The organism is Candidatus Acetatifactor stercoripullorum (genome assembly GCF_944382095.1).
GTDB classification, from domain to species: domain Bacteria; phylum Bacillota; class Clostridia; order Lachnospirales; family Lachnospiraceae; genus Acetatifactor; species Acetatifactor stercoripullorum.
The window spans coordinates 1-53538 of record NZ_CALWMU010000023.1; the positions used below are offsets into that span (position 1 = coordinate 1).

The following is a 53538-nucleotide window of genomic DNA, read 5'->3' on the forward strand; positions in this document are numbered from 1 at the left end:
TATTTTATCATCTTTTTCCGCAAAAGGGCTTGTTTTCAGGATTTTTTGTGCGAATTATTTTTTTCCTTTCAGAACTGGAATTTGGTACTGGCGGAATGTCAAGGTCTGAGAAAGCCATATCGACTTACATCCCTTTCTGTGCTATGATTATATTCACATGATGATAGAACAGAAAGGGATTTTTCTATGGAAAAAACACCTGAAAATAAAACGGCAGCACAGGCGGGACGGCCGTCAAAGCATATAAACGTGGGCCTTCTGGCCCACGTGGACGCGGGAAAGACCACTCTTGCAGAGGGTATTTTGTACAGCTGTGGAGCCATGAGAACCCTGGGGAGGGTGGATCATGGGGACACGGTTTTGGACAACTTTGCGCTGGAGCGTTCCAGAGGAATTACCATATTTTCCAAGCAGGCCAGGGCCAGATGGAGGGAAATGAAGCTTACCTTGCTGGATACGCCGGGACATGTGGATTTTTCGGCGGAGATGGAGCGCACCCTTCAGGTGATGGATTATGCGGTTTTGGTGATCAGCGGAGCGGACGGTGTACAGGGGCATGTGGAGACTCTTTGGAGGCTTTTAAAGAGGTATGAACTTCCCGTTTTTTTGTTTGTGAATAAAATGGATCAGCCGGGAACGGAAAAGGAGGGTCTTTTGGGGCAGCTGCAGCAGAAGCTTCATGAGAATTGTGTGGAATTCGGGGGCACACAGACAGAGCCGGAATTTTGGGAAACGCTATCCCTATGTTCGGAGCCTTTGCTGGAGCAGTACCTGGAGCGGGGGAGCATTTCCGAAGAAAGCATTTCTGAGGCGGTCCGAGCAAGACAGATTTTTCCTTGCTACTTTGGGTCGGCCTTGCGCCTGGAGGGGGTGGAGGCGCTTTTGGAGGGACTTTACAGGTATACAAAGGCGCCTGTCTATGGTGAGGAATTTGGAGCCAGAGTATACAAGATTGCAAGGGATTCTTCGGGGGTAAGACTGACCTACCTGAAGGTAACCGGAGGCGTTTTGCGGGTGAAAATGCCGGTAAGCAACCGCTCCAGCGCAGGAGAGGGAGAGGTCTGGGAGGAAAAGGCTGATCAGCTGCGCCTGTATACCGGAGGGCAGTATCAGACGGTGCAGGAGGCAGAGGCAGGAGAAATCTGTGCGGTGACAGGGCTTACCAAGACCTTTGCGGGACAGGGACTGGGCGCTGAGCGTAAAAACGAAATCTCTGTGCTGGAGCCGGTTATGACCTATCAGATTTTTCTGCCCCAGGGTACGGATATCGTGAAGGCCCTTTTGTGGCTCCGCCAGCTGGAGGAAGAGGAGCCACAGCTTCATATTGTCTGGAAGGAAGCGCTTTCGGAGATTCATGTACAGGTTATGGGGGAGGTGCAGATGGAAATTCTCCGGCACCTGATAAAGGAGCGCTTTGGATTGGAAACGGAATTTGGTCCGGGAAGCATTGTGTATAAGGAGACCATTCTGGAGCCTGTGATAGGCATCGGCCATTTTGAGCCGCTGCGTCATTATGCAGAGGTGCATCTTTTGCTGGAGCCGGGAGAGCGGGGAAGCGGGCTGCAGTTTCTTACCGCCTGCAGCGAGGATATGCTGGATGGAAGCTGGCAGAGGCAGATACTAAGCTGTCTGGAGGAAAAGACCCACATCGGTGTGCTGACAGGCTCGGAAATTACGGATATGCGGATTACGCTGCTGGCTGGAAGAGCCCATCAAAAGCATACGGAGGGAGGGGACTTTAGGCAGGCTGCCTGTCGGGCGTTGAGGAACGGGCTGCGCAAGGCACGCTGCCTGCTGCTGGAGCCTTATTTTTCCTTCACCCTGGAGGTGCCTCTTTCGTCCCTGGGCCGTGCCATGTCGGATATCCAGCGGATGAACGGCTCCTTTGAGCACCCTCTGACAGAGGGAGAAACAGGGATTCTCACGGGCAGCGCTCCTGTGGCCTCCCTGCAGGATTATCAAAGAGAGGTAAGCGCATATACGGGAGGGAGGGGAAGGCTTTCCTGTACCTTGAAGGGCTATGAGCCTTGTCACAATCCCCAGGAGGTGATTAAAGAGAGGGGCTATGACTGCGAGGGGGATCTGGAAAATCCTACCGGCTCCGTATTCTGCGCCCATGGTGCAGGCTTTGTGGTAAGCTGGGACAAGGTGGAGGAGTATGCCCATGTGGACAGCGGCTTTCGACTGGAAGGTGACAAGAACCATACAATGTACCAGGACGGTGCAGTGCACGAAAACAGTGCATCGCACGAGAACAGTGCTTTGGGGGCCGTGCCCCTGGAAAGCAGAAAAAGGGAAGAAGGCCGTGAAAAGGGCTGGATTTCCCAGGAGGAAATCGAAGAGATATTCCGCCAGACCTATGGTGCAAAATCAGAGGATATCAACCGTTATCGCAGATATCACAGAACGGGGAGCAGGGGAGGCGCTTCCACGGAAGGAGAGAGAATCGGCGGGGAATATGACTCCCGAAAGAGCGCATCTCACAGTGGGGGCATGGGGCGAAGGAATCTGTCAAAAGAGCAGTATCTTTTGGTGGACGGCTACAACATCATATTTGCCTGGGAGGAGCTTCGTTCTCTTGCAGCCGTGAATATAGACAGCGCCAGAGACAGGCTGATGGATATTATGAGCAATTATCAGGGATATCTGGGGAATACGCTGATTCTGGTATTTGATGCCTATAAGGTGAAGGGAAATCCGGGAAAGATACAGAAATATCATAATATTTATGTGGTTTATACTAAGGAGGCGGAGACTGCCGACCAGTATATTGAAAAGACGGTACATGAGATAGGAAAAAAGCATCAGGTTACGGTGGCCACCTCCGATGCGCTGGAGCAGATGATCATCTGGGGGGACGGAGCCATCCGGCTGTCCGCCCAGGGACTTTTGGAGGCGGTGGAGCAGGCGGCCAGACAGCTTCGGGAACAATATATCAAAGAGGATTAGGAAAAGGGATTTCCTCCGTCTTTAAAGTACTTTATCATCTCCTGGGCAATGCTGAGACTGGAAGGAAATTCCGGGATTTCTTCCCGGGAAAACCATCTGGCCTCGGACAGCTCGGATTTTTGAAGGGTGATGGTATCCGGCCCCTCAAGCTTCGAGAAAAAGCCGATCATTGCAGAATCGCTGAAGGACCAGGGCTGGGACTTGTAATAAACGATTTCTCCCACCAAAAGGCCGGTCTCCTCCCTGACCTCTCTGCGCACAGCCCCCTTGAAGGTTTCGCCCACCTCCACGAAGCCTGCCACCAGCGCCCAATTTTGATAAGACCCACCTGCATATTTTGTGAGAAGCAGTTTATCCTGATGGATAACGGCAGTGATGACGGCGGGGGAAATTTTAGGATATTCGATCATGCCGCACTGGGGACAAATGCAGGCTCTTTCCGTAGCGCTTGGCACGGTGGGTGCGCTGCAGCGGCCGCAGAATTTTCTGTCTAATCGAAAACGGTTGATCTGGCAGGCGGTGATGCCGGCGAAGGCCAAGTATTCCGGCTGAAAGGTGCGGAAAATGGAAGGGGGATAGAGCTGTCCCTCCAGGGGGAGATACAGGCTTCCCTCTGCGGCGTTTAAGCGGTAAAAGGCAGTGCTGTCGATGGAGAAGAGATATTCTGCATCCAGCATCAGCCGCTCCAGGGGGTATTTCAGCTTTAACAGCTGTCTTGCTTTTTGGAAGGTGGGTAAAAACAGCCTTCCGTCCTGGTCCTTGGGAAGGTAAATCTGGTTTTCATCAAAAATCAGAAGGAAATCCTCTGCCTTTGGCTCCTGGCAGCGAAATTCGGGATAATAGATGTGGGGCTCAATTTTATGTATCACGGGGCGGCCTCCTTTTATGCTTCAACTTCTGCTTTCACTATACGGGAAGGCGGCTTTTGTGTCAATTGCAAGGAGAAGCTTTTTGTGCTACAATAGGAAAAAAATTGAAATGGCGGTATGCAGATAGGAGTAACCATGCTACATGTATTGTTATCGGGAAACTATGATTCCCTTCTGGCCTTTTGCGGAATTATATTTGCTTTTGCGGCCACAGTGTTCGCAACGGCCAGGCTGAGCGCTTTTCTGCCAAAGGATGCGGGGCGGGAGTTTGCCCACGACGGGAAGCTTTCTGCGGGCAAGCCCCGGGGAGCGGGCATTATTTTTGTGCTGGCCTTTACGGCGGCGGGGCTTTTGTTTGCTCCCGTGCGGGCGGAAAATGTGATTTACCTGATATTGATCGTGATCTGTATGCTGACGGGATTTTTTGACGACGCCTCCAAAACGCCCTGGGGGGAATACAAAAAGGGATTTCTCGATCTGTGCGTTGCGGCCATGGTGGCCCTGACCTTCCTAAGGTATAATTCCAATGTAGTGGAGCTTGCCCTGTTCGATATCCGGTTTACTCTGCATCCCATCGTGTTTGCACTGCTTACGGTGGTGCTGGTGTGGACCTCGGTGAATGTGACAAACTGCTCCGACGGGGTGGACGGGCTTTCCGGAACCCTTACGCTGATTACGCTGATGACCATATATATCATTGACAGAATCAAGGACGCAGGCCAGGATTTTCCCTTTCTGATCCTGCTGTTTTCGGTGTGCATTTTAGGGTATCTTTGGTACAATGCCACGCCCAGCAGGCTTTTGATGGGAGATGCGGGCTCCAGGGCCATGGGACTGTTTATCAGCATTGCCATCCTAAAGACGGGCTGTCCCTTTTTGTATATTCCAGTGGCTCTTGTACTGCTTCTGGATGGAGGTCTGGGACTTGGAAAGGTCTTTTTGCTGCGCTTTTTCAAAATCCATATATTAAAAAATGTCAGGACACCGCTGCACGACCATGTGCGGAAGGTCTGGGACTGGTCTAACACCCAGACTGTTTACCGGTTTGCCATCATTCAGATCATTGTATCCGTGGCGGTGGTATACGGAATACAGGTATAGAGAGGAAGATTGCTATGTATGACGAGCTGACGCCCAGCGATATCAAAAAAATGAAGGAAGAGATAGAGTACCGGAAGCTTGTGGTGCGGCCAAAGGCTCTTGAGGATGTGAAGGAGGCCAGAGCCCATGGGGATCTGAGCGAAAATTTCGAGTATCATGCCGCAAAAAAGGTAAAGAATCAGAATGAAAGCCGCATTCGCTATCTGGAGAGGATGATACGCACCGCCCGGGTGATCTCCGAGGATTCCGCTGAGGACGAGGTGGGAATCAATAATACGGTGACTGTAAAATTCATTGATGACGCAAGTGTGGAAACCTACAAAATCGTAACCACCGTGAGGGGAAATTCCCTGGAAAATCTCATCAGCAACGAATCGCCCTTGGGCAAGGCGCTGCTTGGGAAAAAAGAAGGGGATGTGGTTCATGTACAGGTTGGCGCTGCTTCTGGATATGACGTGGAGGTGCTTAAGATCGTGAACACTGCAGACGATGGCACGGACAGAATAAGAAGCTTTTAAAAGACGATTTACAGGAGAAGATTTATGAAAAAATATTTGCTATTTGACCTGGACGGAACCCTGACCGACCCCAAGGAGGGGATTACGGCCAGTGTACAGTATGCCCTGAAGGCCATGGGAATCGAAGAGCCGGATTTGGAGAAGCTTACGCCCTTTATAGGGCCGCCCTTAAAGGACAGCTTTATGGAGTTTTACCACATGGATGAGGAGCAGGCAGAGCAGGCGGTGCTTAAGTACCGGGAGCGCTTTGAGACCAAGGGGCTTTATGAAAATAAGCTTTATGACGGGATTCCCCAGATGCTGCGCCTCCTAAAGGAAAAGGGGATGCATCTGGCAGTAGCCTCCAGCAAGCCCACTGTATTTGTGGAGCGGATATTGAAGCATTTTCACATCGACCAATATTTTGAGGCAGTGGTCGGAAGCGAGCTGGACGGAAGGCGGGTAAACAAGGATGAGGTGGTTCAGGAGACGCTGAATCGCCTGTTTGGAGAGCATCCGGTGGAGCCGGATCAGGTATACATGATCGGAGACCGCAAATTTGACATAGAGGGCGCAAGGGCTCTTGGCATAGAAAGCGTTGGAGTTGCTTACGGCTACGGCGGCATGGAGGAATTAAAAGCCGCAAAGGCGGATTATATTGTGCGCAGCGTGGAGGAGCTTAAAAAGTTTCTGCTGCGGGGCACGGAGGAAAAGACAGATGAAAAATCCAAGCGTTCTGTGATGCTGCAGCGGATGTGGCTGATGCTGTATTCCTTCCTGATGTTTATTCTGGTGCGGAATGTGGTGCAGTACGCCTTAAGCCTTCTTTTTAAGTACGTGGGAGAAAGCTTTACAGGGCCTGTAGCCGATTTCTTTGTGGTAAAAAATGCGGACGGCGCCCTTGAGAGCTTTACGGGCAATGCAGCCACCATAATAGCGGCCTTAAGCTATGTGGGAAGCGGTCTTGCCATTATGGGAAACGCAAAGCTGCTTTTGACTAAGACCGCAGAGGATATGCGGCTGGCCCATTTAAAGCCGGAACCTAAGAAAAACTATGTACTGCTTGGGGCGGCAGCCGTGGGAGCGGTGATTGGGTTTAACCTGCTTTTTGACGTTACAGGCTTTATCAGCAAATCTGACGCGTATCAGGCGGTGGCTGCGCAGCAGTATTCGGGAGACCTTTGGATACATCTGATCTGCTACGGCATCATTACGCCCATAGCGGAGGAGCTTTTGTTTCGGGGCATTATTTACGGGTATATGCGCCGCTTTATGAATGTGAGGACTGCTCTTGTGATCTCCTCGGCGCTGTTTGGACTTTACCATATGAATCCCATACAAGGGGTTTATGGATTTCTGATAGGCTGCCTGATGGCTTACGCTTATGAGTATTTCGGCAGCTTTTATATGCCTGTGTCCGTCCATATCATATCTAATGTGATCAGCTCTCTGCTATCTTATACGGCTATCGCCCTGACCGGATTTGTGAGCTGGCCGGTGTGCATTCTGTTTTTGATTGTGGCGGCGGGAAGCCTGTATCAGCTGGCAAAGCAAAAGAAGGTGTTTTAGTGAGGCGGATATGAAATTTTCTATTATAGTAGTGTGTCTGAATCCAGGGGAAAAGCTCAATCAGACGCTGGACAGTATTTTAGACCAGACCTTTGCGGATTATGAGATCATTGTAAAGGACGGAAAAAGCGGGGACGGTTCGATAGAGAGGATGCGCCGGGATAGGCGTATCCGCTTTTTTTCAGAAGAGGACAGGGGAATCTATGACGCCATGAATCAGGCGGTTTCCCATGTACAGGGAGATTTTGTCCTCTTTTTAAACTGCGGAGACAAATTTTACCATAATAAAGTTTTAGAGCAGACAGCCGCTGTGATTGAGAGAGAGGAACATCCGGAAAATCTGGTGCTTTACGGCGACACCTACAGCGAAAAGTCCGGAGTGATGATCTCCTCGCCGCCCAAGATTACAGGACTTGTGTGCTATCGAAACATTCCCTGCCATCAGTCCTGCTTTTATGCCGCCAGACTGTGCAGAGAAAAGCCCTATGAGGAAAGCTATCGCATCCGGGCGGATTACGATCATTTTTTGTGGTGTCGTTACAAAGCGGGAGCCAAAATGGTGTATCTGAACATGCCCGTATCTGCCTATGAGGGGGGAGGCTACTCAGAGAGCAGGGAAAACCAAAAGAGGGATAAGGAAGAACACAGACAGATCACGAAAAAATACATGAGCGGGGCGGAGCTTTTCTCCTGCCGCCTTTTTATGCTGTGCACTCTTGCTCCCTTAAGAAGGCTGCTGGCGGAAAATCAGTGGTCGTCCGGGATATACCACTGGTTTAAGGAGCAGCTTTACAGGCGAAAGCTTCCATAAAAAAATCAGGAAAATCCACCCCTAAAGTGTGTCTGAGAGAAGGAAATGAAGCAAAAATTCAATATACAGACAGATATTTTACCATTTAAAAAGTAAAAGACAGATTATCTGACAATTTAAGAAAAAAACCTGTTTACAGAAGAGAAAAAAAGGTGTATAGTACTTTTTAGAAAAGTCGCAAAGGAGCGAGTAAAGGACTCCTTGCGGCTTTTTTTATGTGAAAAACAAGAACCGGAAAGGAGCATTACAATGTTTGATGTGAAAAGCAAGCTTCCCAAGGCACCTCTTTACCGAGGAGAATTTGAGCATGACAACTGCGGTATCGGCGCATGTGTGAATATCAACGGCAAAAAGAGCCGGGCCACGGTGGAGAACGCGTTAAAAATCGTGGAAAATTTAGAGCACAGAGCCGGTAAGGATGCGGAAGGAAAGACGGGAGACGGCGTTGGCATTCTGACCCAGATACCCCACAAATTTTTTGTGAAGGTGACCAAAGCGCTGGGAATTGACCTGGGCCGGGAACGGGAATACGGCGTTGGCATGTTTTTCTTCCCCCAGGAGGAGCTTCGCCGCAATCAGGCAAAGAAGATGTTTGAGATTATTGTACAAAAGGAAGGCATGGAGTTTCTGGGCTGGCGTGAAGTGCCCACCTTTCCCAATGTACTTGGACATAAAGCGGTGGAGTGTATGCCCTACATTATGCAGGGCTTTGTAAAGAAGCCCGCAGATGCAGCGAAGGGACTTGCCTTTGACCGCAGACTGTATATCGCAAGGCGGGTATTCGAGCAGTCCACGGATGACACTTATGTGGTATCCCTTTCCAGCAGGACCATTGTGTATAAGGGTATGTTTTTGGTGGGACAGCTTCGCACCTTTTTTGCAGACCTGCAGAGTGAAGACTTTGAATCTGCCATTGCCATGGTGCATTCCCGGTTTTCCACCAACACAAATCCCAGCTGGGAGAGGGCTCATCCCAACCGGCTGATGGTGCATAATGGCGAAATCAATACCATTCGGGGCAACGCGGACAAGATGCTGGCCAGAGAAGAAAACATGGAGTCCGAGCACTTAAAGGGCCAGCTTCACAAGGTGCTGCCCGCAATCAGCAAGACGGGTTCAGACTCAGCCATGCTTGATAATACGCTGGAGTTTCTGGTGATGAGCGGTATGGATCTGCCTCTGGCCGTGATGATAACCATTCCCGAGCCCTGGGCAAACAACAAGGCCATGTCTCAGACCAGGAGAGACTTTTATCAGTATTATGCCACCATGATGGAGCCATGGGACGGCCCTGCCTCCATATTGTTTTCCGACGGAGATATCATGGGAGCTGTGTTGGACCGAAACGGCTTGCGTCCCTCCCGATATCTGATTACGGATGACGATACTCTGATCCTGTCCTCTGAGGTGGGAGTTTTGGACTTGGACCCCGCACGGATCAAGCTGAAGGAAAGGCTGCGTCCCGGCAGGATGCTCTTGGTGGACACCATTCAGGGAAGGGTTATCGACGACAAGGAGCTGAAGGAAAAATATGCTGGCCGCCAGCCTTACGGAGAATGGCTGGACAACAATCTGGTGGAGCTTAAGGACCTGCACATTCCCAACCAGAGAGTGCCGGAGTATACTTCCGAAGAGCGTCAGAGAATGCAGAAGGCCTTCGGCTACACCTATGATGAGCTAAAGACCAGTATCCTTCCCATGGCAAAGAACGGCGGGGAGGCTACTGCCGCCATGGGTGTGGATACGCCGCTGCCGGTCTTGAGCACAACCTATCATCCGCTGTTTCATTACTTTAAGCAGCTGTTTGCACAGGTGACCAATCCGCCCATCGACGCCATACGGGAGGAGATCGTGACCTCCACCACAGTCTACATCGGCACAGAGGGAAACCTTTTGGAGGAGTCGCCCAAAAACTGTAATGTTTTGAAGGTGAACAACCCTATTTTGACGAACATAGATTTATTAAAGATCAAAAATATGAAGGCGGAGGGCTTCCAGGTGGAGGTGGTGCCCATTACCTATTATAAAAATACCAGCCTGGAGCGGGCTATTGACAGACTGTTTGTGGAGGTGGACAGAGCCTACAGAGACGGCGTCAACGTGCTGATCCTCTCGGACAGGGGGGTGGATGAAAACCATGTTGCCATGCCCTCCCTTTTAGCGGTTTCCGCATTGAACCAATATCTGGTACGCACGAAGAAAAGAACCAGAGTGGCTTTGATTCTGGAATCCGGGGAGCCCAGGGAGGTGCACCACTTTGCCACTCTTTTGGGCTATGGCGCCTGCGCCATCAACCCTTATCTGGCTCAGGAAAGCATAAAGGAGCTGATCGACAATCATATGCTGGATAAGGACTACTATGCGGCGGTGAACGATTATAACAACGCAGTGCTGCACGGCATTGTAAAGATCGCCTCCAAAATGGGCATCAGCACCATACAGTCCTACCAGGGCTCTCAGATTTTTGAAGCTATCGGCATTGCGCCGGAGGTAATCAGCAGATATTTCAGCAATACGGTATGCCGGGTGGGCGGCATTACCCTGAAGGACATTGAAAAGCAGGTGGATGAGCTCCACTCCATGGCCTTTGATCCCCTGGGACTTTCCACCGATTTGACCCTTGACAGCCCGGGACATCACAAAATGCGCAGCGGCGCAGATAAGCATCTGTATAATCCGGCTACCATCCATATGCTTCAGGAGTCCACAAAGCGCGGCGACTATAAGATGTTCAAGCAGTATACGGCCATGATCAACGATGAAAGCTCTGTGATGAACCTGCGGGGGCTTATGGATTTTAACTATCCGAAAAAGGGCGTTCCCATTGAGGAAGTAGAGCCGGTGGAATCCATTGTCACCCGGTTTAAGACAGGGGCTATGTCCTATGGCTCCATATCCAAGGAAGCCCATGAAACCATGGCTATCGCCATGAACAGACTCCACGGCAAAAGCAATTCCGGAGAGGGCGGAGAGGAGCTGGAGAGACTCACACAGGGGCCGGATGGGGAAAACCGCTGCTCGGCCATCAAGCAGGTGGCAAGCGGACGCTTTGGCGTCACCAGCCGCTATCTGGTCAGCGCAAAGGAGATTCAGATCAAGATGGCCCAGGGGGCAAAGCCCGGAGAGGGCGGACACCTGCCCGGAGGCAAGGTATATCCCTGGATTGCAAAGACAAGACATTCCACGCCCGGCGTGTCCCTGATCTCGCCGCCGCCTCATCATGATATTTATTCCATTGAGGATTTGGCCCAGCTGATCTATGACCTGAAAAACGCAAACACCCAGGCAAGGATTTCCGTGAAGCTGGTGTCCGAGTCCGGCGTGGGCACTGTGGCGGCCGGAGTGGCCAAGGCGGGCGCGCAGGTGGTGCTGGTTTCCGGCTATGATGGAGGCACCGGCGCCGCTCCTAAAAGCTCCATTCACAATGCGGGACTGCCCTGGGAGCTGGGGCTTGCGGAGACACATCAGACCCTGATCATGAATGGTCTGCGAAACAAGGTGCGCATTGAGACGGACGGCAAGCTGATGAGCGGACGGGATGTGGCCATCGCAGCGATTCTTGGAGCGGAGGAGTTTGGCTTTGCCACAGCTCCCCTGGTGACCATGGGCTGCGTGATGATGCGAGTGTGCAACCTGGATACCTGTCCGGTAGGCGTGGCTACCCAGAATCCAAAGCTTCGCAAGAATTTCAAGGGAAAACCTGAATATGTGGAGAATTTTATGCGCTTTATCGCTCAGGAGCTGCGGGAGTATATGGCGGCGCTGGGTGTGCGGACCGTGGATGAACTGGTGGGCAGGACCGATCTTTTGAAGGTGAAGGAAAACCTGACAGAGAGCCAGAAAAAGATAGATTTGAGCATGATACTTTCCAATCCCTATGAAAATACAAAGCAGAAGGTTACCTTTGATCCCAAGCAGGTATTTGACTTTGAGCTGGAAAAAACCCTGGATGAAAGAGTGCTGTTAAAGCAGCTGGGGAAGGCCATAGAGACAAAGACCAAGAGAAGCATAGAGGTGGATGTGTCCAATACGGACAGGGCCTTCGGCACCATTCTCGGCAGTGAAATCACAAGAAAGCTGGGGGATGATGTGGAGGAGGATACCTACCGGGTGCTGTGCAGAGGGGCGGGCGGACAGTCCTTCGGCGCGTTTATTCCAAAGGGCCTGACCCTTGAGCTTGTGGGCGAAAGCAACGACTATTTCGGCAAGGGCCTTTCCGGCGGAAAGCTTATCGTGTATCCGCCCAAGGCAAGCCGGTTTAAGGCGGAGGAAAACATCATAATCGGCAATGTGGCTCTCTACGGAGCCACAAACGGCAAGGCGTTCATCAACGGTGTGGCGAGAGAGCGGTTCTGCGTGCGTAATTCCGGAGCCATTGCCGTAGTGGAAGGCGTGGGCGACCATGGCTGCGAATATATGACTGGCGGCCGGGTGGTGGTGCTTGGCGGCACGGGCAAGAACTTTGCAGCCGGCATGAGCGGCGGCATCGCCTATGTGCTGGACGAGGGCAACGATCTCTATAAGCGTCTCAACAAGGAGATGGTGTCCTCCGAGGAGATTACCTCCAAATACGATGTGCTGGAGTTAAAGACCATGATTCAGGAGCATGTGGCTTTGACCAATTCCGCAAAGGGCAAGGAGGTTTTGGATAATTTCGGGGAATATCTGCCGAAATTCAAAAAGATCATTCCTCACGACTATGCCCGTGTGCTAAAGACCATTGTCCAGATGGAGGAAAAGGGCTTAAGCGCGGAGCAGGCGCAGATAGAAGCATTTTATGCCAATACCAGAAAGTAAAATAGGAGGTTAGAAGAATGGGTAAACCAACCGGTTTTATGGAATATAAAAGGGAAGTCAGCCTGTCTGAGGACCCGAAAAAGAGAATCAGGCATTTCAACGAATTCCACCAGCATCTGCCCCGGGAAAAGCAGCAGCTCCAGGGGGCCCGCTGCATGGAGTGCGGCGTTCCTTTCTGCCAGGCGGGGATGATGATCTGCGGCATGGCCAGCGGCTGCCCGCTGCACAATCTGGTGCCGGAGTGGAATGATCTTGTATATACGGGAAACTGGCGTCAGGCCTACTACCGCCTGAAAAAGACAAATAATTTTCCTGAGTTTACTTCCCGGGTGTGTCCCGCTTTATGCGAGGCCGCCTGTACCTGCGGCTTGAATGGGGACCCTGTCTCTACCAAGGAAAATGAGTATGCGATCATTGAAAATGCTTACGAGGAAGGCCTTGCAGGAGCCAATCCCCCCAAGGTGCGCACGGGCAAGAAGGTGGCCGTTATCGGAAGCGGCCCTTCCGGCCTTGCGGCTGCGGATCAGCTCAACAGGCGGGGACATCTGGTGACCGTGTTTGAGCGTTCCGACCGCATCGGCGGGCTTTTGATGTATGGGATTCCCAATATGAAGCTGGAAAAGCACATTGTGGAGAGAAAGCGTAAGATCATGGAGGAGGAAGGCGTGGTCTTCCGCACCGGCGTGGATGTGGGAAAGGATATTAAGGCCCAGAGCCTGCTTCAGGAGTTTGACCGGGTGATCTTAGCCTGCGGCGCTTCCAATCCCAGGGATATCAATGGGCCGGGAAGGGATGCAAAAGGCATTTATTTTGCGGTGGACTTTTTGAAGGCAAACACCAAAAGTCTTTTGGATTCTAATTTTGAGGATAAGGCCTACGTGGACACCAAGGGAAAGCATGTGGTGATTATCGGCGGAGGAGATACCGGAAATGACTGTGTGGGTACGGCCATAAGGCATGGCGCAAAGTCTGTGACCCAGATCGAGATGATGCCAAAGGCTCCGGATCAGAGGGCTGAAGATAATCCCTGGCCCGAGTGGCCTAAGATATGCAAGACCGATTACGGCCAGGAGGAGGCTATTGCAGTCTATGGTCACGACCCTCGCATTTATGAGGCTACCGTGAAGGAATTTATCAAGGATAAAAACGGCAGCCTGAAGGCGGTAAAGATCGTAAAGCTTTCCTGGGAGAAGGACGCCCAGAGCGGACGGATGAAGATGCAGGAGGTGCCGGGAAGCGAACAGATTCTGGATGCGGATATTGTGCTGATTGCGGCAGGCTTTTTGGGGGCTCAGAAATATGTGGCGGAGGCCTTCGGCGTGGAGCTGAATGAGCGCACCAATGTAAAAACCGCTGCCGGAGCCTATCAGACCAGTGCAGAAAGAGTGTTTGTCACAGGGGATATGCACAGAGGGCAGTCTCTGGTGGTTTGGGCAATCCGTGAGGGAAGGGAGGCGGCCAGAGCCGTGGATGAAAGCCTGATGGGCTATTCCAATCTGGCAGTACAGTAAGGAAAAAAGAGAGCCTGTATCAAGCAGGCCAAAGGAAGGAGCTATGTGCGGCTGAATTGTTCAGCGTGGCAAGGCTCCTTTTTCTTGGGAAAATTCGGAAATATCTTCCCATAGTCCTAAAAAGAGTGTAGAATGATACCAAAAAGACCATGGAAGGATAAGGAAGCAGGCATGGAAAAACAACAAAGGGTTGTAAAAAAGCCCAGGATGGCCAATCTGGAGCTGCTGCGGTGTATCGCCATGATGATGGTGGTGACGCTGCACTATCTGGGAAAGGGCAATCTGCTGGGAGATTTGACGCAGGAGACAATGACCGGCGCAGGAATTGCGGCATGGGTGCTGGAAGGGTTCTGCCTTGTGGCGGTAAATGTATATATGCTGATCAGCGGTTACTTTCTGTGTGAGTCCAGCTTTAAGCCAAGCAGGCTTCTGCGGCTTATGCTGCAGGTGTGGGTTTACTCTGTTGGTATCGGCATGCTGGCGAGGGTGTTTGGAATCGTTCCTTTGGAAGAGGCGGACATCCATTATTTTCTTACCCTTTTGTTCCCCATATCCATGAATCACTATTGGTTTATGACTGTATATGTTTTTCTGTATGCGGCGCTGCCCCTGATTGGGATGGGAGTGCGCAGGATGAGCAAAAATCAGCTTAAGACGGCGCTTTTGGTCTTGCTGTTTTTCTTTTGCCTGTTAAAATCCATTCTTCCCTTTCGGCTGGAGACAGACGGTCAGGGATACGATGTTCTCTGGTATCTCTGCGTATTTTTGACGGCGGCCTATATCCGCAGATTCGGCTTCCCTCTCCTTGGGAAGAAGGCAAGGAGCCTTTGTCTTTATGCCGCAGGCTGTCTTGGCATTCTGGCGGAAATAGCCCTGCTTCGTTTTGGATATCTGAAAACGGGCAGCTTTGGCCTGATCTTAAAGATTTCCACAGAATATAATCATTTGTTCCCCTTTCTTGCATCTGTAGGGCTGTTTTGCCTGTTTTTACAGATCAGGATATCGGGAAAGGCAGCTGGGGCTGTTCTTAGAATTGCTCCCTATACCCTGGGCGTTTATCTGCTCCATGAAAATATAGGCGTCAGATATGCCTGGCAGGCCTGGCTGGGAGCGGAAGCGGCAAATACTCCGGTAAGAGTGGTGGGCTATACCCTTTTGGCGGCGGTGGCAGTATTTTTCTGCGGCGTTTTGGCAGACGCGCTCAGGGAGCTTTTTACCAGAGGATTTTTAGGGCTTCTTTTGAAAACTGCGCCGGGGAAAGCGGCCGGGGGGGCCATACAAAGGCTTGATGGAGTCTTTGCGGCTGGGGAAAAGCAGGCTTAAGAGATTTTGGGCCGGACAGATTTGGAGGTTATCGTGAAGAGAAAAGTGAAAAAGGAAAAGGTGTTTTCCCTTATTTTTATCCTGATTTTGGTGCTTTATCCCTTGCGCCATATTACATGGGGGCTTGACCTTTGGGACACGGGCTATAATTATGCTAATTTCCAGTATATGGGGCTGGAGCATATGGATTCCATGTGGCTTTTTTCCACCTATTTTGCAAACGCTGTGGGAAATCTGCTCACAAAGCTTCCCTTTGCAGGAAGCCTTGCGGGCATGAATTTTTATACGGGTCTGTCTGTGAGCCTGCTGGCTGTGGGAGGATATCTTTTCTGCACAAAAAAGCTGGGCATTGGGAATTTTACAGCCTTTTTGGGAGAGCTGGCCGCTGTGAGCCTCTGCTGGTGCCCGACGGCTCTTTTGTACAATTATCTCACCTATCTTTTGTTTTTTGGCTGTGTGGTTCTTTTATATGAGGGACTGGTAAAGGAAAGGCCCTGGTGTCTGGCTCTTGCGGGAGTTTGTCTGGGGGTCAATGTGTTTGTGCGTTTTTCCAATCTTCCCCAGGCGGCTATGATTCTGGCGGTATGGGCTTATGCCGTGCTGGGTGGCAGAAGTAAGGGGGAAAAAGGAGGAAGGATTTTTGGAAAGGCGTTTCAGGATACCCTTTGGTGTCTTTTGGGATATGCTTTGGCTCTTTTGGCATTTCTTGCCTACATCCACCTCCGGTACGGACTGGACGCTTATGTATCCGGAATTTTGCGGCTGTTTGCCATGACGGACAATGCCACGGATTACAAAGCTTCCTCCATGCTGATGGGGCTTATTGGGGTCTATGTGGAGAACCTCTACTGGGTCATCCGGATCGGCGTCATCGGGGCGGTGGCAATGATTCTCTTTCAGGTGCTTTCAGTGCATCCTTTTTTGCAGAAGGCCGGCAGAGTGGTCTGTATCCTTTTGTCTGCCGCCATGCTGGGCTGGCTGTATTATAGGGGCTTTTGCTCCCTGGAGTTTTACAGCTATGGCTCCATGCTGCGCCCGGGGGTTTTGTTTTTAATGCTGTCCATGCTCATAGCGTTCATACGCATTTTGGATAAAGGGTGTCCGCTTCCCGAGAAGCTGGTAAGCGGCATGATGATTCTTGTGGTGCTTCTTACCTCTATCGGAAGCAACAACGGAGTGTACCCCAGCCTGAACAATCTGTTTGTGGCGACTCCCTTTACCCTCTGGCAGTGCGGGCGTTTCTTAAAGAATCAAAAGCCTTTTCGCATAAAAAAGCTGGCCCTTTCCCGTTTTCCCCTGAAGGGGCTTCTTGCAGCCTTTCTTGCCATGTTTTTGTTTCAAAGCGGTCTGTTTGGCCTCTGCTTTGTATTTGCGGAGGCCACGGGGGTGCAAGATGTGAGCGCCAGGGTGGAAAACAATCAGGTGCTTTCGGGCATAGGAATGAGCCCCCAGAAGGCGGCGTGGCTTGGCTCCATCACGGATTATGTGGAGGAAAACCATCTGCGGGGCAGGGAGGTAATCCTTTACGGGCAGATTCCGGCGTTGTCCTATTATCTGCAGATGCCGGCAGCCTTTAATCCCTGGCCGGATCTGCGTTCCTACAGCGCAGAAGCCATGGAACAGGCGCTTAAGCAGACAAGGAAGGAGGCGCAGGAGAGCGGAGTATTTCCTGTGGTTATTTTGGAAAATCAGTTTGTGCGTTATCTGGAGGGAGGAGAGGAGGCCCTTTTAGAGCTTGGAGTGGATCAAAAGCGGATTGATGAGATCAAAGAGGATGAAAAGTGGAAGCTGCTTTTGGAATTTATGGAAGAAAACGGATATGAACAGACCTTTACCAACGAGAAGTTTGGCATATGGCAGGCTTCTCGCTGGTAGTCAGTATTTGAGGCGCTTAGGCTTTAAGGAACGATTTGAAAATGCTCGATTGCGTTTTTGATTCCCCCCTGATCCACATCAGAAGTCACATAGTCTGCAATTTCTTTTACACAGTCGTGGGCGTTGCCCATTGCCACGCCGATTTGAGCAAATTTTAACATATCCATATCATTCTCCGCATCGCCAAAGGCCATAACTTCATCTTGGCGTATTCCATAGAGGTGACAGAAATATTCAATTCCTTTTGCTTTGCCGCCTTCTGCGGAAATGATGTCTACTCCCACATCGCTCCATCGGGCAAATTTACAGCCCTGAGGCAGATATGCCTCCAATAATGGCTCCTCCTGCCTTTTTAAGAAAGTGGTAGCCTGGTAAATCAGTCCGTTTTCATATGAGGCAATTTCAGGCACTGGCGTGGAAACACTCTCCTGTGCCCTGCATACGGTATCATCGATAAAATTGATATAGATTCTTTCTGCTTCAATCAATGCCAGAGGATGCTTTTTACACTCAAAAAATGCAACCAATTTGTCTGTGATTTCTTTATTAAAAGGCGTCCCAAATACAATATGCCCCATATCATCCAGACATAATTGTCCGTTTAAGGTAATATATCCATCAAATTTTATATTGTTTACCGGCAGCTTTAACAGCTCGGCAGGATGCCTGCCGGTAGACATAAATATTTTTATGCCGTGTTCCTTTAACCGCATCAGGATTTGTTCCGTATCGTGCGGTATCCTTCTTGTTATGTGAGAGAGCAAAGTGCCATCCACATCAAAAAATATTGCCCGTATCATAAATAATCCCGTGTTTCTTTCCGTATTCAGAATGGGAAGCCTATAAAAGCTGCAGTCCGTTTTCTTCGGCGCATCTTGTGATTTCTTCGGGCCAGATGGAGCACTGAACCTCTCCGATATGTGCCTTTCGCAGGAAAAACATACAAATACGGGACTGGCCAATGCCGCCGCCGATGGTGAAGGGAAGCTCTTCGTTGATAACAGCCCTGTGGAAGGGAAGAGACGCCCGTTCAGGACAGCCGGCCTTTTCAAGCTGCCTAAGCAGCGCTGTTTTATCCACTCTTATGCCCATGCTGGAAAGCTCAAGGGCGATATCCAAAACAGGATAGTAGACCACAATATCCGCATTGAGACTCCAGTCGTCATAGTCGGGAGCGCGGCCGTCATGGGGCTTGCCGTTTTCCAGATCATCTCCGATCTGCATAATACATACGGCGCCCTTGGCCTTTGCGATAAAATATTCTCTTTCCTTTGGAGTGTATTCGGGAAACATTTCCTCCAGCTCTCTTGTGGTCACAAAGAAAATATCGTGGGGAAGAATTTCCTCAATATAGTCAAAATGTATGGACATATATTTCTCTGTTTTGCGCAGCACCTTATAAACCGTGCGGACGGTTTCCTTTAAGGTATCCTCGTTGCGATCCTCTCTGGCAATGATTTTTTCCCAATCCCACTGGTCCACGTAAATGGAATGAATATTGTCTGCCTCTTCGTCCCTGCGGATGGCGCTCATGTCTGTATAGAGGCCTTCTCCCACGGAAAAACCATATTTTTTCAGGGCGTAACGCTTCCATTTTGCCAGAGACTGTACAATCTCGGCCTCCCTGCTCCCCTGGTATTTGATATCAAAGGTGACGGGACGCTCCACGCCGTTTAGATTGTCGTTAAGACCTGAGGCCGGATCTACAAAAAGAGGCGCGGACACACGCAGAAGATGCAGCCGCTCCGCCAGCAGAGACTGGAAAAAATCCTTCACGGTTTTGATGGCGGCCTGTGTCTTGTACAGATTCAGCTCCGAGTGGTAGCCGGGCGGTAAAATTAAATTTGACATAAAATTGCTCCTGCTTTCTTAAATGGATATTTGTTCACTCTATTATTTAACTTCTTTTCAGGCTGTTTTGCAATAGTTTTTTATAAATGCTGCGTTGAAATTTTCCTTGCAAAACCAGAACATATGTGCTAATCTATAACCAGAACAAATGTTTGTATTTGGATGGAGGGAAACATGGAATATCCGGAAGAAATCAAGGGTATGCCCCTGATGGAGAAATTAGGGATTTTGGCGGATGCCGCAAAGTATGATGTGGCCTGTACCTCCAGCGGTGTGGACCGGAAGGGAGACGGCGCTGGCCTGGGAAACTGTGTGGCGGGCGGTATCTGCCACAGCTTTGCAAGCGACGGCAGATGTATCTCCCTGTTGAAAATATTGCTTACCAATGAGTGCATTTATGATTGTAAATACTGTAAAAACCGCTGCTCCAATGATGTGCCCCGGGCAACCTTCACCCCTGTGGAAATTTGTACGCTCACCATGGAATTTTACCGGAGAAATTATATTGAAGGTCTCTTTTTGAGCTCCGGAATATGGAAGAGCCCCACCTTTACCATGGAATTGATTTATAGGACCATATGGCTTTTGCGAAACAGGTATCACTTTCGGGGCTATATCCATGTAAAGGCCATCCCGGGGGCGGATGGAGAGCTGATACGGCGGCTTGGCTACCTTGTGGACAGAATGAGCGTCAATCTGGAGCTGCCCACGGCGGAGGGGCTGCGGGCGCTGGCGCCCAACAAGCACCGGAAGAATATCCTGGCCCCCATGCGTATGATACAAAACGGTATTCAGGAAAGCAGAAACGAGCTGGCAGTCTACGGGAATACGCCCCGGTTTGTAAGCGGCGGACAGTCTACGCAGATGATTATCGGCGCAACCCCTGAAAGCGATTATCAGATTTTGAATGTGGCCCAGAGCTTATATGAAAAATTTGCACTAAAGAGAGTGTTTTACTCGGCCTTTGTGCGGGTAAACGACGACGCCTGCCTCCCTGCGCTGCCCGGGGGCCCGCCTCTTTTGCGGGAGCACAGGCTGTATCAGGCAGACTGGCTGCTTCGCTTTTACGGCTTTCGGGCGGAGGAGCTTTTAGACGAGAACCGCCCCTTCTTTAATGTGATGCTTGACCCAAAGGAGGACTGGGCGGTGCGGCATCTGGAACAGTTTCCTGTAGAGATCAACAAAGCGCCCTATGAGAAGCTGCTTCGGGTGCCTGGAATCGGCGTAAAGAGCGCGCAGCGCATTGTGGCGGCCAGAAGAAAGGCAAATCTCAATTTTGGGGATTTAAAGAAAATAGGCGTTGTGTTAAAAAGGGCCGTCTATTTCATCACCTGCTGCGGCAGGATGATGTATCCGGTAAAGCTGGACGAGGATTACATTGTGCGGAATCTGACAGATGCGCAGGAACGTATCCGGTTTGGCAGCGACGGGATGAGCTACAGGCAGATGTCGCTTTTTGACGACGGAGCCTTTGGACGGCCCCCAAAGCCAGAAGAGCAGCTTCAGGCAGCACTGGGACAGCTGTAGCATAGGGCGGGGGGCCGAAAGAATGAAAGGCCGAAAGAATGAAAGGCCGAAAGAACGAAAGACCGAAAGAACAAAAGACCAGAAGAATGAAAGACTGGAGGTGCAGGCTTGAGGGTATATCAATGTGAGGATTCTCTGGAGGGGATTTTTACCGCGATTTTTACTGCATATGAAGAAAAACAAAATCCCCGGGATACCAGAATCAGTCTCAGTGAGGAGCTGTTTCTATTTGCCGAGCATGTATCTGTGATTCCCCACAGGGAAAAGACGTTTAAGGTGATGAACACGCTGAAAAAACAGTTTGGGGAGGAGGATTACCTGATGCTTTGCCTTGCCCTTTCTTCCTCTCATGAAAAAAAGGCGCAGGCGGTTTATCAGACGGTTGCGGCGGGACTGAAAGCCAGGTGCGCCAGAGGGCATTTGTTTGACAATCTGGCGGATGACTGGGTGAATCTTGCGTTTTGCCTTGCAAGAGGCGCCAACAACGAAAATCAGCATTTGCGGGGCTTTCTGCGTTTCCAGGAGCTGGAAAACGGCGTCCTTTTCGCAAGGATAGGACCCAAAAACAATCTGCTTACTTTTTTGATGCCCCATTTTGCCGACAGAATGCCCTTGGAAAATTTTATGATTTACGATGAGGCCAGGGGCCTATTTGGGATACATCCGGCGAAAAAGCAATGGTATCTGGTGAGAGAAGATGCGGAAATACTGGGATTTAACGGCACAGAGGACTGGGGACTGTCGAAAAAAGAACGGGAATACCAGGAACTTTTCCGCACCTTCTGCCATAAAATAGCTGTTGAGGGGCGGGAAAACAGAAAGCTGCAGCAAAATATGCTGCCTCTTAGATTCCAAGAATATATGGTGGAATTTCAATAAATTATGCTAAAATATGGATTTCCTTTGTAGCGTGGTAAAGCGGTGTGTGTGCAAAATTTACAAAAGGGCCGTGGATTTTGTTTTTTTTAAAAGGCAAAACGGAGATATCTGTGAAAAGTGTGTGATTTGGTAAAAAAGCGGGGGAAGAAAAATATCTTTACATTTGGCTTTTTTTGGGTATAATTGTTTCAATGGTAGTAGTTGTAAGGATTGGAAAGGAAGGATAATTATGACAAGGACAATTCGCTTAACACCAGATGAAGTCCAGCACTTTGTTGATGTAACTACCAAATGTGATTTTGATATCGATATCTTTTACAATCGGTATACAGTAGATGCTAAGTCATTTCTTGGAGTATACGGTCTGGACTTTACAAAACCGCTGACGGTATCCTATGACGGCTATAATGAAGCGCTTGAAAAAATGTTGAAAGAATATGCGATTGCCTGCTGATAGGCTGGCAGCGGTAAAAGTAAAATTGACTCCCCGTGTGAGATAGGGTACTATCTACATGGGGAGTCTTATTTTTGGATTGGATGTGGAGATCGCTATGGAGAGAGGAAAGCAGTGTGAGAAGGAAATACGGATATCTGTCAGAGGTCTGGTGGAATTTCTTTTGCGCTGCGGGGATATTGACAACAGACGCACGGCAGCTCCCGACAATGCCATGCAGGAGGGAAGCCGTATTCACCGCATGATTCAGCGGAGGATGGGGGCGGATTACCAAGCGGAGGTTTCCTTGCGCCATTCCTGGGAGACAGAGCAGTATACGCTGGTAGTGGAAGGAAGGGCGGATGGAATCATCGACAATGACAAGGAGACAGTCATCGATGAAATCAAGGGAACCTATCGGGATGTGGCAAGAATGAAGGGCCCTGTGCCCGTCCATGCAGCCCAGGCAAAGTGCTATGGTTATCTGTATGCCCTGCAGAAGAAAAAGAAAAAGCTCAGGGTGAGGATGACCTACTGTAACCTTGAAACAGAAGATATCCGCTACTTTTATGAGGGTTATACCTTTGAGGAGCTGGAGAGCTGGTTCCTGGGGCTTTTGGAGGATTACAGAAGGTGGGCGGATTATGCCTGGCAGTGGAAGGAGACACGCCAGGCATCCATCGCCGGACTGGAATTTCCTTTCTCCTATAGAGAGGGGCAAAGGGATCTGGTTTCCCATGTGTACAGAACCATATATCATAAAAAAAAGCTGTTTCTGGAAGCACCCACAGGAACAGGCAAAACGATCGCGGCCCTATTTCCTTCCATAAAGGCTGTGGGACAGCAGATGGCGGACCGAATCTTTTACCTGACGGCGAAAACCATTACCAGAACCGTGGCGGAGGATACCTTGAACCTGCTGCGTCAAAAGGGGCTTAGATGGAAAAGCGTAATACTCACTGCAAAGGAAAAAATATGTTTTTTGGAGGAAATGGAGTGCAATCCGGAGAAGTGCCCTTATGCAAAAGGACATTACGACCGTATTAACGATGCCATATATGATCTTTTGGTGAATGAGGAGAGCTTTACCAGAGAAAAAATCGAGGAATATGCAAAGAGGCATCAGGTCTGCCCTTTTGAAATGTGCCTGGATATGAGCCTGTTTTCGGACTGTGTGATATGTGATTACAATTATCTGTTTGATCCCCATGTTTATTTGAAACGCTTTTTCGGGGATGGGGTTCACGGAGAATATATTTTCCTGATTGACGAGGCCCACAATCTTCTGGAAAGAGGCAGAGAGATGTACAGCGCGGTTCTTGTAAAGGAAGATTTTCTGGAAATCAGGCGGGAAGTAAAACAGACAGCTATGTCGGAAAGAGAGAAAAAGCATAGAGAAAATCAAGTACAGGGACAGCTGACACTGGATATGACAAATATGTCGGTTATGGAACGGGAGAGGGAGGAAAAAGCCTTTGGGGAAGAGGATACGGATTTCTCCAAAGGGGGGAGGGGAGCAGTAAGCGTTCTCACAAGACAGGGGTATGGAGAAAAGCTGGAGTATCACCTGGACCGGTGCAACAAGGAGCTTTTGGCTTTGAAACGGGAATGTGAGGACTACAGGCTGATAGACAGCGTGGACTCTTTTGTGCAGGCGCTGACGCGCCTGCATTCTGTGCTGGATGAATACCTGGATGAGCAGGAGGAGGCGGCGCCTCCGGTCCGGGAAAGGCTTCTTGACTTTTTCTTTGAGGTCAGTCATTTTCTGGATATTTATGAGCGCCTTGATGAGCATTATGTAAAGTACACCTTGCTTGCGCAGGATGGCAGGTTTCTGATCAAGCTTTTCTGCGTGAATCCACGGGAGAATCTGAAGGAGTGTATGCTTAGAGGCAGAAGCACCATTCTCTTTTCCGCCACCTTTCTTCCCATACAATATTACAAGGGACTGCTGGGAGGAGACAGTGAGGATTATGAGGTGTATGCGAAAACGGTATTTCATTCTGAAAAGAGGGGGCTGTTTATTGCGGGGGATGTGACCAGCAGATATACCAGAAGATCGGAGGAGGAATTTTTTAACATTGCCAGATATATTGATGAGATCGTAAAAAACCGGCATGGAAATTATATGGTGTTCTGCCCCTCCTATTCCTTTTTACAGGAGGTGTATGAAAAATATCAGGAGCATTTTGCGGATGAGACCAGGGAGTGTATTTTGCAGAGTGATTACCGCAGAGAAGAGGAACGGGAAGCGTTTTTGGCCAGATTTACGGAAAGTGGGGACAGCGGCCAGGAGGAGAAGATTTTAATTGGCTTTTGTGTGCTTGGGGGCATTTTCGGTGAGGGGATTGATTTAAAGAGGGATAGCCTTATCGGGGCTGTCATAGTGGGAACTGGTCTGCCTCAGGTATGCAGCGAGAGGGAAATCTTGAAAAACTATTTTGACCAAATGGGTGAAAACGGCTTTGATTATTCTTATCGTTTTCCGGGAATGAATAAGGTGCTGCAGGCGGCGGGCCGTGTGATACGCACTGCGGAGGATGTGGGCATTGTGGCGCTTTTGGACGAACGCTTTCTCCAGCCCGGCTATAACAGGCTTTTTCCCAGAGAATGGGAGTATTTCCAGGAGGTCAGTCTGCATACCGTAGCCGGAAGGGTGGAGCGCTTCTGGGATTCCTGGCTTTGATGGCTGAACTGACATCAAAAAAGTATGGAAATGACATTGGAAAAATGGTAAAATGACAAGTGTGTATATGTGGATAACTCTGTGGATTTGGTGGATTTCTCGGAATCCGGCGCCAAAAAAATGACATTTGATTCAGTGGAAGGGTAAAAAAGCCTGCAGGCAAAGCTGCAATGATACTGAATTGGTCAATGGAAGTTATCCGAATCGCACAATGAGAAAAGAAAGAAAGGATGAAAAGAAATGTGGGCTTACGAAAGTGTTTTTTACCAGATATATCCTATGGGATTTAGCGGCGCTCCCTTTGAAAACGACGGCAGGCTGGAGCACCGCATCAAAAAGGTGGAGGAGTGGATTCCTCATATGAAAAAGCTGGGGATCAATGCAGTTTATTTTTCGCCTGTCTTTGAATCGGATTCCCATGGCTACAATACCAGAGATTACCGGAAGATTGATGTGCGGCTGGGCACCAACGAGGATTTTGGGCAGGTCTGCAGAGCGCTTCATGAAAATGGCATCAAGGTGGTGCTGGATGGTGTGTTCAATCACGCAGGAAGAGGATTCGGGCCTTTTTTGGATGTAAAGAAGAACAGGGAGAATTCTCCCTATGTGGACTGGTTTTACCGGATCGATTTCAACGGCAATTCCGTCTATGACGATGGCTTCTGGTATGAGGGCTGGGAGGGAAGCTACGGCCTTGTAAAGCTGAATCTGCGCAATGAAGCGGTGATTTCCTACCTTTTTGAGAGCGTAAAGCAGTGGGTGGAGGAATTTGATATTGACGGGCTGCGTCTGGATGTGGCTTACAGCCTGGACGAGGATTTTGTGAGACGGCTGCGCAGCTTTACGCAGACGTTAAAGGAGGACTTTTATCTGGTGGGGGAAATGATTCATGGAGATTACAACCGTCTGGTAAATGATCAGATGCTGCACTCCGCCACCAATTATGAGTGCTACAAGGGGTTATACAGCAGTTTCAACAGCATGAATCTCTTTGAGATCAATCATTCCCTGATGCGCCAGTTTGGCCCCGAGGATTGGACGCTTTACAAGGGAAAGCATCTGCTCTCCTTTGTGGACAATCACGATGTAACCCGGATTGCCAGCATTCTGACCAATGAAAAGCATCTGCCGTTAGTCTATGCCCTTTTGTTCGGTATGCCTGGCACACCCTGTGTATATTATGGAAGCGAGTGGGGAACCAAGGCGAAGAAGGAAGAAGGGGATCCGGCCCTTCGCCCCTGCTTTAAGGAGCCTGTGTGGAACGAGCTGGGAGAATGGATTTCCAGGCTCAGTGAAGCGAAGAAGCATTCCAAGGCTTTGAACTATGGCGGCTTCCGCTCTGTTTTGCTGACCAATAAGCAGTGTATTTTTGAGAGAAAAACAGATGAGGAAAGAGTGCTTGTGGCAATAAATGCGGATCAGGAGGAGTTTGTGGCCCATTTTGACGCTGGGTGCGGCACGGCGGTAGATCTGATTAGCGGAGAAACCCATGATTTTGGCGGTGGAAGCAGACTTCCAGGCTACAGCGCCTTCTTCTGGAAAATGGAAAAATAGCAGATTTTCTTTAGAAAGGCGGTGCTCCGGACAGTTTCGGGGCGCCGCCTTTCTTAAGGATATCTTTAGAATGTCTTTGGCAAATATATATTGACATACAATATTATATGCTATATAGTATAGACACAAAGCAGATATTATATGGCATATAATATTATAAAATTCATATTGGAGTAAGGAGCGATGACATGGTATTTAATACGGGCGCGGCTCTGCTGGATGCAATCGTTCTGGCGGTTGTGTCAAAGGAACCGGAGGGAACATATGGGTATAAAATCACCCAGGAGGTTCGTCAGGTAATTGAGCTGTCGGAGTCCACTTTATATCCTGTTCTGCGGAGACTGCAGAAGGATGAATGCCTTGAGGTGTATGACATGGAATGCGCAGGAAGAAACAGAAGGTATTACAAGGTAACCAGCAGAGGCTGGGCGCAGCTTAGGCTGTATGAGAGCGAGTGGAGACGATATGCGGATAAAGTGACAGGACTTTTTGAGGGCCGCATCGATTTTTCGGCAGCGGCTGGCAACAAGGATGAGGAAAGGAACAGGCGCTGATGCGCCGGAAAGGGCAATATGAACAGAGTTGACTTTATGAGACAGTTAGAAAGCCTGCTTCAGAATATTTCACCTGCAGAAAGAGAAGAGGCGTTACAATATTACAATGAATATTTTAATGACGCGGGCCCGGAGAATGAGCAGGACGTCATTGAGGCGCTGGGGAATCCTGCCAAGGTGGCGGAGAATATCAAAAGAGACCTGTATGGAAATGGTTACGGAGATACCTCCTATCAGAGAAGCGCTCCCAGTGACCGGGCGGTGGTACAGTACCAGCAGAGCGCTCAGTCTGCAAATACGGCGGTGGAAAAAAGTGACAAAAAAATGTCCTCAGGCATGGTAGCCTTGATTGTAGTGCTGTGTGTTCTGGCTTCCCCTGTGATATTAAGCGTAGGATCCGGCGTCATAGGCGTGGTTTTTGGAATCGTGGCTGCCTGGTTTGCGTTGATTTTTGGATTTGGCCTTACGGCGGTAATTCTTTTTGCGGTGTTGCTTTTTTTGCTGGTTTTGGGTATTATGTGTCTGTTTACGGACCCTCTGGCAGGGCTTGCGCTTATTGGAGGAGGACTGGTATGCGGCGGCGTAGGGATTTTATTCCTGATGCTCACAGTGGCCATGGCCGGTATTGCAACGCCGGCTATCTGCAAGGGAATTGCAGGACTGTTTAAAAAGAAATCTCCCAAAAACGCCCCGGCGGCCTGAAAGACTGAAACATCTGAATGACGGCAGACTGAAAGACGAGAGACGGCGGGATGAGAAAGGTATGGTATTAGAATGAAAAGGTTTATGAAGGGCTGTGCCATCACAGCATTGATATTTGTGGTACTGGGATTGATTCTTGGGATTGTGGCGGGAAACGCCAGAGGAAGAATTGCTATCCAGGATGCGGTGGAGGCCATCACTGGCGGAAGGGTGCGTCTGCAGCTTGGCGGTCTGAGAGAAGTGGGAGATGATCTCATGGAACAGATCGGCGGCGAAGGATATTATGATATCGAGGATGCAATTCCTTTTGCGGATGGATATGATATCCTGGAGGGCGATGTAGAGCGTTATGCGCTGACCGGAGACATCCGCAATTTAGACATAGAGATAGGGGGCTGCGTGCTTTATCTGGAGCAGTCCCCGGACGCAGATTTTTATCTGGAGGCGAAAAATATGAAAAGCCTCCAGGGATATGTGGAAGGCGACACTATTTATGTGAAAGCGCTGCGAAACGGGAATATCTGGGATGAGATAAAGAATTGCGAGATTACCTTGTATGTTCCCCAGGGAGTCTATTTAGACAGCGCAGACATGAGTGTGGGAGCCGGCAGCATTCAGATCGAGGAGCTTTATGCCGGGGAGATTTCTCTGGAAGCGGGCGCCGGGGAGATTACAGCCCAGAGGCTGCAGGCGGACACGCTGGACATGAGTGTGGGAGCTGGCCTGATTGAGGTGTATGAGCTTGAGGCGAGACAGCTTGATGGAGAAGTCGGTGTGGGACATCTTTATCTGGAGGGCAATGTGACAGAGCATGGGGATATTCAATGCTCCATGGGCAGTGTGGAAATGTATCTTGAGATGGGGGAAGAGGATTATAATTATGCGGTAGAATGCGGTATGGGAAGCGTTGAGATCGGCGGCAGAGCCTACAGCGGCCTGGCCAGAGAACAGTATGTGGACAACGGCGCGGCAAGACAGATTGATGTGGACTGCGCTATGGGCAGCGTTGAAATTTATTTTGACTGATTTTGCCGGATCAGTTCTCCCAGGTATTTCTCAAAAATAACTCCCTCTCTCACGGGGATATTTGCCCTCTCGCTGCCTTGGATGCACAGAGCCACAAAGTCAGCCGCCTTTTTTACGGAAGCGTAAAAATCTCTGTGGTGCAGAGCGTCTGCCGCCAGTATGGAGGCAAACAGATCCCCTGTGCCGGGGCGGCTGCTTCCTGCGGCGGGAGCCAGATAGGCGCTGTGGCTGTTGTTTTCCCAGATATAATTCATGAAAAGGCTGGCCTTCGTAAGACCGGTGATGACGATTTTGCCCGGACATAGTTTGGAAAGCCTTTCGCACAGGGATAAAAGTTCGTAATCCGTCCAGCCGCTTTCCCGGCAGGGAGTATCCGTAAGGAGGCATGCCTCCGTGATATTGGGCGTCAGGATATCTGCACGGCCCATCAGGCTTTTCATGCGCAGGCAGTGCTCCCTTGTGATGGTAGAGTAGGGCTTGCCGTGATCCCCCATAACAGGATCCAAAAGAAAAAGCTCCGGCTGAAAGGTATCCAGAAACTCCTCCACGATGGCAAACTGCTCCGCGCTTCCCAAAAAACCACAGTAAAGTCCGTCAAAGGTGATTCCCATTTCCTGCCAGGGACGCAGATATTCCCGCATATGCGGGGTGTAATCATCAAAATGACAAAGAGGGAAGCCCAGGTGGTTGGATAAAATAGAAGTAGGCACAGGGCAGACCTGTACCTCCATGGCGCTGATCACAGGCAGCGAAACTGTGGTGGAGCAGCGTCCAAAGCCTGCAATATCGTTAATCATAGCAAGGCGCGGAATTTCTGCCGCGCCTTTTTGTGTACCTTGATTTTGTAAAGAATTAATCATACCAGCCTCTTTTTTCCAATCATGTCGTTTAAAAGCCCGGTCTTTTTCATGGCGGGGCGAAGGGCCATATATACTGCCACCGATACGATCAGTGAAATCACCGCGTTGATAGAGGTGGAGGCCACGTTCCAGACCAGAGTAATCTCTGCCGCAGGCTTGCCCAGAATGAGCAGCTTGTAAAAGTATCCGGCCAGGGGATCGAAAATTACGTTGAACAAAAGGCCCCCTGCCGCTGCAAGGCTGCTCCACAAAAGCACCCTTTTGTGATCGGTTTCCTCGCTGATTTTACCGATCCGGTGGGCAATGAGCCCGGTGATCAGACCGATGCAAAGCTTCAGAATAAAGGTTTTCGGGGCGTACACCACATACACGGGGTCCAGCAGATCGCCGATGGTCATGCCGATGGCGCCGCCGATGCCGCCGTATACGCCGCCCAGAAGCAGGGCGCCCAGCACACAGACCGCATTTCCCAGATGAATGGAGGTTGCGTCGCCTCCGGGCAGAAAGATTTTTATCTGCAAAAAGGTGAATACTACATAGGATAAAGCGGCCATAAGACCGGTCAGTGCAATTTTTTGTGCCATATGATTTTTCATAATGATACCTCCCTTTCGTTATATCACATTATAAACAAAAGTGGTATCATAAAAAGTGCCAGAATAGAATTTTTTTATCAGTCCAGTTCAAACCAAATCAGTCCGCCGTCTTTTCCCTTTTTTGGTCGTCAATGACCGGTACGGGAGTGTCATCCCAGGCGTCCAGATCGTTTATGTATTTCTTGGTTTCCCGGGCAATCACGTTTGACAGTAAAAGCACCGCCAGGAGATTTGGTATGGCCATAAGGGCGTTTAGGATATCCGCCAGCGCCCACACTACGTCCAGGGTCACGACAGGCGCGATGGCGGCTACGGCCACATACAGAACACGGTAGGGAATTAATCCCTTCTTTCCTGCAAAGTATTCCACTGCGCGCTCTCCGTAGTAAGCCCAGCCAAGCACGGTGGAAAAAGCAAAGCAGATCAGACCCAGGGTCAGGATAATGGGACCAAGATAGGGAATCTGGTCAAAAGCCAGGGTGGTTAAAATACCGCCGTCTGTGATTTCATCGGCGTTGATAGAGGGGTTTTTCATAATGGTGGACACCAGTACAAGACCGGTCATCAGGCATACCACCACAGTGTCCCAGAAGGTGCCTGTGGAGGAGACCAGAGCCTGCCTGACGGGATTCCGGGTCTGGGCGGCAGCTGCCGCAATGGGTGCAGAGCCCATGCCGGACTCATTGGAAAACAATCCACGGGCGATGCCGTAGCGCATGGCCATCATAATGCCGGTTCCCACAAGACCGCCTGCAGCGGCTCCCGGCTTGAAGGCAAGTCTCAGAATGGTGGAGATGGCAGGTATGATATAGTCATAATTTATGCCTAAAATGATCAGGCAGCCTGCCACATAAAAGACAGCCATAAAGGGCACCAGCTTTTCACATACGTTGGCAATGGAGCGGATGCCTCCAAAGATAACCACGCCTGTAAGCACCGCAATCACAAGGCCTGCAATCCAGCCCGGTATGCCTGTGTTCGTCTTTACCACATTGGCAATGGCGTTTACCTGGGTGGCGCATCCGATGCCGAAGGAAGCGAAGCCGGCAAAGACCGCAAAAATCATACCCAGCACGCCGCCCAGCTTTTTCCATTTCAAGCCTCTTTGGAGGGCGTACATGGCGCCGCCCTGCATACGTCCGTCCGCCTTTTTCACACGGTATTTTACTGCAATCAGTGATTCCGCATATTTTGTGGCAATCCCGAATACGCCGGAAAGCCAGCACCACAAAACGGCTCCCGGACCTCCCAGCGCGATTGCCGTGCCCACGCCTATAATGTTGCCTGTTCCGATGGTGGCGGCCAACGCCGTTGTGAGGGCGCCGAAATTGGACACTTCCCCCTCGGCGTCGGGGTCCTTTGTCACGGAGAGCCGGATTCCCTTGGTGATGGATTTCCATTGGATAAACCCGGTGCGGAACGTCATAAAAATGTGGGTTCCAAACAACAGGATGATGAGCCACCAGCCCCAGATTACGTTATCCAATTCCAAAATAAAGTTACCGATTGCTTCAAACATAATTTTTCCTTCTTTCAGCAGATATTCTTTTTACCATGTTAACAGTTTACTGGAATAAAGTAAAAATGGCAATCCTTTTTTGCGGCGTTTTATTGGATTGCAGCCTGAGGGAAAGCTGGTATAATGAAACAGCAAAGGAGACAAGGGGAGTGGAGATTCTGATTTGCAAAGGAGGCCAATCCCACAATCAGTCTATTGGGGAAAATTGTAAGCGGCCTGCGGGTGGAGCTTTCCGATCTGGTGAAAACCCCCGGGGACAGGGTATACCGGGTGAGCAAAGAAAAGCTGATTCCCACAAAGGAGCTGCAGGATAAATATAAGGTTTACACGTATTTCCCCTATGAAAAGGAAAGCAATATAGAGCTGTATACCTTTGAAATCCAGCCGGGCAGCTCCTATTTCAGCGGCACCCATGGAGAAAATACCGAAGAGTATGTGATCGTAGAGCAGGGGGTGCTGACCCTGTCTGTGGGAGGAACGGCTTACTGTGTCAAAGAGGGGGACGCAGTAAGATTTGATACGGACAGGAACCATGAGTACCAAAACAGAGGGAGCAAGCTCTTAAAAATCGTGTGCGTATTTCACTATAGTGCATGAATGAAGTGCGATATACTGCATTTATTTATCAAATAAATAGAAAATAAGAAAAAAACATTGAGAAAAACTGTATTTTTTAACAAAAAAAAGGTGTTTTCAAAAAAGCCATTGACATTATATCGCACAGGGTTTATACTCACTTCATCAATTGAACAGCTCGTGAAAAACAACGGCGTTTACTTAGCGATAAGTATGCGCCGTTCTTTTTTTGGCTGGACAAAGAAAGTGAGGAGACAATTATGAAAAAGAAAATGGTAGCTTTCCTTATGACTCTGGTTATGACGACAGGTATGCTTGCAGGATGCTCAAGCGCGGAGGCCCAGGAAGATACGGCAGTTTTGCGTGTGGGCATGGAATGTGCATATGCTCCCTTTAACTGGACCCAGGAGACGGCAGAGGTTTCCAATGGAGACACGGCAGTGCCTATCTACGGCAGCAGCTATTACGCATATGGCTATGATGTAATGATGGCCCAGATGATAGCCAAGCAGCTGGGCATGGAGCTGGAGATCCACAAGGTGGAGTGGGATTCCATCGGTCTGGCAATGGATTCCGGCGAATATGACTGCATTATCGCAGGCATGGGCAAAACGCCGGAAAGAGAAGCTTCCTACGCATTTACCACTCCTTACTATTACAGGGATAACTGCCTTACGGTGAAGGCGGGAAGCGGCCTGGAAAATATTACCTCGTTAGAGGAGCTGGCAGGCAGAAACATTTCCGTCACCACGCAGACAGGTACGGGCTGGGTTTCTTTGATGGAGCAGATTCCAGACAGGGTGGAAGCTGCCAACTACGCCACTACGGCGGAATGTTTTATGGCGGTGTCCAACGGTGTGGCAGATGCGGCTCTGATTGACAAACCCACTGCGGAATCGGCGCTGCTTACCAATACAGATCTGGTGATTCTTACCTTTGAGGAAGGAAAGGGCTTTGTGGATGACAATGGCATGACCAATGTATGTATTGCCACAAGACTGGACGACACGGAGCTTAGAGACAAAATTCAGGGCGCAATGGATGCACTGGAGTGGGATAAGGAAAAGATGGATGAGATGATGTCGCTTGCCATCGAATTGCAGCCCGCAGCTAACTAATAAATATACATACCGGAGGTAGCCTTATGATTGGATTTCTTACAGCGCAAACCCCTACAAGCACAGTAGGGTGGATGCTATTTTTAGCGGAAAGATATGCAGCTTCTTTTTGGCAGGGAACCTGGATCACCCTGTATGTGGCTGTAGTGGGGACTATCGTCGGTTTTGTCATGGGATTTTTGCTGGGTATCATACAGGATATCCGCATGAGCCGGGAAGATAATATAGTAAAGAAATGTGTTGTTAAGATTTTAAAGGCAGTCTGCAGCGTTTATGTGGAATTGTTCCGGGATACGCCTATGATCGTGCAGGCCATGGTAATCTACTATGGCCTGCGCCAGGCAAACGTGGAGATCGGCGTCATGGCAGCGGCTGTTTTGGTAACCTTATTAAACACCGGAGCCTATATGGCAGAAACCGTCCGGGCAGGCATCAACTCCATTGATCTGGGGCAGAGAGAAGGAGGCCTTGCCTTGGGAATGTCACCTATGAAGGTTATGTTTGCCGTAGTGCTGCCTCAGGCATTCAAGAACATTATTCCTGAAATGGCAAATATGTTTTTAACCAATCTCAAAATGACGTCGGTATTAAATGTAATTGGTCTTTCCGAGCTGTTTATGACAGCAAAGACCGTTGCAGGAAATTACTATAAATATTTTGAGTCATATTTGATTATTGCGGCCATCTATTTTGTCCTTTGCTTCCTATTTAATAAGCTCTTTTTGTACTTGGAAAAGAAGATGGCGTTGAAAAAGGACTATGTGCTCGCAGTGGAATTCATGGACAATCAATAGGAGGTGTAGGTTATGGAAGATAATATCATAAAAATTGAAGAGCTTGGCAAATCCTTCGGCGGCCATGAGGTCCTGCGAAAAATTGATTTTTCGGTGAAAAAGGGTGAGGTAATTTGTATTGTGGGCTCTTCCGGCTCGGGAAAATCAACCCTCCTGCGCTGCATCAACCGCCTGGAGCACCAGACGGTGGGGAAAATCTATTATCACGGCAGGGAAATACGGGATGTGCAGAAGGAGATCAACGCTTACCGGGCCAAGGTTGGGATGGTATTTCAGTCCTTTAACCTGTTTAACAACATGAATGTTTTGGAAAACTGTATGGCGGGCACCAGAAGAGTGCTCCATATATCCAAGGAGGAGGCTTATGCCCGGGCTATTTCCAATTTGAAATCCGTGGGAATGGCGCCCTATATCAATGCTTTCCCGGAGCATTTATCCGGCGGCCAGAAGCAGAGAGTGGCCATCGCAAGGGCACTGTGCATGAACCCGGAGGTACTTTTGTTTGATGAACCCACCAGCGCCCTGGACCCCGAGATGGTGGGAGAGGTTTTAAACGTTATGAAAGAGCTGGCGAAAACCGGACTTACCATGATCATTGTGACCCATGAAATGGGTTTTGCCAGAGATGTGTCCACCAGGACAATTTTCATGGATAAGGGATTTGTTGTGGAGGATGACGATCCAAGGGAACTGTTCACAAATCCCAAAAATCCCAGAACCAGGGAATTTTTGAGCAGATTTATGGCAGGATAGGGAGGATGGAAGATGGAAAATTTTGTAGTTACCTTTGCCAGAGGCTTTGGCAGCGGGGGAAAGGAAATTGCGTCCAAGCTGGCGGCGGAGCTGGGAATTCACTGCTATGAAAACAGGATTCTCACACTGGCCTCTCAGATGAGCGGATTAGACGAGCAGCTGTTCAGTGAGGTAAACGAGAAAATCCGCTCCCATGGCAGCTTTGCAAGCCTGCTTAAGGGTCTGCCCCGTTCCAGAAATTATATATCCAGAAATGAAAAGTTTGTGTCGGATGATAAGCTGTTTGAGTATCAAAAGCAGATCATCGAAAATCTGGCGGATACGGAATCCTGCTGTATTGTAGGAAAGTGCGCGGACTGGATTCTGCGGGGAAGGCCCAATGTGGTAAGCATTTATATTGAGGCGCCCAGGGCGTTCTGCGTGGAGAGAACCATTGAGCACATGGGAGTGACTCCGGAGGTGGCCAGCGCCACCATTGAACACACGGACGCTTACAGGGCCGATTATTATAAATATTACACCCATGGAAATTACTGGACCAATCCGGTAAATTACGATCTCACATTAAACAGCGAAAGAGTGGGCGTGGATAACTGCGTGAAGCTGATCAAAGATTATTTAATGATAAAAGGACTTATCAAAGGAGAGTGAAACGTTATGAAGCTTGCAGATACAGGATTAACGGCAGAGGATATCAAGGCGAAGGCCAAAAGGTATATCATTGAGACCTACGAGCGTTTTGACTTTGTGGCTGAGACTGCAAAGGATATGTATATGTACAGCACGGACGGGGACGCATACCTTGATTTTTATGCGGGGATTGCGGTAAACAGCGCCGGCAACTGTAATGAGAAGGTGGTAAAGGCAATACAGGAGCAGTGTCAGGACCTGATACATACCTTTAACTATCCCTACACCATACCTCAGGCGCTGCTGGCGGAAAAGATATGTACCACCATTGGCATGGATAAAATTTTTTATCAGAATTCGGGAGCCGAAGCCAATGAAGCTATGATTAAAATGGCGAGAAAGTACGGCGTTGAAAAGTACGGTCCCAATAAGTACAATATCGTAACGGCAAAAATGTCCTTCCACGGCAGAACCTTTGGCGCAATGAGCGCCACCGGACAGCCTGACAATGCCTGCCAGATCGGCTTTGGGGGCATGACGCCCGGCTTCTCCTATGCAGAGTTTAATGATCTGGAATCCTTTAGGGAGGCAGTTTCAGAGAACACTATCGGTATCATGGTCGAGCCGGTGCAGGGAGAAGGAGGCGTGCATCCTGCCACTAAGGAGTTTATGACGGGGCTTCGCAGACTCTGCGACGAAAAGGGGATTTTGCTTTTGCTGGACGAGGTACAGACCGGCTGGTGCAGAACCGGAGCGGTTATGAGCTATATGAATTATGGAGTAAAGCCGGATATCATATCTATGGCAAAGGCTATGGGCGGCGGTATGCCTATCGGCGCCATTTGTGCCACTGCGGAGGTAGCAGGGGCCTTTACCCCCGGCTCCCACGGAACCACCTACGGAGGCAACCCTGTATGCTGTGCGGCGGCGCTGGCTGAGATAGGGGAGCTTCTGGACAGAGACCTGGCGCGAAACGCTGCAGAAATGGGAGATTATTTCTGCGATAAGCTGAAAACCCTGCCCCATGTAAAAGAGGTAAGATATCAGGGGCTGTTGATCGGCGTAGAGTTTGACCAAAGCATCAAAGGCGTGGACGTAAAGCACGGCTGTCTTGAGAGAAAGCTTCTGATCACGGCCATCGGAGAGCATATTATCCGTATGGTTCCGCCTCTTATTGTCACCAAAGAGGACTGTGACAAGGCCTTTGGCATTATTGAGGAGACAGTAAAAGCGTTGGCATAGCGAGGATAGGGCAGAATGAAGTTCAAATATTATTTACCTGTAAATTTGATTTTCGGACGGGGAGAGGCAGAGAGCATAGGCTCTATTGCAGCTCAGTACGGCAAAAGCGCTCTTGTGGTCACTGGACGAAGCAGCACGAAAAAGAGCGGGCTTTTGGATCGTGTGCTGGAAAATCTGGAGGGAAACGGGCTTAAGGCTGTGGTATTTGACAAGGTGAGACAAAACCCCCTGACCACCACGGCAGAGGAGGGAGCCTTGCTTGCCAGAGAGAAAAACTGTGATGTGATTATCGGACTTGGCGGAGGCAGCGTTTTGGACTGCGCAAAGGGGATCGCCTTTCTGTGTGTAAATCATGGAGACATCAACGATTATATCTTTAACAGGGCTGCAGGCAAAAGCGCCCTTCCCCTTGTGGCGGTGCCTACCACCTGCGGAACGGGCAGCGAGGGAAACGGCTTTGCGGTTTTGACCAATCCAAAGACCGGGGACAAGAAATCTCTCCGGAGCAACACCATTATTCCCAAGGCGTCCATAATCGACTCCAGGCTGATGGAAACCATGCCCAAGTCTGTTCTGGCTTCCGTGGGCTTTGACGCCCTCTGCCATTCCATGGAGGCTTATTTGTCCAGACTGGCGCAGCCCATGACTGATATGATGTGCGTGGAGGCCATGCAGATGATTGGAAAGCATCTGGTTTCGCTGTGCCGTGGCGAGGAGAGCGCCGGGGCCTGGGATGCAATGGCCTGGGCCAGCACCATAGGAGGCATGGTGATCAACACGGCGGGGGTGACGCTGCCCCATGGAATGGAGCATCCGGCCAGCGGCTGTAAGGACATTGTCCACGGAAGAGGACTTGCGGCTCTCACCCCCGTGATCACGGAGGCAAGCATAGATGCGGCCCCGGACCGATATGCAGTGATCTCAAAGGCCCTGGGAGGGAAGGACGAAAGGGACTGCGCAAGCCAGCTTAGAAAGCTTTTAGAGGAAATCGGGCTTTCTACATCCCTGGGGGAGCAGGGCATTACCCGGGAGGATATTCCATGGATGACAAAGAACTGCTTTACCGTTTCGGCTGCAGGCATTGCAAATCATCCAAGAAAATTTACAGAAGAAGAAATCGCACAGCTCTATGAGAAGGCGTATTCCCTTTTTGTTATTTAAATCCCTAAACTATAATTTGTCATTACTTTTTCTTTAGTTTTTCCGTTTATTCTCTTTTCTGTAAATAATAAACTAGAAGCAAGAAAATAAAGGGAAAGATTTGAGAGACAATATGGGAAAAATCAGATTGACCTCTTTTTTCAGCGATGGGATGATATTGCAGAGGGAAACAGAAAACTGCATCTGGGGATACGCGGAAAACAGTACAAGAATAAGCTGTTTTTTGGGCGACCGCCCTATTGTGACAAAAGCCATGGAAAATGGCTATTTTGAGTGTTGGATTCCCAAAATGGAAGCGGGGGGACCGTGGGAAATCAGAATCAGTGACGGGAGGGAAAGTATTTGCATTGTGGATGTCTTGTTTGGCGATGTATTTTTGCTCGGCGGACAATCCAACATGGAGCTTCCCATAGAGAGAGTGCGTGAACGCTTTGAAGAGGAACTGTCAGATGTGGAAATGGGCTGTATTCGAACATTTGAGGTTCCCAAAGAATATGCTTTCCGGTGGAAACGGGAAATGCTTACGGACGGCATCTGGAGAAAAGCTGTGGGTGGGGAATTGTCCGCTTTTAGCGCGGTGGGCTTTTTTGCAGCAAGAGCCCTTTGGGAAAAGGAAAAGATACCAATCGGCCTTTTTCAGACCGCAGTGGGAGGCACACCGGTAAAAGCATGGACAAGTGAAGAAACCATAAGGCGTCTGGATCTTGATGCCGGGGAACTAGAGGAATGTGCAGATGCCTCTTATGTGAAACAGACGGAAAAAAAAGAGGAGGAGCTGGAAGAGCGGTGGATTGCTGAAGCGATGCTGCCCTTTGAAGAGGAGAAGGAGAAAGGCTCTCATGGGCAAAAGAAAAAGGGGAAGGTTTTTGTACCTGGCTTTTTTGGAGAGGGTGATTTGTGCGGATTTGCCGGAAGCCTGCGTCTGAAGAAAAAAATACTTTTGACGCAGGAGAAGGTGGACAAGCTTTTGGGACAACATTGTGCGGACGAAGAACAGAAAATGGGCGCAAAGTTATATTTTGGAACAGTTATCGATGCGGATCAGATATTTGTAAACGGCGTAAAGATCGGCGAGACAGCCTATCAGTATCCGCCTCGCATTTATCCCATTCCGGAAGGCCTCTTGCAGGAAGGGGAAAACGAGATTGAGGTGCACATGCTGGTGATGCGGGGCAAAGGGGGAACCATGCCCGGAAAAGAATATGGCATACGGTGTGGAAAGAGGGAGATTGCTGATCTGAGGGGTGTATGGGAATATGAGATTATGAAGGATATGAGGGCTTCCTCTGGTTATCTTGGGGAGAAGGATTTCTTTTCATATAAGGCCTCCGGCCTATATAACGGAATGCTCTATCCGATCAGAAAATGTCGGTTTTCCGGCTGTTTTTTTTATCAGGGGGAATCTAATACAGGAAGGCCGGAGACTTATGAGAAAGAGTTTACTGAGATGATCCGGGATTGGAGACTGCTGTTAGGGGAGCCAAAGCTGCCATTTATTTATGTACAGCTGGCAGGCTTTGGGGACGGCATAGAGCATACAAAAAAAGCGCTATGGGCAAGTCTGCGTGAAGCTCAAAGGCGGGCTGGGAAAACAGAAAATGCAGGAATGGTGCAGGCATATGATCTGGGGGAATATAATGACCTGCATCCCTTGGATAAAAAAAGTGTGGGCGAGAGAATTTCCCTTGCTGCGCAGGCACTTATTTATAAAAAAGATGTGGTTTGGAAAGGGCCGGAGGTCAGCCGGGTTTTGTGGGAAAACGACTGCGTCAGAGTTAGCTTTTCACTACAGGATGAAAGGCTCTCTTTATGTGCGAAGGATAGCAAGACAATATTTGTTCGCGGTTTTGAGATAGAGACGAAGGAGGGAGGAAAATTTCCGGTCAAGGCACAGATCTGGGGGAGGGATCAGGTGATTGTAAAGCTGTCTGCAAAACAGAATGTGGAGAGTCTTATGTTTGCATGGAATGATTGTCCGCTGGATGCTGATTTGTATCATACGGCGGGGCTTCCTGCAGTACCCTTTAGGAAGGTGTATGGAGAAGAGTAAAATGCGGTTATTTGATGAAAGCGCAATAGTGACCTTTGTAGTGGAAAAGGAAAGCGATGTGGGTATTTATGCCATAGCCAAAAAGGTGGCGGCGGATATGGAAATGGTGTCGGGCAGAAGGCCGGGTATCGTGGAGGACTGCAGCCAGGCATCTGGAGACATTGTTTTGTTTGCACAGCTGGGAAAAAGTCCCATCTTAAAGCAGCTGGAGCTGACCGGAAGGATAGATGCGAAGTCAGTGAGAGGGAAAAGGGAAGTTTATGGAATCCGTCTGCTGAAAGAGGAGCAGCTCGCAGATATAAAAATAGGAAATCATTGCAGCCAGGCTCTTGTTATATATGGAAGCGACAAGAGGGGCACTATTTACGGTATGTTTCATTTGTCCGAGCTGATGGGAGTCAGTCCGCTTGTTTTTTGGGGAGATGCCCCTGTACAGCATAAAGAGCGTATGGAATTAGATGCCTCCGTGGAAATGATTTCCAAGGAACCCTCTGTAAAATACAGAGGATTTTTTATCAATGATGAATGGCCCTGCTTCGGTACATGGGCATTTCATCATTTTGGTGGATTCAATGCCGATATGTATGACAAGGTATTTGAACTGTTGCTGCGTCTGAAGGGAAACTATCTTTGGCCAGCCATGTGGACCTCTTGCTTTGCTTTGGATGGGCCGGGAGAAGAAAGCGCGCGCCTTGCGGATAAGTACGGAGTTATAATGGGCAATTCCCATCATGAGCCTTGTCTGCGCGCGGGAGAGGAATGGGATATCTACAAGGGGGAGAATGGTTCTTACGGCAGTGAATGGAATTATATGATAAATAAGGAAGGACTGTTGAAATACTGGGAAGACGGACTAAAACGAAGCTGCAAATATGAAAATATCATTACCGTCGGCATGCGGGGAGAAAGAGACAGCAAGCTGGAAGGACCTGGCTCCCTTCAGGAAAATATTGATATCCTGAAGGATATCATCACGGAGCAGAAGAAGCTGATACAGGCCAACATAAGACCTGGGGAAAAGGGGTTTCCTATGCTTTTAGCCATTTATAAAGAAGTGGAGCAGTATTACTATGGATGTGGGGAGACAGTAGGGCTGAAGGACTGGGACGGCCTGCAGGATATCATTTTGATGTTCTGCGAGGATAATTTCGGACATATGCGGTATCTGCCAGAGAAAGAAGCCTCTCACCAGGGCGGCTATGGTATGTATTATCACCTGGATTATCACGGGGCTCCCATCTCTTATGAGTGGATCAACAGCACGCCGCTTACTGCTATTTGGGAGCAGATGACTCTTGCCTATGAGCAAGGAGTGAGAACCGTATGGATGGTAAATGTGGGAGATCTTAAGGGAAATGAATTTCCTCTGTCATACTTCATGGAGCTGGCCTATGATTTTGAAACCTGGGGGAGCTCTGCACCAAATTCCACCAGAACCTTTACCAGACTGTGGCTGCAGAAGCAGTTTGGAGGACTTGTAACTGCTGCGCAGATAGACTGTATGGAGCTTCTTTTGACAAAGGGAACCGCATGGATCGGGAAATGCCGTCCGGAGGCGCTGAAAAGTGATACCTATCGGCAGGCGGACGGGGAAGCGGATCGGGTCTTGGAGGCAATCTGCGAATTGGAGCAGAGACTTCTGGAATTGGAAAAGGAGCTGGCTGTGGAAGCGAAAGAGGGCTTTTACAGCATGATCTATAATCAGCTGAAAATGGGATTTAATTTGATACAGATGCAGATAAGCGCTGGAAAAAACGCACACTATGCCAGCTTGGGAAAAAAGGCTGCGAATATCTGGGCAGACAGGGTACGGGAATGTATTGAGGCGGACAGACAGCTGGTTTGTACAGCGGGAAGCCGCAATAACGGAAAATGGCATGGAATGTGGACGGGAAGTCATGTGGGATTTGTAAAGTGGAACGAGGACGGCTGCCGTTACCCTCTGCGCACCTATGTTACACCCTTTGAACGTCCAAGAATGGTGGTTTCCAGAGTGGGAGGGGACAGAATTTTATGTAAAAATTACGGTGAGCCGGACAGCATGGAGATTCTGGATTTTTTGTACGAAGGTATCAGTGATGTGTGGATAGAGATTGCAAACTCAGGAGAAGGGAAATTTGTCTGTGGTGTAGAGGCCCAAAAAGTGGGAGGCCGCAGCCTGGAAACCTGTAACTGGTTGACGTGGGAGCTTACCTGCGCACAGGTAGAGTACCAGGAGCTTTTACATATTCACTGCTGCAGAGAAAAGCTGCCAAAGCAGGAAGAGATCTGCAGGGTTCAGATTACGGAAAAAGATGCGGTGGTGTATCTGAATGTACATGGAAAAAGGACAGGACTTGAGACTGCCAAAAAGGAAATCCAAAGCGGAGCAGCTGGACGGACTCACACGGAATACTGCGGAAGAATCTGCATTCCTGCAGATGGCTTTTTTAAGGCGGATCTTCTTTCCTCTCATGGAACCCTTGGCCTTTTGGTGCTTGAGGATTTCGGATTTTACGGAATTGGTTTAAAGGCATTTCCATTTCAGACAGAGTATGAGGAGGCCCTTGCGCCCAAGGCAGTGTACAGTATTTATGTGCAGGAAGCAGGCGATTATATTCTTACATTGTATCTTGCTCCCTCAAATCCAGTCTCGCCAAAGAGGCAGTGGTATCTATCGGCAGGCGTTACGTCGCAAGGGCAGATAAAACAAGGAGAAGAAGCAGGACAGTCGACGGAATGGAGACGGCTGCAGCTTTTTCCGGAGGACTACCGTGCGGGGGAAGCGGACTGCAGGATGTGGGCAGAGGGTGTAATTTCACAGATACATACGGTAGAAACCAGATTGCGTCTAAGGCAAGGGTTCAACCAGGTGTCTATCCGTTTCCATGATGGGGTGGCGGTGCTGGAAAGACTTGTATTGGAACGAATAGTGGAAGACAGGCCATAATGCGTGGAAAAAGAGGATTGTTTATGCTATGATAGTAAAATAGCATAAAAAGCAAGGGAGCAGATATGAGGGGAATATTGGACAGGCTGGAAAATTGGATGAACGACTATAAGCTTAAAAAGAAGCTGGAGCTGCTCTATGTTTTCTGTGTATTGATCCCGCTGATTTTAACTGACGGGGTGATCTTGTACAATGTGATTTTGTCAGAGCGGGAAAAGCAGCTGCACGAGATGGAGAATGTGGCCAGTGCAGTACAATATAGTCTTTCCAGCGCGGTTGAGCACTCAGCTTCTGCAGCCAAGAGTATATATATGAATGAGTATATTGAAGAGTTTCTCAATACCCAGTATGATACGGCGCTGGATTATGTGGTGGGGTATCAGGAGTTTATGAGAAATTCCTTGTTTAAAAGCAGCATGGGCATTGATAATGCGCAGGTGACGATGTATGCGGATAATGAAACGATTGTTAATGGCGGAGAGTTTGCAAGGCTTTCGACGGTGCGTGATACAAAATGGTACCAGTATCTGCAGGAGAGCGGGAGAGATATGCTGCTTTTGTTTTATTATGATGACTGGAAGAGTCCGGCGGTGGAAGCGAAAAGAAAAATTCTTTTTTTGCGGAAAATGAATTTTTTTGGGGGAAGTCCCTGTGAAAAGGTATTGAAAATAGAAATGGATTACAGCAATCTGGTCAGAAGCCTGGAAAGCATGAAATATGAGCTGCCAGTGTATATATGCCGGGACGGAGAAATTATGCTGTCAAACGAGGGATACAGCAGTGTGGGGCAGGCATTTGAAAGCTTTGAGGAAAAAGGAAGAATCGGGTATTCAAAGGATATTACATTATATGGGGAAGAGCTGCAGATTTATATTCTCAAAAGACCCAGCAGTACGCTTTTGGTTATTCTGGATAATTTCCCTCTGGTTGCGCTGCTTTTGCTTGTCAATATTATACTGCCGTGGTGCCTGATGAAGCAGATTGACCGCTCCATTACTGTCCGTATCAGAGAACTGAGTCATATTTTTGAGGGAGTGGATCAGGATCATCTGATGGAGCTGCCCCATGTGAGGGGAAAGGACGAGATTGGCAGCTTGATGCAGAATTATAACCGAATGGCTGCGCGGATGAATGAATTAATACAGACGGTGTATAAAGACCGGCTGAGAGAACAGGAGATGGACATTGCCAGACAGAATGCGGAGCTGCTTGCGCTTCACAGCCAGATCAATCCACATTTTCTCTTTAATGCCCTGGAAAGCATAAGAATGCACAGTATTTTGAAGCAGGAATATGAGACGGCGGATATGGTGGAAAAGCTGGCGGTGATGGAGAGGCAGAATGTGGATTGGGGTAATGATAAGGTGGAAATTAAAAAGGAAATGGAGTTTGTGGAAGCATATCTGGGGCTGCAGAAGTATCGCTTTGGAGACAGGCTTTCTTACCAGCTTGATATGGAGGAGGAATGTGCTAAGCTGCGGATTCCAAAGCTTACGATTGTAACCTTTGTGGAAAACGCCTGTGTGCATGGGATTGAAAATAAAGTTGCGCCAGGCTGGATATTTGTAAGAATTTACAGGGAAGAAGAATCGCTCTGCATAGAGATAGAGGACACTGGCGAGGGCATGGGTGAGGAGATGCTTTCCTGTATCCGGCAGAAGATGCAGGATGTAAGTATTGATGAGATGCAGAAGAATGGAAGGGTAGGAATTTTGAACGCCTGTCTGCGGCTGAAAATGATGGTTGACGAAAATGCTGAATTTCTGATTGAAAGCGAAAAAGGCGCAGGAACCATGATTCAGATTCGGCTTTCTTATAACAAAATTCAGGAGGCTTAGGGGAGGATATGATGAAGGTATTGCTGGTAGATGACGAACCGTTTATTGTGCAAGGCTTGTCCGTGCTGATTGACTGGCAGAAGGAGGGGTATGAAATTGCTGCTACGGCATCCAATGGGAAGGAGGCATTAAACTATCTGAGAGGCCATAAGGTGGATGTGATTATCGCGGACATTAAAATGCCGGTTATGACGGGGCTTGAGCTTTTGGAGACAATACGCAGAGAACATGTATCTGAAGCTTATTTTGTGATTCTGAGCGGGTATAATGATTTTGTTTTCGCGCAGCAGGCGATCCGGCATAAATGTATGGAGTACATCCTAAAGCCTGTGGAAAAAGAGGAGCTGATCGCAGTTTTGCGGAAGGCTGCCAAAATATCGGAGAATTCCAAAATTGACAGGCAAAATCAAAAGGTTATGGAGCGTGCGTATCTCGCGCGAAATGTGCTTGCGCTGCTGTTTGGAAAATACGACGGGTTGAATTTGGAATATGTCAGGAACCATATGCGTCTCTCTGAGGGAGTCCGGTACATAGATATTGAATTCTGCGATCTGAAAGAGGCACAGGAGCAGGAGGACGGTCAGCTCAGACATCTGCAGAGGCGATTGTATCAGGCCTGCATAGATTATTTAAAGGAGGATGAGGTACACTGCATTTTTGATGTATCGCAGGATGAAAAGAACTTTGACGTGGGATTTTTATACTGTGATTATATGGCGGCAAAGGAGGACTGCAGTGAAAGAGAATATCTGCAGGACTTTCGAAAGAACCTTGAGACAGTGCTGAAGCATCCGGTTCGGATGCTTGCAGGAAAAAAGGTGCATGATATCTCAGCGGTGGCAAAATCCTACAGCGCGGCTTGTGTGCTCAATTCACTGGAAGCATTTCGGGTAAAAAAGGATATTTATTTTTATGAAGAAGAGGTACAGATCAATCAGGGAGGAATCGTGCTGTGCAAGAACAGTGTTGACGCCTTGATTGCTGCCATAGAGCAGAATGATAAAGGAAAGATTTGGGGGAGTGTGGAGCGACTTTATGCGGAAATGAAACAAATGGGAGTGGTAGGGGACACGGTCAATTTAAATATCAACTATTTATTGTTTCAGCTTATCCATCTGGCAGCACAGCAGGATGACGGCGTAAACCAGGAGGAAATTCTGCATTATATCAGTGAAAGCTCCTTTGAGGAAGGCACTGTGCGGGGAAGCAGTGTGCATTTGGCAAGGTTTGCCTGTGAGTATGCAGAGTATCTCGCTCAGCTTAGGAAAAATGTCTCAAGAGGCGTTTTGGGAGATGTGGAAAAAGAGATACGCTGTAATTATGCGCAAAACCTTACGCTGCGGGAGCTGTCACAGAAGTATTATGTAAACAGCGCGTATTTAGGACAGCTTTTTCGAAGAAAATATGGGCAGTCCTTTAAAGATTACCTGAACAATTATCGGATAGAACAGGCTGCGGCAAGACTGCTTCGAACGGATGACAAGATTTATCAGATTGCGCAGGACGTGGGATACAAGGATCTGGACTATTTTATCAATCGATTTATTGCGGCAAAGGGCTGCACACCGGCAAAATTTCGTAAACAGGCGGGGAAATAGAAATTCCTGTCAAAAAACACACAGGGCAGATTATTGTTTTAAAACTATAATTTGCCCTGCTTTTTTATATTCTTTCTCAGGTTGCTAATATGAACCGGAAAGGTAAAATAAAATTATCAGAAAAACGCATCCAGGCTTGCTTGGATGTATGCTTATTAAGAAAGGGAAGGTGTACAGTGAAAGCAAAAAAGACAGTATCCTTATTACTCACTGCAGCGGTGGCGGTCGGCGTCCTGGCTGGCTGCCAAGATACGGCTCAGACAGACGCAAACGGCGGACAGACAGCCTCAGGGGGCACGGAGGCGGCAGGAAACGGAGACGGAGAAATAAAAGAGTTTACCGCATTCTTTGCAGTCCCCGGCTCAGAGATCAATGATGACAATGAAATTATGCTGATGCTTGGGGAGTTGACCGGAGCTACCTGCAAGGAGACATGGTTGACCGGACAGACTGCACAGGAGGCGGTGGGAACCCTGATTGCCGGGGGAGAATATCCGGATTTCATTGACGGCGGCGACGGCATGGCCCAGCTGTATGAGGCGGGGGCGCTGATTCCACTGGATGACTATATTGATCAATATCCCAATATCAAGGAGTTTTTGACAGAGGAGGAATGGGATAAGCTTCGCCAGGATGATGGACATATTTATTGGATTCAGCAGTTTGGAAATATTTATGGCGAGGAAAGGGCTACAACGCACAACGATGAGGCCTTCTGGATACAGACCCGTGTGCTGGAGTGGGCGGGTTATCCGGAAATATATACCATGGATCAATTTTTTGATCTGATTGAATCCTACAATGAAGCGAATCCTACTATGGAAGGGGGAATGGAAAACATTCCGTATACCATTCTCTGTGATGACTGGCGTTATTTCTGTCTGGAGAATGCGCCTCAGTTTTTGGATGGCTATCCCAACGATGGTTCCGTAATTGTAGATCCGGAGGAGCTAAAGATTATCGACTATAATACCACACCGACTGCAAAAAGGTATTTCCAGAAGCTGAATGAAGAATATCACAAGGGCATTGTGGACCCGGAGTCCTTTACGCAGACCTATGATGAGTATATCGCAAAGCTCTCCACAGGCCGTGTGCTGGGAATGATTGATCAGTGGTGGAATTTTGCCTATACTGTAAACGATGCGTTGAAGCAGCAGGGGCTGGATGAGCAAGGCTGCAATTATGTTCCGCTTCCCATCACCATCGAGGAGGGCATGAAGAACCAGTGGCATAATTCCGGCGGTGTTTTAAATGTAGCGAGCGGTCTTGCCATTACAACAAGCTGTGAGGATGTAGAAGGAGCTTTGGCGTTTGTGGACGCACTGCTTGGCCAGGAGGCCCATGATCTGCGCTTCTGGGGTGTGGAAGGAGTGGACTATGAGGTGGATGAAAACGGCGAGTACTACCGGACTGAGGACATGAGGGTGCAGAGCTCCGACACAGCATACAAGGCATCCCATAGTTGTACCTACTCCTATTTCCCGCAGTATTCCGGAACAAGCCGTGATGGCATCAACGCTATGAAGCCGGAGTACCAGGCTAAGGAATTCTACAACAGCTTGAGTGAGGACGTGCAGGAATGCTTTGCGGCATATGGCGCGGAAACCTATGTGGATATGCTTGGAACCAGCGAAGCGCCAGGTCCCTGGTATCCTATGTATTCTTACTCTAACAACATGACAACATCCACTGAAGGCGGGCTTGCATGGGCCAAGATGGGTGAAGTGAAACATGAATATCTTCCGAAGGTTGTAATGTCCGATGATTTTGAAGCGGCGTGGGAGGAGTACATGAAAGTTTATGACTCCTGCGATCCCCAGGCATTCTTAGACGAAATGCAGGCGGAGCTGGACCGCAGGGTAGAAGAGGCGGCAAAATATAACTAAATAAGGCTGTAAAAAGATTTAAAAACAGGCAGATGTCAATGGGAGTCGTCTGCCTGTTTTTCCGAATTGCAAGCTCTGAAAAAGAGCGGAGAATGGAGGTAGGCAAGGCTTCTATGGCAAGAAAGAAAAAAGAAAAAATACATGAGCCCAAAGTAAAAATCACATGGAAGGAAATAAAGCGGCAGAAGGTTTTACTGATCTGGGCGGCTGTAATCGTTGCATATGGCATTGTTTTTTATTATCTGCCCTTAGCAGGATGGGTGATGGCTTTCCAAAATTACAGACCGAAGGACGGGCTGATTCATTCTCAGTTTGTGGGGCTGGCAAAATTTCAGCAGCTGTTTTCTGATGCCACATTTCTAAGGGTGATCCGCAATACGCTGGCTATGGGAGTCATCAATCTGGCAGCGACCTTTATCATGGCCATTGTTTTTGCTATTTTGTTAAATGAGATCAAATCAAAGGGTGGAAAAAAGGTGGTGCAGACAATTTCGTATCTTCCTCACTTTCTTTCCTGGATCATTGTAACAGGAATACTGCATGATGCTCTTTCCAGCAACGGAATCGTCAACGAGCTGCTGGTAAGGGCTGGTATTTTTGACCAGCCCCTGAATTTCTTTGCACATCCGAAATTTTTCTGGCCTATTGTGGCATTTGCTAATGTGTGGAAAGAAACCGGCTGGAACGCTATCATATATCTTGCAGCGATCACTGCCATCGATCCTTCTCTTTATGAGGCTGCCGGAATCGACGGTGCTGGAAGGTTTGCCCGGATACGGTATGTAACGCTTCCTGGGATAAAGCCTACTATTATAATTCTTTTGCTGATGAATGTGGGAAATGTGCTGAACGCTGGCTTTGAAATCCAGTATTTGCTGGGGAATGGGCTGGTACAGAGCGTGTCCCAGACGATTGATATTTATGTTTTAAAGTGGGGCATCAGCCAAAATGATTTTTCAATCGGAACGGCGGCGGGAATTTTTAAGAGTCTTGTGAGCATTATCCTGATTGTGATAGCAAATATGATTGCAAAGAGAAGCGGTGAAGAGCAGTTATTCTGAGAGCAAAGGTGGAGACAAATATGGGAAAAATAAAGAAGAAAAGGCATAAAACCTCAGTTTGGGATAAGCTGTTTACAATATGCAACACCCTGTTTATGATTGCTTTTGTGATTATTACACTTTATCCGGTTATCAATACGCTGGCCATCGCATTTAATGATGGAACAGACGCGCTTCGAGGCGGAATCTATCTGTTTCCCCGGAAGCTGTCTATAAAAAACTTTACGACGGTTCTGCAAAAGGATAATCTGATCACGGGTGCGTATGTCACTGTGGCAAGGACGCTGATCGGAACAATGCTTTCACTTGGAGCAAACGCACTGCTTGCCTATATCGTCAGCAGAAAGAGATTCTTGTTTAAAAGACAGCTCTCTTTGTTCTGGGTGGTGACTATGTATGTCAATGGCGGGATGATTCCGGTTTTCCTTTTGTATAAGAATCTTGGACTGACAAACAGTTTTTGGGTATATGTGGTTCCGGGTATGATAAGCGCGTTTAATATGCTCGTCATCCGTACATATATGAATGGTATACCAGACAGCCTGGAGGAATCCGCGCAGCTTGACGGGGGTGGGTACATGACAATCTTTGTCAAGATTATTTCACCACTCTGCAAGCCGGTTTATGCCACTGTCGCATTGTTTGTGGCAGTAGGGCAGTGGAACTCGTGGTTTGATGCGATGCTGTACAATCGCATGAGCAGTCAGTATACTACGCTGCAATATGAGCTTATGAAGCTCTTGTCTTCGGTGACAAACCAGGGCAACAGTGTGGAGGCTATGAAAAACGCGGCAGGAGCGGTAACACCCACCTCCGTACGGGCAGCGGCTACGATTTTGACCATGCTGCCAATCATTTGCCTGTATCCATTTTTACAGCGGTATTTTGTCACAGGACTGACAATCGGAGGAGTGAAGGAATAGAAGCTGGTGCGATAAAGAAGGCAGATAGAAAGGGAAGGCTATGAAACAAGGCGCTTTTTACACAGGCAAATACAGAAATGCGTTTGCGGAAGCGGGATATGACGAGGAAGTCATTGAGAGCCGGAAGAATGAGATTTTCAGAACATTGTTTTACGGCAGTGACCAAGAACGGCTTTATCATCCGGTGGGTGAGGATATGGGCTACATAGAGGATACCGGAAACGGTGATGTGCGAACAGAAGGCATGTCCTACGGTATGATGATGTGCGTACAGATGAATAAGAAGGAAGAATTTGACCGTCTCTGGAAATGGGCCAGAACCTATATGTATTTGGAGGAGGGAGAAAACGCGGGCTATTTTGCGTGGTCCTGTGGTAAGGATGGAACAAAAAACTCCCTTGGGGCAGCGCCGGACGGAGAGGAATATTTTGCGATGGCTCTTTTGTTTGCAGCCCATCGCTTTGGCAATGGAAAAGGTATCTTTAACTATGAAGGAGAGGCGCGTGAGCTGCTGCACACCTGTATCCACAAGGGGGAGGGCGGCTCTGAAGGGCGCAGTATGTGGGATCCGAATAACAAGCTGATCCGCTTTATCACGGATGTGGATTTTACGGATCCGTCCTACCATCTGCCGCACTTTTACGAGCTGTTTGGTCGATGGGCGAAAGAGGAGGACAGACCGTTTTTTCTGCAGGCTGCCCAGGCAAGCCGTGCTTACCTGAAAAAGGCATGTCATCCGGTTACGGGGCTTTGTGCGGAGTACGCTGAATTTGACGGAAGCCCGTATATGCCTGTTTTGGAGATATGGGGAGGAAGACATGACTGGTATTATAGTGATGCATATCGAACCATTGCCAATATAGCTTTGGATTATGAATGGTTCGCAGCGGATGAATGGGAGCCCGTGGAGGCAAAGCGGCTGCTGAGATTTTTCTGTGAGACCATAAAGAACCAAGACAGGGATGGTATTTTTGCAGTGGACGGCACGCTGCTGGAGGGGAAAGCGCTGCATCCGGTGGCAGTTACAGCCACCAATGCGCAGGCCGGTCTGATTGTTCGGGATGAAAACGCGTATGCGTGTATCCGCAGATTCTGGGAAACTCCGCTTCGGACGGGAATCCGAAGATATTATGATAATTGTCTTTACTTTTTTGCGTTTCTTGCGCTGAGCGGAAGCTATAGAATTTATTGAATTCCTATAGAGACACAGAAACAGGAACATACGACAGAGAAAGAAAGCTACCGGCATTTTTATGGAAGTGTTTAAGGCGGTATATTTATATATTTTGCTTTGAAGAAATATGCGGACTGGCAGTTGAACAAACCATCCCCACCCTTTATAATAATGAAGGAGCAAAGGAAATGTTAAAGGGTGTAAAGGATGAAAAAACGAAGCGTATGGAAAGGCATACTGTCGGCGGCCCTGCTGGCGTGTGCAGGCATTTATATCTGGACACAGGGAGCTTCCGGAGAGCAGATCAAGGAATTTACAGCATTTTTTGATGTCCCGGGGAATACTTTGGATACAAAGAACAAGATTAGGGATAGAATTGCTGAGCTGACCGGATATAGGTGCCAGGAAATCTGGCTGGTGGGACAGACGGCGGATGAGGCCATAGCTTCCTATATTGCAAATGGTGAATATCCTGATTTTATTTCCGGGGACGTGACGCTTTATGAGGCAGGTGCGTTGATTCCCATAGATGAATACTGGGAGGCGTACCCCAATATCCGCACTTATATGTCGGATGAAGCGTGGAACAGGCTCAGGCAGGAGGACGGGCATATTTATTGGATTCCGCAATTTGGCATAGTCAGAGACCAGGCGCCGGAGGTTTTGCACGAGGGGGAGGCGTTCTGGATACAGACAAGAGTGCTGAAATGGGCTGGCTATCCAAAGATCAGCACAGTGGAACAGTATTTTGCCTTGCTTGAGGATTATATGGCGGCAAATCCTTGTATGGAAAGCGGTGAAGAAAATATTGCATTCACCATCCTGTGCGACGACTGGCGTTACTTTTGCCTGGAAAATCCTCCCCAGTTTCTGGATGGCTATCCAAATGACGGAAGCTGTATAGTAGACACGGAAACCATGACCGTTAAGGATTACAATATAACAGCAACGGCAAAACAATATTTTGAGATATTGAACAGGGAATATCACAATGGGCTGGTGGATCCGGAATCCTTTACCCAAAGTTACGATGAGTATCTTGAGAAGCTTGCCTCCGGGAGAGTACTGGGGATGGTGGATCAATGGTGGCAGTTTTCTTATGATGTGGGCGATTTTCTGGAACGACTCAGCGGCCAGGGCTGTAACTATGTTCCGCTTCCGGTTACCATAAGGGAAGGGATTGAAAACCAATGGCATGTGAAACGGGGGGATGATTTCAGTGTGGCAGAGGGAATTGCGATTACAAGGGACTGTAGTGATGTGGAAGGCGCAATGCAGTTTATGAATGATTTGCTGAGCGAAGAGGTTATGAAGCTTCGGTTTTGGGGAATAGAGGGGGAGGACTATAATGTGGATGAAAACGGCGTGTTTTATCGAACAGAGGAACAGCGGGCGAAGGCAAGGGATGGGGAATACCAGGCATCCCAGTTTTGTTACTATTCTTATTTTCCAAGGCTTGAAGGAATGAGTGGAGATGGGCTCAACACATTTCAGCCGGAATACCAGAAGGGAGAGTTTTTCGCCGGACTACCGGAGGATGTGAGGGAATGTCTGGAAGCCTATGGATGCAAAAGCTATGTAGATATGCTGGGAAGCAATGATAAGCCAGGGCCATGGTATCCTATGTATTCGCATTCTGATATGCTTACAAGACAAACAGAGGCAGGAAGGGCGTGGAAGGAAATGAATGCGGTAAAACACAGATATCTGCCGCAGGTTATCATGACAGAGGATTTTGAGAAAATGTGGGAGCAGTATATGACAGAATACAGAGCATGTCTGCCGGAATTGTTCTTTGAGGAAATGCAAAGGGAGCTGGAACGGCGTATAAAAACAGCAGAGGATTAGAAAAAATTTTAATCTGAAATTTTTCTGATTGAGATATTGACAAATGACCTGCAGATAGACTATAGTCATACATATATAAAAAGGCGATGACGAAGAGGAGTATATCCTACCCCTTAAAAGAGAGAGCGGCTGCCGGGTGTGCGGCATACGGCGCTGAAAGGCCGCTTGAAGGAAGGAGGATGGAAGGTAGCTTCTGAGCCGGAGGGCTGAAAATCTAAAACAGGCAGTAGGCTCTCACGCTTTATCCCCGTTAACGGATAGGACTTTGCAGGAAGTCTTAAGAGGCAGTGCGCCGGATGAAAGGAAAAGCTTTTCTGAAGGCACTGTGAACAAAGGTGGTACCGCGTCAACGACGCCCTTTGCCGGTTCTCCGGCAAGGGGCTTTTTTCGTGTGCGCCTGGCGGCGCACGTTTCTTAAGGGTGCAAGTCCCAAATCCGCCTGGTAGCGGGAAGGATATAGCCGAA

Annotated in this window: 39 protein-coding genes and 1 other annotated feature; of the genes, 33 read left to right on the top strand and 6 right to left on the bottom strand. The window is 48.8% G+C overall.

Annotated elements, in window-relative coordinates; all coding sequences use genetic code 11:
- Positions 1-186 precede the first annotated feature (186 nt).
- On the top strand, positions 187-2949 hold the full coding sequence (locus tag SHK35_RS08270; RefSeq protein WP_318709418.1) for a translation factor GTPase family protein: 2763 nt from the start codon (positions 187-189) through the stop codon (positions 2947-2949).
- Here the strand turns inward: SHK35_RS08270 and nudC are convergent.
- Positions 2946-3818 (bottom strand): NAD(+) diphosphatase, encoded by an 873-nt coding sequence (gene nudC, locus SHK35_RS08275; RefSeq protein ID WP_318709419.1) that lies wholly within the window; start codon positions 3816-3818, stop codon positions 2946-2948. The genes SHK35_RS08270 and nudC overlap by 4 nt on opposite strands.
- A gap of 135 nt (positions 3819-3953) precedes the next feature.
- Here nudC and SHK35_RS08280 point away from each other — a divergent pair, with 135 nt between their 5' ends.
- From SHK35_RS08280 to SHK35_RS08320, 8 genes are all read left to right on the top strand, one after another.
- The gene (locus SHK35_RS08280; protein ID WP_318709420.1) at positions 3954-4919 is read left to right on the top strand and encodes a phospho-N-acetylmuramoyl-pentapeptide-transferase; all 966 of its coding nucleotides are present in this window, start codon (positions 3954-3956) and stop codon (positions 4917-4919) included.
- 14 nt (positions 4920-4933) lie between these two features.
- Entirely contained in the window at positions 4934-5437 is a 504-nt protein-coding gene (greA, locus tag SHK35_RS08285; protein ID WP_318704774.1) for a transcription elongation factor GreA, read from the top strand.
- A gap of 24 nt (positions 5438-5461) precedes the next feature.
- Complete coding sequence (locus SHK35_RS14135) at positions 5462-6985, top strand: HAD hydrolase-like protein (RefSeq protein WP_330638219.1); 1524 nt, start codon at positions 5462-5464, stop codon at positions 6983-6985.
- 10 nt (positions 6986-6995) lie between these two features.
- On the top strand, positions 6996-7796 hold the full coding sequence (locus SHK35_RS08300) for a glycosyltransferase (protein WP_318709421.1): 801 nt from the start codon (positions 6996-6998) through the stop codon (positions 7794-7796).
- A gap of 249 nt (positions 7797-8045) precedes the next feature.
- Positions 8046-12593 (top strand): glutamate synthase large subunit, encoded by a 4548-nt coding sequence (gene gltB / locus SHK35_RS08305; protein ID WP_318709422.1) that lies wholly within the window; start codon positions 8046-8048, stop codon positions 12591-12593.
- A gap of 17 nt (positions 12594-12610) precedes the next feature.
- Positions 12611-14104, top strand: a complete 1494-nt coding sequence (locus tag SHK35_RS08310; RefSeq protein ID WP_318704777.1) for a glutamate synthase subunit beta — start codon at positions 12611-12613, stop codon at positions 14102-14104.
- 171 nt (positions 14105-14275) lie between these two features.
- Positions 14276-15427 carry an acyltransferase gene (locus SHK35_RS08315; RefSeq protein ID WP_318709423.1) on the top strand — a complete coding sequence of 384 codons (1152 nt, stop codon included), beginning with the start codon at positions 14276-14278 and terminating at the stop codon, positions 15425-15427.
- A 33-nt stretch (positions 15428-15460) separates the two neighbouring features.
- A complete protein-coding gene (locus SHK35_RS08320) occupies positions 15461-17302 on the top strand; it encodes a hypothetical protein (protein ID WP_318709424.1) in 1842 nt (613 codons plus the stop codon).
- Positions 17303-17325: 23 nt separating this feature from the next.
- Here the strand turns inward: SHK35_RS08320 and SHK35_RS08325 are convergent, their stop codons facing one another.
- Positions 17326-18102, bottom strand: coding sequence for a Cof-type HAD-IIB family hydrolase (locus tag SHK35_RS08325; protein WP_318704780.1), 777 nt, complete (start codon positions 18100-18102; stop codon positions 17326-17328).
- A gap of 40 nt (positions 18103-18142) precedes the next feature.
- Complete coding sequence (gene asnA, locus SHK35_RS08330; RefSeq protein WP_318709425.1) at positions 18143-19153, bottom strand: aspartate--ammonia ligase; 1011 nt, start codon at positions 19151-19153, stop codon at positions 18143-18145.
- Between the two features lie 174 nt (positions 19154-19327).
- Between asnA and SHK35_RS08335 the strand changes: the two genes are divergently transcribed.
- From SHK35_RS08335 to SHK35_RS08370, 8 genes are all read left to right on the top strand, one after another.
- Complete coding sequence (locus SHK35_RS08335; protein WP_318709426.1) at positions 19328-20680, top strand: putative DNA modification/repair radical SAM protein; 1353 nt, start codon at positions 19328-19330, stop codon at positions 20678-20680.
- Positions 20681-20788: 108 nt separating this feature from the next.
- Positions 20789-21559, top strand: coding sequence for a TIGR03915 family putative DNA repair protein (locus tag SHK35_RS08340; protein ID WP_318709427.1), 771 nt, complete (start codon positions 20789-20791; stop codon positions 21557-21559).
- 229 nt (positions 21560-21788) lie between these two features.
- Positions 21789-22013, top strand: a complete 225-nt coding sequence (locus SHK35_RS08345) for an HPr family phosphocarrier protein (RefSeq protein WP_318704784.1) — start codon at positions 21789-21791, stop codon at positions 22011-22013.
- A gap of 58 nt (positions 22014-22071) precedes the next feature.
- Positions 22072-24678 carry an ATP-dependent DNA helicase gene (locus SHK35_RS08350; protein WP_318709428.1) on the top strand — a complete coding sequence of 869 codons (2607 nt, stop codon included), beginning with the start codon at positions 22072-22074 and terminating at the stop codon, positions 24676-24678.
- 240 nt (positions 24679-24918) lie between these two features.
- Complete coding sequence (locus tag SHK35_RS08355) at positions 24919-26232, top strand: alpha-amylase family glycosyl hydrolase (protein ID WP_318709429.1); 1314 nt, start codon at positions 24919-24921, stop codon at positions 26230-26232.
- A 188-nt stretch (positions 26233-26420) separates the two neighbouring features.
- Positions 26421-26786 carry a PadR family transcriptional regulator gene (locus tag SHK35_RS08360; RefSeq protein WP_318704787.1) on the top strand — a complete coding sequence of 122 codons (366 nt, stop codon included), beginning with the start codon at positions 26421-26423 and terminating at the stop codon, positions 26784-26786.
- A gap of 36 nt (positions 26787-26822) precedes the next feature.
- On the top strand, positions 26823-27488 hold the full coding sequence (locus SHK35_RS08365) for a DUF1700 domain-containing protein (protein WP_318709430.1): 666 nt from the start codon (positions 26823-26825) through the stop codon (positions 27486-27488).
- A gap of 72 nt (positions 27489-27560) precedes the next feature.
- Entirely contained in the window at positions 27561-28514 is a 954-nt protein-coding gene (locus SHK35_RS08370) for a DUF4097 family beta strand repeat-containing protein (RefSeq protein ID WP_318709431.1), read from the top strand.
- Here SHK35_RS08370 and SHK35_RS08375 read toward each other — a convergent pair.
- The 3 genes from SHK35_RS08375 to SHK35_RS08385 all read right to left on the bottom strand — a co-directional run bounded on the left by SHK35_RS08375 (position 28502) and on the right by SHK35_RS08385 (position 31489).
- Positions 28502-29374 (bottom strand): pyridoxamine kinase, encoded by an 873-nt coding sequence (locus tag SHK35_RS08375; RefSeq protein ID WP_318704790.1) that lies wholly within the window; start codon positions 29372-29374, stop codon positions 28502-28504. The two genes, SHK35_RS08370 and SHK35_RS08375, sit on opposite strands and share 13 nt — an antisense overlap.
- A complete protein-coding gene (locus tag SHK35_RS08380) occupies positions 29371-29970 on the bottom strand; it encodes an ECF transporter S component (protein ID WP_318704791.1) in 600 nt (199 codons plus the stop codon). The genes SHK35_RS08375 and SHK35_RS08380 overlap by 4 nt, the downstream gene beginning before the upstream one ends.
- 97 nt (positions 29971-30067) lie before the next feature.
- Complete coding sequence (locus SHK35_RS08385; protein WP_318709432.1) at positions 30068-31489, bottom strand: alanine/glycine:cation symporter family protein; 1422 nt, start codon at positions 31487-31489, stop codon at positions 30068-30070.
- 195 nt (positions 31490-31684) lie between these two features.
- Here SHK35_RS08385 and SHK35_RS08390 point away from each other — a divergent pair, with 195 nt between their 5' ends.
- The 16 genes from SHK35_RS08390 (at position 31685) to SHK35_RS08465 (ending at position 53073) form a co-directional block, all read left to right on the top strand.
- Positions 31685-32086 (top strand): cupin domain-containing protein, encoded by a 402-nt coding sequence (locus SHK35_RS08390; protein WP_318709433.1) that lies wholly within the window; start codon positions 31685-31687, stop codon positions 32084-32086.
- A 239-nt stretch (positions 32087-32325) separates the two neighbouring features.
- Positions 32326-33183, top strand: coding sequence for a transporter substrate-binding domain-containing protein (locus SHK35_RS08395; protein WP_318709434.1), 858 nt, complete (start codon positions 32326-32328; stop codon positions 33181-33183).
- 26 nt (positions 33184-33209) lie between these two features.
- Positions 33210-33977, top strand: a complete 768-nt coding sequence (locus SHK35_RS08400; protein WP_318709435.1) for an amino acid ABC transporter permease — start codon at positions 33210-33212, stop codon at positions 33975-33977.
- Between the two features lie 12 nt (positions 33978-33989).
- Positions 33990-34730, top strand: a complete 741-nt coding sequence (locus tag SHK35_RS08405) for an amino acid ABC transporter ATP-binding protein (RefSeq protein WP_318709436.1) — start codon at positions 33990-33992, stop codon at positions 34728-34730.
- A 12-nt stretch (positions 34731-34742) separates the two neighbouring features.
- Positions 34743-35381 (top strand): cytidylate kinase-like family protein, encoded by a 639-nt coding sequence (locus tag SHK35_RS08410; RefSeq protein ID WP_318709437.1) that lies wholly within the window; start codon positions 34743-34745, stop codon positions 35379-35381.
- 6 nt (positions 35382-35387) lie between these two features.
- Positions 35388-36602: an aspartate aminotransferase family protein gene (locus SHK35_RS08415; protein WP_318709438.1), complete on the top strand. Its 1215-nt coding sequence runs from the start codon at positions 35388-35390 to the stop codon at positions 36600-36602.
- Between the two features lie 15 nt (positions 36603-36617).
- Complete coding sequence (locus tag SHK35_RS08420) at positions 36618-37763, top strand: iron-containing alcohol dehydrogenase (RefSeq protein WP_318709439.1); 1146 nt, start codon at positions 36618-36620, stop codon at positions 37761-37763.
- Positions 37764-37875: 112 nt separating this feature from the next.
- Positions 37876-39813 (top strand): sialate O-acetylesterase, encoded by a 1938-nt coding sequence (locus SHK35_RS08425; protein ID WP_318704800.1) that lies wholly within the window; start codon positions 37876-37878, stop codon positions 39811-39813.
- Positions 39800-42742 (top strand): glycosyl hydrolase 115 family protein, encoded by a 2943-nt coding sequence (locus tag SHK35_RS08430; protein ID WP_318709440.1) that lies wholly within the window; start codon positions 39800-39802, stop codon positions 42740-42742. The genes SHK35_RS08425 and SHK35_RS08430 overlap by 14 nt, the downstream gene beginning before the upstream one ends.
- A gap of 65 nt (positions 42743-42807) precedes the next feature.
- Positions 42808-44580, top strand: coding sequence for a sensor histidine kinase (locus tag SHK35_RS08435; protein ID WP_318704802.1), 1773 nt, complete (start codon positions 42808-42810; stop codon positions 44578-44580).
- A gap of 8 nt (positions 44581-44588) precedes the next feature.
- A complete protein-coding gene (locus tag SHK35_RS08440; protein ID WP_318709441.1) occupies positions 44589-46178 on the top strand; it encodes a response regulator transcription factor in 1590 nt (529 codons plus the stop codon).
- Positions 46179-46354: 176 nt separating this feature from the next.
- Positions 46355-48067, top strand: coding sequence for an extracellular solute-binding protein (locus SHK35_RS08445; protein WP_318704804.1), 1713 nt, complete (start codon positions 46355-46357; stop codon positions 48065-48067).
- A gap of 113 nt (positions 48068-48180) precedes the next feature.
- Entirely contained in the window at positions 48181-49128 is a 948-nt protein-coding gene (locus SHK35_RS08450) for an ABC transporter permease (protein WP_318704805.1), read from the top strand.
- A 20-nt stretch (positions 49129-49148) separates the two neighbouring features.
- A complete protein-coding gene (locus tag SHK35_RS08455; RefSeq protein ID WP_318704806.1) occupies positions 49149-50051 on the top strand; it encodes a carbohydrate ABC transporter permease in 903 nt (300 codons plus the stop codon).
- A 40-nt stretch (positions 50052-50091) separates the two neighbouring features.
- Positions 50092-51243 carry a glycosyl hydrolase family 8 gene (locus SHK35_RS08460; protein WP_318709443.1) on the top strand — a complete coding sequence of 384 codons (1152 nt, stop codon included), beginning with the start codon at positions 50092-50094 and terminating at the stop codon, positions 51241-51243.
- 189 nt (positions 51244-51432) lie between these two features.
- Positions 51433-53073: a sugar ABC transporter substrate-binding protein gene (locus SHK35_RS08465; protein WP_318709445.1), complete on the top strand. Its 1641-nt coding sequence runs from the start codon at positions 51433-51435 to the stop codon at positions 53071-53073.
- Between the two features lie 77 nt (positions 53074-53150).
- Positions 53151-53436 (top strand) — a binding site (T-box leader).
- Positions 53437-53538 lie beyond the last annotated feature (102 nt).

Excerpts from the sequence above, each read along its gene's own strand:
- SHK35_RS08335 (WP_318709426.1), top strand. The coding sequence starts at position 19,328 with ATGGAATATCCGGAAGAAATCAAGGGTATGCCCCTGATGGAGAAATTA.
- SHK35_RS08395 (WP_318709434.1), top strand. The coding sequence starts at position 32,326 with ATGAAAAAGAAAATGGTAGCTTTCCTTATGACTCTGGTTATGACGACA.
- SHK35_RS08380 (WP_318704791.1), bottom strand. The coding sequence starts at position 29,970 with ATGAAAAATCATATGGCACAAAAAATTGCACTGACCGGTCTTATGGCC.
- SHK35_RS08415 (WP_318709438.1), top strand. The coding sequence starts at position 35,388 with ATGAAGCTTGCAGATACAGGATTAACGGCAGAGGATATCAAGGCGAAG.
- SHK35_RS08300 (WP_318709421.1), top strand. The coding sequence starts at position 6,996 with ATGAAATTTTCTATTATAGTAGTGTGTCTGAATCCAGGGGAAAAGCTC.
- SHK35_RS08460 (WP_318709443.1), top strand. The coding sequence starts at position 50,092 with ATGAAACAAGGCGCTTTTTACACAGGCAAATACAGAAATGCGTTTGCG.
- SHK35_RS08420 (WP_318709439.1), top strand. The coding sequence starts at position 36,618 with ATGAAGTTCAAATATTATTTACCTGTAAATTTGATTTTCGGACGGGGA.
- SHK35_RS08450 (WP_318704805.1), top strand. The coding sequence starts at position 48,181 with ATGGCAAGAAAGAAAAAAGAAAAAATACATGAGCCCAAAGTAAAAATC.
- SHK35_RS08345 (WP_318704784.1), top strand. The coding sequence starts at position 21,789 with ATGACAAGGACAATTCGCTTAACACCAGATGAAGTCCAGCACTTTGTT.
- SHK35_RS08350 (WP_318709428.1), top strand. The coding sequence starts at position 22,072 with ATGGGGAGTCTTATTTTTGGATTGGATGTGGAGATCGCTATGGAGAGA.
- SHK35_RS08410 (WP_318709437.1), top strand. The coding sequence starts at position 34,743 with ATGGAAAATTTTGTAGTTACCTTTGCCAGAGGCTTTGGCAGCGGGGGA.
- SHK35_RS08365 (WP_318709430.1), top strand. The coding sequence starts at position 26,823 with ATGAGACAGTTAGAAAGCCTGCTTCAGAATATTTCACCTGCAGAAAGA.
- gltB (WP_318709422.1), top strand. The coding sequence starts at position 8,046 with ATGTTTGATGTGAAAAGCAAGCTTCCCAAGGCACCTCTTTACCGAGGA.
- SHK35_RS08400 (WP_318709435.1), top strand. The coding sequence starts at position 33,210 with ATGATTGGATTTCTTACAGCGCAAACCCCTACAAGCACAGTAGGGTGG.
- SHK35_RS08325 (WP_318704780.1), bottom strand. The coding sequence starts at position 18,102 with ATGATACGGGCAATATTTTTTGATGTGGATGGCACTTTGCTCTCTCAC.
- SHK35_RS08310 (WP_318704777.1), top strand. The coding sequence starts at position 12,611 with ATGGGTAAACCAACCGGTTTTATGGAATATAAAAGGGAAGTCAGCCTG.
- SHK35_RS08455 (WP_318704806.1), top strand. The coding sequence starts at position 49,149 with ATGGGAAAAATAAAGAAGAAAAGGCATAAAACCTCAGTTTGGGATAAG.
- greA (WP_318704774.1), top strand. The coding sequence starts at position 4,934 with ATGTATGACGAGCTGACGCCCAGCGATATCAAAAAAATGAAGGAAGAG.
- SHK35_RS08360 (WP_318704787.1), top strand. The coding sequence starts at position 26,421 with ATGGTATTTAATACGGGCGCGGCTCTGCTGGATGCAATCGTTCTGGCG.
- SHK35_RS08385 (WP_318709432.1), bottom strand. The coding sequence starts at position 31,489 with ATGTTTGAAGCAATCGGTAACTTTATTTTGGAATTGGATAACGTAATC.
- SHK35_RS08435 (WP_318704802.1), top strand. The coding sequence starts at position 42,808 with ATGAGGGGAATATTGGACAGGCTGGAAAATTGGATGAACGACTATAAG.
- SHK35_RS08430 (WP_318709440.1), top strand. The coding sequence starts at position 39,800 with ATGGAGAAGAGTAAAATGCGGTTATTTGATGAAAGCGCAATAGTGACC.
- SHK35_RS08425 (WP_318704800.1), top strand. The coding sequence starts at position 37,876 with ATGGGAAAAATCAGATTGACCTCTTTTTTCAGCGATGGGATGATATTG.
- SHK35_RS08465 (WP_318709445.1), top strand. The coding sequence starts at position 51,433 with ATGAAAAAACGAAGCGTATGGAAAGGCATACTGTCGGCGGCCCTGCTG.
- asnA (WP_318709425.1), bottom strand. The coding sequence starts at position 19,153 with ATGTCAAATTTAATTTTACCGCCCGGCTACCACTCGGAGCTGAATCTG.
- SHK35_RS08440 (WP_318709441.1), top strand. The coding sequence starts at position 44,589 with ATGATGAAGGTATTGCTGGTAGATGACGAACCGTTTATTGTGCAAGGC.
- SHK35_RS08280 (WP_318709420.1), top strand. The coding sequence starts at position 3,954 with ATGCTACATGTATTGTTATCGGGAAACTATGATTCCCTTCTGGCCTTT.
- SHK35_RS08405 (WP_318709436.1), top strand. The coding sequence starts at position 33,990 with ATGGAAGATAATATCATAAAAATTGAAGAGCTTGGCAAATCCTTCGGC.
- SHK35_RS08270 (WP_318709418.1), top strand. The coding sequence starts at position 187 with ATGGAAAAAACACCTGAAAATAAAACGGCAGCACAGGCGGGACGGCCG.
- SHK35_RS08375 (WP_318704790.1), bottom strand. The coding sequence starts at position 29,374 with ATGATTAATTCTTTACAAAATCAAGGTACACAAAAAGGCGCGGCAGAA.
- SHK35_RS14135 (WP_330638219.1), top strand. The coding sequence starts at position 5,462 with ATGAAAAAATATTTGCTATTTGACCTGGACGGAACCCTGACCGACCCC.
- SHK35_RS08355 (WP_318709429.1), top strand. The coding sequence starts at position 24,919 with ATGTGGGCTTACGAAAGTGTTTTTTACCAGATATATCCTATGGGATTT.
- SHK35_RS08315 (WP_318709423.1), top strand. The coding sequence starts at position 14,276 with ATGGAAAAACAACAAAGGGTTGTAAAAAAGCCCAGGATGGCCAATCTG.
- SHK35_RS08370 (WP_318709431.1), top strand. The coding sequence starts at position 27,561 with ATGAAAAGGTTTATGAAGGGCTGTGCCATCACAGCATTGATATTTGTG.